Origin of the sequence: Shewanella oncorhynchi (assembly GCF_012584455.1) — a bacterium.
Lineage (GTDB): Bacteria > Pseudomonadota > Gammaproteobacteria > Enterobacterales > Shewanellaceae > Shewanella > Shewanella oncorhynchi.
Genome location: NZ_JABAEB010000004.1, coordinates 184,045 through 241,715 on the forward strand (window position 1 = coordinate 184,045; position 57,671 = coordinate 241,715).

Sequence of the window (57,671 nt, forward strand, 5' to 3'; positions counted from 1 at the left end):
GGGTATCCCCTAGGGGATTCGAACCCCTGTTACCGCCGTGAAAGGGCGGTGTCCTAGGCCTCTAGACGAAGGGGACCCTGGACATATTAATTTGAACTTTTCACTAGAAAAGGTTCCCGTTTAACATCTACGGTAAGTTTGGTGGAGCTACACGGGATCGAACCGTGGACCTCTTGCATGCCATGCAAGCGCTCTCCCAGCTGAGCTATAACCCCAAACCTATCGAACTACATTTAAGTGCACTGCAAGCATTTGCTCGACTGTGTCTCAACTGCGTGGCGCATTCTATGCAGCGCACCTAAAAGTGTCAACTCGTTTTTTTAGGAATTTATTCTATCTGCTACAAATTCAATCGCTTTGGATATTCTTTGCTCAGAACGGCTTCTTCCAATTAAAAATAGTGTGATATCTAAGCCTGGAGACTGCCCTGCCCCTGTTACAGCAACACGTAAAGGCATACCGACTTTACCCATACCCACATCTAATTCAGTCGCAGTATCTTCAATTGCCTGATGAATAGCTTCAGCTGTCCACTCAGTTAATGCTGATAATTTCTGTTGCACCAGTTGCAATGGCTCTAACGCAACACCGCGTAAATGCTTTTTCGCCTGTGCTTCATCAAACTCAGCAAAATCTTCATAGAAATAGCGGCTAGATGCGGCTAACTCTTTTAGAGTCTTAGCGCGCTCAGCTAATGCAGTGACCACTTCAGCTAATGCTGGGCCATTTGACAGATCAATTTTTTGATCGTCCATGTGCCATTGTAAGTGTGTTGCCACATATTCTGGATCTAGGCTCTTTATATAGTGTTGGTTCAACCACACCAGTTTATCGGTATTAAAAGCAGAAGCGGCTTTGTTGATGTCACTCAACTTAAAGAATTGCTTCATTTCTTCTAATGAAAAAATCTCTTGGTCGCCATGTGACCAACCTAAACGCACTAAATAGTTCAGCAGTGCTTCTGGTAAATAGCCATCGTCACGGTACTGCATTACGCTAACAGCGCCATGGCGCTTAGACAACTTAGCGCCGTCATCACCTAGAATCATAGATACGTGTGCATATTCTGGGATCGGCGCCCCTAATGCTTTAAGAATGTTGATTTGACGCGGGGTATTGTTGATATGATCTTCACCACGCACCACACAAGTGATCCCCATATCCCAATCGTCAACCACCACACAGAAGTTATAGGTTGGCACGCCGTCGGTACGGGCGATGATCAAGTCATCTAATGCCTCGTTAGAAAATTCAATCCGACCACGAACATGGTCATCAAATACCACTGAACCACCGATTGGATTTTTAAAACGCACCACAAATGGTTCATCAGTCTCGCGAGCGGGTAAGTCGCGACAGCAACCATCATACTTTTGTGCTTCACCGTTAGCGGCCTGTGATTCTCTTAAGGCATCGATTCGCTCACGTGAACAGTAACATTTATACGCTGTGCCCTTTTCTAACATTTGAGCAATGATTTCGTTATAACGGTCAAAACGCTTAGTTTGGTAATATGGGCCCTCGTCCCATGTCAAACCTAGCCAGTTCATGCCTTCTAAAATCGCATCGCAAGCGGCTTGAGTCGAACGCTCAATATCAGTGTCTTCAATACGTAATACAAACTCACCGTTATTTGCACGGGCTTGTAACCAAGAATAAAGTGCAGTACGGGCACCACCAACATGCAAGAAACCGGTAGGACTAGGGGCAAAACGCGTCTTAGTTGTCATAATGGGACACTAACCTATATAAAGTCGTCTAGATAAAGACAATCACGATAAAAAAAGTGGGCTTATTCTAACAGTCAAAGCAGGCGCTGCAAATGGGACAAGCTTCACAGTATCACTTATCTGGTTAAATCGTGTCGCGAATCCCTCCCTTTTATAGGGAAGCCAATATAAAGCGATATATAAAGGTGGCACTATTGCTATCGCCACCATTGATGAATGCTAACACTTGAGATGATTTTTCAGGCTTTATATTCCAACCCCTAAATCTCTACACCTATATTCCTTCGACTATAAATATCTGCGCCATCGAACACGCGCATCTATACACTATCAATGCACTCATACTATTAGTGCGTAGTGCGCTAATTTTTATAAATCACTCACTTCCTCAGCACTTTTACCACAAAAAAGTCCGGTGAATGGGATGAGTTCAACTCGTATTTAATCGCGAGCGTCCAAATTACGTACCATTGACTGGCGAATTAAATAACACTTTGATCGGCGGCGTGATTAGCATTAAGCCAATGTGGACAAAAATAGCGCGACCAATGCTTTTTTCACTAAAAAGCGTTGACACTAGATCGAACCTCCCTATAATACGGCTCCACACAGCGAGGTCGATTAGCTCAGCTGGGAGAGCACCTCCCTTACAAGGAGGGGGTCACTGGTTCGAGCCCAGTATCGACCACCATATTTTCTACAAAGAAATTATGGCATACAAAATGTTATATCCCAGGTCGCTTAGCTCAGCTGGGAGAGCACCTCCCTTACAAGGAGGGGGTCACTGGTTCGAGCCCAGTAGCGACCACCATATTTCTCCCCCAATAAACTTTACCCACGTGCTCACTCAACTATGCTTGATCTCAATCAGCGAGTGTTAAATTTTACTATTTCGCCTTTTATAATCCGTAAAATACCAAGCTCTATCGACACTCGGCCTGATTTCATTCTGCTTTAGCATTTTTGGAGATCAACATTATGGCCAGCGTCAGTCAATCCGCTTCTCTTGCCAATATTGCCACTTATTTAAAGCATACCCATGCCTGCGATGAGCAAACAGCTCTAAAAGAGGCGCGGGAAGTCATGCATAATCTCGTCAGCATGCGCCAAAAAGGCTTTATTACCGGTTGGTACTTTGATGCACAGGGCCATTTAGCCTTGTTACCTAGCGATGCTATCCTTAAACGTATTCTTTTAGAGGATGACTAACAGCATCAAATGAATTGTGTCTTGATTGACTACGATAGCTATCGACTTAACCTCCATAGACTCCACATCTCACCTACACTTCTTCTCCTAAAGCAGCTCACCACAATATTTGTCGTTATATCGCATACTTTTACGGCTTTTTTTGATCTCAAAATAACTAAGTTTGTTTAATTTATCTGCAACGACAAGAGCCGTCAATTTGGGGCCGATCTTCACTATGGGTGGGTTTCCACCCAAACACAAAATCACTGTGAGCGAGATCTCACCCACCAAACTAAAAGTGTGACAAACATCAAATGAACTACACTTTAGTAACCAAACACTTACAGAAGCCAGTGTAAGTTGGCGTGGTATTTGCCTTTAGTAAGACAGACCTCAGGGAAATCAAGGCTGTATTCCTACTCAAACTTGGTAACAAACTAACCAAGACTGAGGACAAATCCTAACAACAGAAAAAGGAACTCAAGATGATATTGAATCAACAAACTGGATTGACCCGTCCACTCAAAACCTTAGTCAAAATGCTCGCTGTTGCCTCCGTATTTGCGACCAGTTTTAACGTATTTGCAGAACCGATTGAAATTAAGTTTTCACACGTAGTGGCAGAAAACACACCTAAAGGCCAAATGGCACTTAAATTTAAAGAACTCGTTGAACAACGTTTACCAGGTGAATACAAAGTCAGTGTATTTCCTAGCTCACAGTTATTTGGGGATAACAACGAATTAGCGGCACTGCTGTTAAACGACGTACAATTTGTCGCGCCTTCACTCTCAAAGTTTGAACGTTACACTAAACGCCTACAAGTATTCGATTTACCTTTCCTATTCAATGATATGGATGCCGTGAACCGTTTCCAACAAGGTGAAGCTGGTCAAACATTACTGAACTCCATGAGCCGTAAAGGGATTGTCGGTCTGGGTTATTTACACAATGGTATGAAACAGTTCTCATCTAACACACCACTTAACAATCCAGCAGATGCTAAAGGCTTAAAATTCCGCGTAATGGCGTCTGATGTTTTAGCGGCTCAGTTTGATGCCATCGGTGCGATGGCTATAAAGAAACCGTTCTCTGAAGTCTTTACCCTGCTGCAAACCCGCGCTATCGATGGTCAAGAAAACACTTGGTCAAATACTTATTCACAAAAGTTCTATGAAGTGCAAAGCCAAATCACTGAGAGTAATCACGGTGTTCTCGACTATATGGTCGTGACCTCTGACACTTTCTGGAAAGGTCTACCAGCTGACAAACGTAAGATCATCAAAGAAGCTTTAGACGAATCTATCGCATTAGGTAACAAGATTGCTGCTGAAAAAGACAATGAAGACAAAAAGTTAATCCTTGATTCTAAACGTTCACAGTTAGTGACCCTGTCTCCTGCTGAACGTCAAAAATGGGTTGAGGTAATGAAACCTGTTTGGGCTAAGTTTGAAGATCAAATCGGTAAAGATGTGATTGATGCTGCTGTAGCTGCAAATAAATAATAATGATAATAGCCGCTTAAGCTCAACCGAGCTTAGGCGGCCATTTCAGCGAGGGGATTATGGCTGTGATATCGCGAATATTTGGTTATTTTGAAGAAGGTGTGCTCAATTTATTGATCACTCTGATGACGCTGTTAGTGTTTTCAGAAGTCGTCGCTCGCTTCTTCTTCAACACGGGTTTTCTTTGGATCCAAGAACTTACATTAACCTTTTGCGGTTGGTTTGTGTTATTTGGTATGTCCTATGGGGTTAAAGTCGGTGCCCATATTGGTGTCGATGCGTTTGTTAAAAATTTAGCGCCAAAGGCTAAAAAGATAGTATCTCTTATTACCGCCTTTGTTTGTATCGTCTATTGCGGACTCTTTTTAAAAGGCAGTTGGGATTACTTAAGCCAGATGTATCAAATCGGTTTGCCTATGGAAGACATTCATTTCCCACAATTTATATTAAAAAGCCTCGATCCAGATTTTGCTTGGAACACTTTAAAAATCGATATTGAAGATGGCGCAATACCGATTTGGTTATCTCAAAGTATTTTAATCATTGGCTTTTTTATGTTGACTTGGCGTTTCGTCGAACTCTTTATCGCCATTCTGCGTGACCAAGTCTCAGGCTTCCAATTTGCCGATGAAGCGAAAGAAAGTATGCATTTAATTGATGAGAGCGCTAAAAACGCTAAAGTAGATCCAGTCTCTGACCAAAAGGAGGCTAAATAATGGCTATTGCAACCCTATTTACCGCCCTATTCGTATGTATGTTTCTCGGTATGCCTATCGCTATCGCATTAGGTTTTTCCAGCATGCTGACGATTTTATTGTTCTCGAATGACTCCTTAGCTTCAGTTGCACTCAAGCTGTATGAGTCTTCATCAGAGCATTACACTTTACTCGCTATCCCCTTCTTTATTCTGTCATCCGCCTTCCTATCAACGGGTGGTGTCGCTAGACGGATTATCGATTTTGCCATGGACAGTATTGGACATGTCCGTGGTGGATTAGCAATGGCATCCGTTATGGCGTGTATGCTGTTTGCTGCAGTTTCTGGATCATCTCCTGCGACTGTTGCGGCAATTGGTTCTATCGTCATAGTCGGCATGGTAAAAGCAGGTTATCCCGAAAAATTTGCGGCAGGCGTGATCACGACCTCTGGCACTCTCGGGATTTTGATCCCACCTTCAATCGTCATGTTAGTGTATGCCGCAGCAACTGAAGTGTCGGCTGCAAAAATGTTTATGGCAGGCTTAATCCCAGGTTTAATGATGGGATTTATATTGATGATCGTCATTTATATCGTTGCCCGCTTTAAAAACTTGCCCTCACGTCCTTTCCCTGGCGTTAAACAACTGGGGATTTCAAGTGCCAAGGCAATGGGTGGATTAGCACTCATCTTTATCGTATTAGGCTCTATCTATGGTGGCGTCGCTAGCCCAACCGAAGCATCAGCTGTGGCTTGTGTATATGCTTATCTTATTGCGGTATTTGGCTACCGTGATATCGGGCCATTAAAAGACGTAGCATGGCGTAATCAAGGTGAAAACTTAGCCAAAGCAACTGCGCGTAACTTAGGCCATATGTTCTTAGGACTGATTAAAACGCCTATCGACAAAGACATACGTCATGTTGTGCGCGATGGTGCCAAGGTCAGTATCATGCTGCTGTTTATCATAGCTAACGCTATGCTATTTGCGCATGTATTAACCACAGAACGTATCCCTCACATTATTGCTGAGTATATTGTTAGCATGGGTTTACCCGCCTGGGGATTCCTGATCATCGTTAACTTACTGTTGCTTGCTGCCGGTAACTTTATGGAGCCATCGGCGATTGTACTCATTATGGCGCCAATTCTGTTCCCTATTGCAACGCAATTAGGCATAGATCCTATCCACTTAGGTATCATAATGGTCGTGAACATGGAGATCGGTATGCTAACGCCGCCGGTGGGACTCAATCTCTTTGTCACCGCTGGGATCACGGGGCGCAGTATTGGTTGGGTGATTCAGTCGGTTCTGCCTTGGTTACTCGTGATGCTAGCCTTCTTAGCCCTGATTACTTACGTACCACAGATTTCACTCTTCTTACCTGAATGGTTGGATTCGATGCGTGGATATTAGTCTGCAATTCAAGGTTGTGAGATTACCCCTTGATTACAGATAGATTTTAAGCGAGCCTAGTCAGGCTCGCTTTGTTTTATTATGCGCAGTATCAGTTATTGATCCCGTTGCTTTATCAGGATAACCACCATGTTGCCCATGACGCCTAAGGCCAAGAAACGCCTCTTTCTGACCGTTGTGTTACTTGCAGGCCTATTTGCAACCCTCAAACTGACCTACTGGGTGCATTTGCATCAAGGTAAAATCGAGATCCAAAAGCAATCGGAGAAACAACTAAAGGAATTAGTCAGTTTTCTCGATGGTGCACTATCGCGCTACGAAAGTATTCCCCACGTGCTCTCGACTAACCCAATGCTCGCCAATGTCCTGAACGACCAGCAGAATCCTGATAAAGTCCAAGAGCTTAATTTATATCTCGAAGAAATTCAGCATGTCACCGAAGCATCCGATATCTATCTGATCGATGCCTTAGGTATCGCCATTGCCGCCAGTAACTGGCAACAAAGTTTTTCCTTTATTGGCAAGGACTACTCCTTTAGACCCTATTACACAGATGCTATCTCGGGCAATCTAGGCCGTTATTACGCAGTGGGTACCAGCTCAGATAAGCGCGGATTTTATTTCTCTTACCCTATTTATCAACAAGGTGGTAAAGGCATACTTGGGGCCATTATAGTCAAAGTTAATATTGCCGACATAGAGCAACAAAGTACCAGTATCGCGATTGCGGGTCAGTATCAGTTCCTTATCAGTGATCCTGAAGATATCGTCTTTATTTCCAGTATCGATGAATGGCGGTTAAAATCACTAACCCCGCTTACCCAAGCCAAGCAATATGCCCTTAATGCCTCTAAACGCTATGCTGAACGTCCCATAGGAGAGTTGTTGATGAAGCCGCCCTATGAAAGTGGTAGTCAAGCTATGCTCTACCAGCTGCAAACGGGTACGGACCATGAACAATACATGGACATCCACCAATCAATGGCGAAGGCAGGCTGGCGAGTACACATCTTAGCGCCAATCAAACCTTTACTGACCTCTTTGCCAGCGCTGATGTTACTGTCAGCTAGTATTTATCTTTTGCTTGCACTCAGCATCCTATTTAACGCCGAGCGCCGTCGCAATCTACACCGAATGCAACTAGCGCAAAGCCTGTTAGAACAGCGAGTTGAAGAACGTACTCAGGACTTACAGCAGGCCAACAATCAGCTCAAAGATACTCAAGATGAGCTGATCCAAGCAGCAAAACTGACAGTGATCGGCAGTTTATCCGCCAGTATTAACCACGAACTCAATCAACCACTCGCGGCACTTCGCAGCTATGCCCAAAATACCCAAACTTTTCTCGCCCGTGATATGCAAGATAAGGCTCTGGATAATATCAAGATTATTATTGAACTTACCGACAGATTAGCCGATATTGTTGGGCAATTTAAAAGCTTTACCCGCAAGAGCCAAGGTGCTGATAGCGCAACCGATATTGGCCGCTGTATCAAGCAAGCCCTGACCATAGTTCAACCTGCAATTGATAAACAGGGTGTTGAACTCGATGTGCAATTACCCAACGGTAACTATCAGGTTTGGGGCGATAAGGTTAGATTACAACAAGTGTTTGTCAACATTATGAGCAACGCCATTGTCGCGATGCAACAATCGGTTAAACGCCAATTGGTTATCCGCGTGACCAGTGAAGATAAGTTTTGCATCAGTATCCAAGATTCAGGCCCTGGTGTACGTGAAAGCCAAATGGAGAAAATCTTCGAACCCTACTTTACCACCAACGAACGGCACGGACTGGGGCTAGGCTTATCGATTTCACAACGCATTATCGAATCCATGCAAGGCCAAATTAACGTTGCCAATGCCGAAGAGGGTGGCGCTATTTTCCAGATTATTTTACCTATTTACTTGCTCGAGGAACGTTAGTTTTATGAGTGTGCCCAATTCAATTCAAGATTATTCTGTTCTCATCATCGACGATGAGCCGCACATAGGCACAGTTCTCGTTCAACTATTTGAACTGGAGGGCATTAAGGCGCTCGCCACCACAGAACCCAAAGGTATCGCTAAGTTGCTGCATAAAGATTGGGCGGGAATGGTGATATCGGATGTCAACATGCCACAATTAGACGGCATCAGCTTAATGCAACAAATCCGTCTGCAAGATCCCGATCTCCCCGTCGTCCTACTCACTGGTTTTGGTGATATTGCCATGGCAGTCAATGCCTTAAAACAAGGCGCCTACGACTTTCTCGAAAAACCCTTTAATAACGAACATATACTCGATGTAGTTAAACGCGCCTTAGAAAAACGTAGTCTAACCTTAGAGAACCGCAAGCTTAAAAAGGATCTCGAAAGCCAAAGCGTACCGGGCCCTCGTATTTTGGGCAACAGTGTCGGCATCAACCGTATGCGCCACATCATAACGCAAGTAATAGATACGCCTGCGGATGTGTTAATTGAAGGTGAAACCGGTACAGGTAAAGAACTTGTCGCCCGCTATTTACACGACCACAGCAGCCGCAGCCAAGCCAACTTTGTCGCCATCAACTGTGGTGCAATCCCCGAAAACCTGATTGAAAGTGAACTCTTTGGCGCCGAAGCGGGGGCCTTTACTGGCGTCGATAAGATGCGCATTGGCAAATTTGAATATGCCAATGGTGGCACGCTATTTTTAGATGAAATTGAAAGTACGCCACTGTCTCTGCAAGTAAAACTGCTGCGGGTGCTTGAAGACCGTAAGGTTGAACGTTTAGGCTCTAACAAGAGCATCAACTTAGATATTCGCGTGATAGCGGCTACAAAAGTCGATTTAAAAGGTCTGTGTGACACCGGGGAATTTCGCCAAGACTTGTTGTATCGCTTAAATCTGGTGACTGTGCCCATCCCTCCCCTGAGAGATCGCCGTGAAGATATTCCGTTACTCTTTTTACACTTTGCCCGCGTCGCATCGGCACGCTATCACAAAGCGCTTATTGCCTTAAATGCGGAGCAAAACGCGATACTTACTTCCCACGACTGGCCAGGCAATGTGCGTGAGTTACGTAATCTCGCCGAACGCTTTGTGCTGCTGGGCGGAGAAGCCGCCTTTGCTGGCACATTAGGCAATACTCCAAGCCTGCACTCGAGTATGTCCCTGCTACAAAGGGTAGAGTTTTTTGAACGGGTACTGATTGAAGAAGCACTTAGCCACAACAAGGGCAGTATTAAGCAGACCATGGAGCAGCTAGAACTGCCCCGCAAAACCCTCTACGACAAAATGCGTAAATACGATTTAGACCGCAAACAATACATTAATTCCGATGACTAAAGGGCATATTTAAGCTTTAGACTAACGCCCGTTTGGCATGAGTTTGATGGTAATGCAAACGGGTGATTGCTAAGGCGATCAAGGCTAATAAGGTTAACGATCCCATCACCACACCGCGCCACTGCGCCTCATGCCAAAACATCATCAAATAAGGGCCGCCAATCGCAGCACCTAAGTAATAACAACATAAATAGAGTGACGTCGCCTTAGCTCGATCACGACTGGCCCGCATTGCAACAAAGGAATTACAGCAACTGTGGGTAAGGAAGAACGCACAGGCGGTCATTAAAAAACCTAAGCTAATGGTTAAGGTCGTATCAAACAGGGTCAGTAAACTGCCGAGCAACATAACGCACCAAGACCACTGATATAATTTATGTTGGCCAAATTTGGCGAGCCATTTCGCAGTGAAATACGAAGCGACAGTCCCGCTGGAATAACACAGGAAAATCAAGGTTGCTTGAAAACGACTCCATTCATAGGGTGGAGCCATCAAATGCAGTTGAATAAAGCTAAATTGATTCACCATCATCATAAAGGTCAAGCCGCCAATTGCGTAGACCAAACGCATTTGCGCATCGGTCAGATGATGACTAAAGCCATGAAGATCTTGCGCTAAACGGGCGCGTTTTGATAAGGAAGGCGCAGTGTTACTGGGTGACATCGACTGCGCATCGGCAAGTGAAGGCAGCAAATAGTTCACTAAAGCCACCCCCGCTAACGTCACTAGAAACAGCAACCACATAGATTCTTGCCAAGATAAAAACTGCGACATTAAACCACCGAGCAGACGTCCAACAATCCCGCCAATACTGTTCGCCATAATATAAATGCCTGCGGCTTTCAGCATAGTGCTTGGTGATAATTGCTCCTTAAAGTATGCCATGGCAATCGCAGGTACGGCAGCGAGTAATGCACCTTGTAGCAATCGCACTAGCACTAACCCATTAAAATCCGGTGCCCAAATTAATAGTAAGTTAGACAATGCCAATAACCACAAGCTGACAATGATTGGAGTGTGTCGACCGATACGATCTGACAGTACCGCATACAAGAGCAATGAAAAGGCTAAGGAAAAACTGGTCACCGACAGGATCAAGGTTGCTTTAGAGCCTGAGACCGCAAAATGTTCCGCAATCAGCGGCAACATGCCTTGCATTAAATACAAGTTGATATAGACCACCACTGAAGCGACGCAGAGCGCCCACATCAATCGGGTGTCACGCTGTTTATTGTCAATCATAGTATCTAATACGGCTTGCACGGGAGCCTCGACCAAGTATCACTCATAGGATAGACAAAGATTATCACTGGGCATAACATAACAATAATAGATAATATCTATCGTAATCATTGATTTTTGTTATAGAAATAGCGCGCCAAAAGTACACATCTTGCCACTGATAAAATAGTACGAGCCCGATTAATGGATATTCGCCAACTCAAACATTTAGATGCCCTTGCCAATACCGGCAGCTTTACCGCCGCAGCCAAGAAACTGAATATGGCTCAGCCCGCGTTAAGTCAAAGTATCAAGCGCTTAGAGGTCGCACTCGGCGTCACCTTAGTCAATCGTACGAGCAACAAGAATGATAAACTGCTCACACTCACGGCCGAAGGTATAGTCCTGCATCAACACGCCACTTTGATCCTAAAACAAGTTAAGCAGGCCGAAGCGCAAATCCGCGCCATGGCCAATCTCACCTCGGGAGAGGTCCGCATTGCCGTGCCGGGCATGCTGGGTTCTTTCTATCTCCCCTCGCGCTTAATGGCTTTTCGGCATAAATACCCCGAATTGAAACTATCACTGTTTGAAGGCGGGACACGGGATGCACTGCGCATGTTGCAACAGGAAGAAGTGGATATTGCGATCATTACCGCCCAAGACCTACAGCCCGAATTTGATAGTCAGCTGTTGATCCGTGAGCAAATGGTGATCGCCATGGGTGCCGAACACCCTTTAGCGGAACATAGCGCTGTGAGTCTACATGACTTTTTCGACCATGAATTAGTGATGTTCAAGACAGGTTATTTCCACCGAGAGTGGATACTCTCTCAAGCCAAAGAATTAGGCAAAAAGCCCAATATTGCCTTCGAGACCAATTTGATTAATCTGATTAAACAGATTGTTTCCCAAGGATTTGGGATCACCAGTGTACTTGAGATGGCGATAAGCTCAAAAGATGACATTTTAGCCAAACCCTTCGATCCACCGGTATTTTTAAACCTCCATATTGCATGGAAAAAGCAGCGCCCTGTCAGCCAAGCAGACCGCGCCTTTGTCGATTTTTTAATGTCAAATCGCTAACACAAACCAGCAAATACAAAAAGGGCTGATATCAATATCAGCCCTTCTCTCTTACCATTAAACCTTCCGATTTTACTCTGAGGGTTTAGCCTTGTTTACGACGACCAAAAGCAAAAGGTAGCAACAACAAGCTTAACCAACCTAAGGCACCACCATCATCTTTCTTGGCTGGTGTTTCAGTCACAGATACAGACACAACACTTGAATCTTTATTGCCGTGGTTATCAGATACTGTCAGTTGGAATGAAACCGTCTGAGCAGAGCCACTCACGTTTGGTGCGACGAGATTAAGCTTGGCCGCATTAGCGTCAAAGTTAAAGCTGGTGCCCCCTAACTGAGTCCATTTGTAGGTCAAAGGATCATTGTTGGCATCCGACGACTTACTCGCATCGATGAACAAAGGTTTACCTTCTTGGACAGTGGCAGGAGCTTCAATCACAGCTACTGGCGCCACTTCTGGAACATCAAATTGATACTCCTGCTTCAAGATTTCAGCCGAGTCGTTATTCACTTTGTTGGTCAATGCCACTATGTTGCCTTGACTCGCCTTACGTGGCACTAAGTCAAACGTGACATCTAATGCCGCAGCAGCAGAGGCCATTTCGATAGTCCAAGTGATCTTATTGCCCACTTGCGCACCTTGATGGCTAATATTAGCCACTTCGTGACCTTCTGGTAATAACGCCTCTAGGGTGTAAACACGAGTTTCTTGCGTTTTGTTCGCTTCGATACGCGTCTTCATCACTTTAGCGGTGCCAGGTGTTAATTCACCAGAAACAGTACTGCCTAGAGGAGGTAATACGTCATCACTGACGCGCTCAAATACGACCGGAATTTCAACTGGTGCGACTTTGTCATCAGTGGTGGTCAGCGTCAGCATAGCTATGCCTGCATCTCCCACTAGCATCGCTTGTTTCCATGCTAAGTTGACATTGAAATCTTTATGATCACCCGTAAGATTTGCAGTTAAGTTATCACCCGCTTCATCGTATAAGGTTACTTGTTTCAAACTAAAGGCATCATCCGCATCGGCTGCAGATGCCTGATAGTTTTGTACAACGACAATATACTCACCCTTCACTGGGTTCTTAATAGATACACTTTCCTTTGAACCGCCAAACGCAGAAGATGCCGCGATAGAAAGCTTGCTACCGTCTTTCTTATCGAGTATCACAAACATGTCTAAGTCAGGAGAGGTTGTATTACCGATTGATGCATTGAAATATAAAGCTTTATCTTCAACATTAAAGCTAAATACTTTTACGCCATCGGCCAAATCATCAAATGCACTATCGGTATTTGAATCCTGTTTCACACTTGATTCATAAGTAGCGCTTAATTTAAGTGCAGTCACTGTCGCCGCAACACCCGGTAGATCAATCGCTTTCAAGTGCGCCAAATTACGTTCATCTGCATCACGTGAGGCTGAAACATTAACCAAAGCAGGTAAATCGCGTTTAGCTATCTTAGCTACGATCGGCATATTAGCCGTTGGGAAAGTATCGGACGTTAATACTAAGTTACCAAAGCCCCAACTTGCACCGACGTCAGTCACATCCGCAGTCACTGTAATCGTTTGGCTTTCACCTTTTTTGAGATTAAAGCTTTCTGGTGTCACAGTTAACGCGAATTTATCCGTTGTGGAAACGCCTTTTGCAGTCCAGCTACCATCAGCCGTTGCAGTGACAGTACGTGTCCAAGTACAAGTATCGATACAACGTGAATCAGCCATGCTTGGAATGTTTAGCTTACGTGGTTCGCCACCTGTCGAAGGATTAGCAATCTCGTAGTTTAGGGCACTTTCATCCATCACTAAGCCCGTTTTTGCCGCTAAATCAACACGAATACGACCGGCTCCTACGTCAAACGGATCAGCAACGGTTTTACCATCGGCTTTTTTCATGGCTTGGGCTGTCGTTGACGTCATCATTAGCGCAGAACGAATGTTGTCTGGCGTCCAATCCTTATGCAGCGATTTAAGTAACGCACCAGCACCGGCAACGTGAGGACTCGCCATTGAAGTACCTGACATCAAAGTGAAATCAGCAGGATCTGTACCTGTTTCATCATGGCCAAACTGTTGGTCGGAATAAGCAGCGTAGATGTCACTGCCCGGTGCAGCGACATAGGGTACGAGTACATCGTTAGTCAGGTTAGGTCCAATCAATGAACTGGCAGATAAAACATCCGCTTCTTTACTGGCAACTTTAGGGGTTGGAGACAGCGTGATTTCAAGAGCAGGATTTGCCGCCATAGCAGCAATCAATTCTAAGCCATCAATATCACCAATAAATACCGCTGGAATATTCAATTTATCCAGCCCCGACATAGTCAGACGCGCATTATTTTCACCATCTCTATTGAAAACAATCACACCCTTAGCGCCAGCGGCCATTGCTGCGGCCACTTTGATATCGAATGAGCAAACACCGCGTCTTAAAACGGCGATCTTGTCTTTAAAGGCATCTGCTGGGAACGGTTTACAGGCTTCAAAATTGGTCGCATCGATTGCGCCAGCATAAAGGGGAACACCTTTGAGCACTTCAGTTTGAACCGGACCAGAACCAGCAGTGTAATGATAGTTTTTACCATTAAATTCCACGGCGCGTACTATGTCACGGTTATGAGTCGAGTTAGCTACCGAAGTATACCAAGGTGCATTTTTAGGCGTAGAGTAAGGTGTTTGATTAATCGCAGGGCTCGTGCTTGTCGCGGCACGTGTGTTACCCGCAGCCACTGCAGCAAAAATCCCTGCATTACGCGCGGCTAAAAAGCCTTGTTCCGTCGCACTATTCCACGGGTTTCCACCGCCACTGATAGAAAAGTTAAGCACATCGACGCCATCTTTAATCGCATCATCTAAGGCTTTTAAAATCGGTGCGGTCGGGCAGCCAGAATAAGTGTCGCCCGCATTACCCGGATTACAAATTTGATAGGCTATGATGTTTGCATGTGGTGCAACACCTGAGATTTGTTTAAATTCAAGGCCTGTCGCAATGCCATCGCTTTCTAACTTACCTGTTTCACCTTGCACATAAGGCACATTCACTAGGATGTTACCTGCTGCGGTACTCGCAACGTGAGTACCATGCCCACCGTAATCCTCACCATTTTTAGCTGGAGGGGTGTCACCAAACACTTTTGCATCGTCGTAGTTATTTGTTATCTCAGAGTAACTGCGAACTCCAATCAACTTGTCATTACACATGCTCGCGAAATCAGTTTTACAATCACCAATATAGATGCCTTGACCTAATGGGTTTGTGTGGTCATAGCCATCTTGGCCAACATCAGCGAAAGAAGCATGATCTGAGTTAATACCTGAGTCGATAATACCGACGATCACGCCTTCACCCATGGCTTTCGTGCCCGTCGCGCTGCCATCCCATACATTAGGAGAACCGATAAGCGCTTGACTGACGTCGGTTTCCATTTGCTCCATGCGCTCGCGCTCAACAAACGCAACCTCAGGTAACTCAGCCATTTTCTTCGCTTGAGCTTGAGTCATGCGAACCGCCATACCGTTTAACGCATACTGATATGTCGTTAATGGTTGCAGATTGGTGCCAATAGCCGCACTCGCGTTAGCTAAAAATCGGTTCTGTTTTACTTTCAAATAACTAACATAACTTTTGACTTCAGCTTTAGAAGCATCAAGTTTACCGTTCACAGCAACTTTTGAAGTACCGTTTACCTGCACTCTTTGTGAACTAGTCGCTTTTAATCCTGGAATAGTTCCTTGGTAATTAGCAACCGAACTATCGCGTAAACGGACGATATAAGTATATTCACCCTCACCTAAATCTGCTTCAGGTACAAACTTAACCTCAGCTCCGGCAGCGTTACCGCGTAATGAAGTGACTTGTAATTCACTTGGAATATCTAACTGCAAGGTTTCACCCGTAGGTGATAATACGGTTTGTGCATTTGCCGCCGACGATAACAGTGCCATAGACACTGCTAATGCTATTTTAGTTTTCATTGTGACTTCCCTAATTCTTATAAGTTGTATGATTTATAAAACTCAGGTTTGGGTGGCATGAAAACGCTGCGGCAACCAAAAACATCACCCGTAACTGACATTTTTTATGAATAACCATTCAATTTACTGTGATGATGATCACTGAGTTTTATCGCGATAATTTGTAACACGCGATGATACAAATTAAAACAGTAAGCTAACAGAACGTAATTCAGTAAATGATGAACAACCTCATACCTTGTTAAAATAAATCCATAGAACCTTTATCAGACTGTTTTATGTCCCAACGATAAGTCGTAGTATAAAAATCGATAAAAACAAATAATAAACATTAAATCATATAGTTAAACTACACCCTTAAGTGTCAGCTCAAAAATAGCCTTAGGTTAAACAGAATAAATCCCCGTAAATAAATATTCTTTTTTATAAATATCATTAGTTACAAAATAAACGCAAAACATCTTTTACGAAACAATAAAGAACAAAATCAATAACTTTTAATTAACAAAATACATACATTTTGTTTTGCATAATATTTTACAAAATGATATCCCTTATAAAAATCAACTAACTTATGCATTAATATTCTTAATCCTCTATAGAGAAAATTAATACTTAATCTCACATTTACAGCATAGCAAGCGGATTAATGATCACAAAAAAGCCCTTTCAATATAGAATTGAAAGGGCTAAATCTTCATCAATATAAAAACAATATTATTGCAGTTGTGGCCAGTGGTTAATTCGCCATCACCGCCTTCATTAACACTTCTGTCGTGAACTTATCATTATTGATAACTGGGAACCTGTCATAGGTTTGGAAAATCACTTGGTCTTGAAACTTGATCATCGCCACTACGCCATATTGGATACTTTTATCGATCGATTTAGCGGGCAGTGTAAATTTAAATGGCACAGGTGCTCTGGCGATATTGAAGGTTTTTTGTGCGACGACGACACCTGGAGTATTCAAATCAATAATGGCAATAATGATTTGGCAGCCTTGAGGTAATGGGATCTTCTCTAGATAGCCAGCGGCGCCATTGATGATAATCGGTTGTTCAGGTGTTACAGTCACACAGCCATTGAGCAAGACAGCCATGAGAGAGAACAATATAAACGATTTTATTTTCAGATACATACTAACGTCCTTTTACCATGCGTATCAGGCCTTCTTGAGTAGAAGAAGCCACTAACTCGCCTTGTTGATTGAAAAACTGCCCTCTGACGTAACCTCTGCCACCGCTAGCATTAGGACTATCGATACTGTAAAGCAACCACTCTCCCATATTAATCGGGCGATGGAACCACATCGCATGGTCGATCGTCGCCATTCGTACCCCAGGACTTAAGAAGGATACACCGTGGGGCTGAGCTGCCGTGACTAAAAAGTTAAAGTCTGAGGCATAGGCGAGTAAATATTCATGGATATGGGCATCATTTGGCATAGGACCATTAGCCCTCATCCAAACATAACGGTACGGCTCGGTTTCTTTAGGCGCAAAAGGGTGCAGTGGATTGACCAATCGCATCTCAATTGGCGCATCGGCCATAAACTTTTCAAGTATGCTCGGCGGTACTTTATCCCGCATCGTCAGCGCCAATTCCTGCTGATTCAACAAACCTTCAGGTCCGGGTACTTGCGGCATAGCGGCTTGATGACTAAAACCTTCCTCAGGTTCTTGGAAGGAGCAGGTCATATGAAAAATCGGCCGACCTTTTTGAATAGCACTAACCCGACGAGCGCTAAAACTACCGCCATCACGCATATTTTCTACTTCATAAACAATCGGCAACTTCTCGTCACCTGCACGTAAAAAGTAGGAGTGTAATGAATGGATCTTACGCTCAGCAGCTACTGTCTGTTTTGCGGCGCTCAGTGCTTGGCCCATCACTTGACCACCAAACACATGCCCAAAACCCAGATCTTGGCTTTGACCACGAAAGAGGCCAATTTCAATTTGCTCAAGGGAAAGTAATGATAAAAGATCGTCTAATACCTGACTCATGGGATCCTACTGCGTAATTAGCAATTAATCTTAAAGGGTAACTCAGTTAGCCTTAAGCTGACCAGTCTTCTATCGATGATTCACAATCAAATCATCACTCAACGATGAGGAATTAAACGAGGCACGTTGGAGTATCTGTGTTATTTATTGTGCTTAGCATTTACGGCTTTATTGAGCCACTTACTGCATTTAAATCGCTATAGATGCAGGCTTAGTTCAAATACAAGCATGATGAATCAATCGATTTTAATGTGATGTTCTAGCGCACTTAACTTAGACCAAGACAAAACCTTATCCTCTCCACAGGAGTGCAAAGTCACGGGGAAGGATTGGTGTAACTGTGGCCACTGCTGCGCGAGGTTATCTGGCGTAAAAAGACCTTCATTAAAATACATAGGCTGAAACTCGACAAACATGCCGTGGCTAACACTGCCCGCTCCGACGAGTAGATGTTGACCATTTGGCGCCTGTTCACTCACCAAGAAAGCCGTAGTAGCCGTTAATGATTCAAAGGAAAATAGCGGCTGAATCGCACTCGCTAAATGTTTGGCCGTCATCGCGGTTACGGCCTGAGGGCATAAGCTATTGACTCGAATATTATGAATTTCACCTTCTAATGATAAGCTATTCACCATGCCGACCAGCGCCATCTTGCTCGCACTAAAACCAACTTGGTGCAAGTCACCGAACAAGGCCGAAACTCCCGTTGTCATCATTATCCGGCCAAAATTCTGTTGTTGCATATAAGGCCAAACAGCTTGAGTGAGATAAAAGCTGCCATTGAGATCGACATCCAATTGCCGTTGCCACTGCTCAAGTTTAATGTGCTCAAAGGGACAAGCACCATAAACGCCCGCGTTATTAATCAAGATATCAATGCGATGCCAGCGTAGGATCACCTCTTCAATCATGCTATTCACTTCATTTCGCTGACTCACATCAAGCACAAAATAAATGCAATCTCCACCGAGTTTAATAATGCTGCAATAGGTCTGCATTAATTCTAAGTTGGCTTGGCTCGTCTGAGCGCCGTCGGTGGAAATTGACTCATAAGACGATAACGGCTGGTCGACGAGTATCACTTTTGCCCCCCGTTCAGCCAACATGATGGCATACGCTCGACCTAACCCAGCCGCAGCCCCAGTGACTAATGCCACCTTATTGTCAAAACGCATCCAAATATGTCCTTATCGGCATTGTTGTAGCGGCAAAAAATAACGAGCATAGGGTAACAACCGCCTATGCTATCTACTAAACAAAGTATTTAGCGTTACGCCTATGTCATGGACAGCACAAAGCCTCCATTAACATTAACTATGGAAACACAGACTTTTTTGATTTTCTTTGAACTTAACGACAAATCTCATCCTGCATCAGTGAACATATGTGCGCCAATTCAAACTCTGTTAAATGCGTTTATTAGATAGTGCTCACTTTCGTGTTAAATCTTGTTATGCTATGCGCTAATTGAGCCCTTGCTCGGTACCATTCCCATTTACCAATAATGACTGGACGCCATGAATCCTTGGATTTTAGCAATAAGACCCCGTACGCTACCCGCGGCCATAGGTCCCCTACTGATAGGCAACATTCTCGCCCTGCATCTTGAGAGTTACAGCTGGTTAATCGCTGCCACTTCAATGTTGTGTGCTGTCTTATTACAAATCGCCGTCAACCTCGCTAACGACTATTTTGATTTTAAAAACGGCATAGATACAGATGAGCGCTTAGGGCCCATTCGCGTGACTCAAAGTGGTTTAATTTCACCAACAAGCGTTCGCAATGCCATGATATTTTGTCTCTTAATGGCGCTTGCCGTGGGATCATATCTGATTTGGCACGGAGGCTGGCCCATCGCCATTCTCGCCGCAGCCGCTATTTTAGGTGCTCTTGGCTACAGTGGTGGCCCCTATCCCCTCGCCTCCCATGGGCTCGGTGAAGTAGCAGCATTTGTCTTTTTTGGCTTAGTTGCAGTGGTGGGCAGTTATTATCTGCAGGCAGGCGATACGACTATTAATGCTTGGTTATTAGGTTGTGCGATTGGCTTATTTAACGCTGCGATTATGTTGGTGAATAACACTCGCGACATCCGTACCGACACCCAAGCGGGCAAGCATACTCTAGCGGTACGTATTGGCGAAGCTCAGGCAAAAGTGCTTTATCAAGCCTTAATCTATTTGCCCTTTGGCTTAGTCATCGCTGGCTTTTTATTCGGTATTTTACCCGGTTTACCAGTACTACTTGCGGGATTATCTCTGCTTATTGCCCGCAAACTCAGTAGCGATTTTTATGCAGTTTCTGGTGAAGCCTTAAATCCGTTACTCGGCCGCACAGCTAAGTTAACCATGATTTTCAGTACCTTGTTTAGCGTGGGTTTAGTGTTTACCGCATAAGAGTAAATCCGCTAAGCTAGTGCTACACCACAGCTCAATGCTGAATATAAAAAGGTTCATATCTTCGATAGATACGAACCTTTTTTATTGGCCGCAGCACAACTTCAATTTGGCTTATTATCGACGAGGGAAATCCTACCCTCCATTTATTGCCAGATATAACCAGAGATCAGCGTGTTTAACAAAATACCATTAAAGTTGCGTTCGGCATGGGATGAACCATTATGGCCTGCACCAAAACACACATGTAGCGGTAATAAATGCTCTTCCCGCGGATGACTAAAACGCGCTTCAGGGGCTGATTGCCAATGAGTTAACGCTGTTTTTACCTCGGCAGAACTAACACTTGCCGTTAAAGTTTGCGTCAACCAATAATCAAATTCTGCACTGCGTCTTTGCACTGTGAGATCGCTTGAGAAAAATGCCCGCATATTGTGAAACGACATGCCAGACCCCACGATCAACACCCCTTGGTCCCGCAGCGGCGCTAAAGCCTCCCCAATCGCTATATGGGTTTTAGGATCGAGGCTGTGGACTAACGACATCTGCACCACGGGAATATTCGCCTCAGGATACATCAACTTAAGTGGTACAAAGGTACCGTGATCGAATGCGCGTTCGCTATCTAAGCGGGCGGCGATGCCCTTATCCGCGAGCATATTCGCAATCTGTGCGGCTAATTCTGGCTCACCGGGTGCAGGATATGTCAGCTGATAAGCCTTAGGTGGAAATCCATAGTAATCATACAAAATACTTGGCTTTGGGCTACTCGACAAAGTCACCACAGATTCTTCCCAATGGGCAGTGATCAACACAATCGCCTTCGGAGTTGGCATTGGCGCTGTTACTGAAGTTAAAAATGCACGCAACTCCCTATGATTAACATCATTGAGCAAAGGCATAGGGCCACCACCATGGGGCACAAATAGCACAGGCATACGACTCGCGTTAACTTGCATCATAATCCTCTCGTGTTGATTAACTTATATCTGTACTACTGGCTTTAAACTCAGCATTTCTCACTTAACTCACTGTTCTACATAACACTTCAATGCACGCTTAAAATGCGGAACGACTCTGCACCAACTGCCGCTGAAATCGCACTAAACGCTCAATAATTTCATCCAGTTTAATAATCAGAAAGAGTCCTGCCGATAAGCTCAATGCCGGCAGTGCATTAATCGGCGCTTCATAGTTAAAGTGGAAATAAATCGCCCCCAGCATAATCGCCAGTAAACCGCTCGCCGATAGCACTCGGTAGTCACGTAGACACAACCCAAGGGCGCCAATCACTTCCATCAAACCAATAAAATAACCAAAACCAGTGGGAAGATTCATTAATGTGAACGGAACATGGAACATAGACACGCCAAATAACTTGGCAAATCCCGAGATGAAAAACACTATGCTCATCGCCAATGTGACGGTTGCAGCGGCGCGATTGAGTGTATTGGCACAAAGGAATAACTTCTGTGTATCAACCTCTGCAACTAAGCCATTGATACTTGAACCCTTAGTATCACATAAGTTTGAAAATCGCATCGCACACACCCCATTAAACGTGATATTTGCCGTCAGTCTTGGGCATAAATGCGCAGACGACGAGTGAGAATGGAATCGATTATGAGCCGATAAAAGATAAATAAATATGGAATAAAATCTAATATCTCATAAACTAATAATTTATAACTTGCGAGCAATCCTTGTGACCTTAGACCAACTGCTGATGTTTAAAACCGTAGCTGAGGCGGGCTCACTCAAAGCTGCCAGTGACAAGCTACATAAAACCCAACCCGCCATTAGCCAAAGTATCAAACAGTTAGAATCCCAACTCGATCTTATCCTGTTTAATCGCGAAGGTTATCGACTCGCCATCACTGAGCAAGGTCGAAAACTGCTGCAACATACCCTGCGGGTACTGAATGAAGCGCAAGAAATGAAGCAAGTAGCGAAGCATTTAGCCAAAGGTAACGAAGCAAGCATCACCTTAGCTTTTGAAGCCTCCTTTAATCTCGCTCGAATTTTGCCGATTTTAGAGCTGACTCAAAATGAGTTTCCCTATACCCAAATTATTCTCAAACAAGAGTTTTTAACTGGTGCGCTCGAAGCGCTGAATCAAGATAAAGCCGAAATCATCATCTCCGCAGGCGGAATAGAACCCATACGTTCGAGCCATTTAGAATTAGCCTATTTATTTTCCGGTAGCCTTCTTGATGTTGCCGCGCCGCGCATGCTTGAGCGTCATCCGACACTGACCTACGCACGAGAGCTCGTTAATGAATACCAAATCGTGATCCAAGATACGGGCTCAGGCACTGCGAATATTGAGTTTGGGGTACAGGCGGGGCAACGACGTTGGTATGTTAATGATTTTTATACCAAGAAAATGCTTATTCAAAGTGGTATGGGCTGGGGCAAGCTGCCGCACTATATGATTGAAGATTCACTCAAACAAGGCGCATTGATTGCATTGGATCTACGCGAAAGGCAAAACAATATTCAACTCGATTACTATGTGATGCGAAAACCCCACTCACCTTTAGGCCCCGTCGCCCAAGCACTCTGGCAAAAGCTGATCGCCTTTGCTACTGATGAACTTGCATAATTAAAAAGTAAAAAGGGCCAACAGGCCCTTTTAAATCAAACAAAAACTACTGTATTTCTTGTTTGGCAATGGCACGATCTAACTTAGCTCGTTCAACTTCGGGTGACGCCTTAATCGCGTTCACTAAGCTGATGAGATCTGTGCCTTCTTCAGCGGCTAACAAGAGTAAATTACTCTTGTTCTGCCAATCCACTTTCAGGCCATGAGCTTTTGCAAAATCCGCAGCAGAAACACCAGGTTTGAGCTTAACAACCAATTTTCCTGTCATTTCTGCAAATGGCTTACCAGACTGAGTCACCACTTTTTGCCCTTTCGTCAACTGTTTTGCTTCTTTCACCACGCCAGCGTCAGTTTTGACAAAATATTGGCTGTCTAAGTTCAAGAATTGCGCTCGGCTCATAGTAACCTCTTTTACTTCTTCCTGAGGTTTATCCAAATCGATTTTGTCATGTGCCATAGCTTGTGCAGATAACATAAGAGCAACTGCAACTAATGATAGATTCAATGCTTTCATTTAATACTCCTTAAGATGCAGACTTGGCAGCGTGGCCATGGAAACGAATTGACCAACCTTTCAATTTACCATCAGCTTCGTTAGCAATAGAAATAGGAGTACGGCCTTTATCAAATTGAATAAACGAGTAGTCCCCGCTATTTACATCGATAAGCTTGATGGTCCATTCACCCTTTGATGATTCACCATAGAAAGCATTAGACAGCATAGGCGTCGCATCGAAACCTGTTACTAAATCTTCTGGGTTGGTTTTATCCATGACACCTTGATATACCAAACCATTATAAGGCGTCATTAACACACTTTTAGTTCCTGCTGGAGATATTAGCTCAACAGCCAGATCCGGTAGGCGTAAGTGATCTGCCGTTAACTCGATTTGTACAGCTTCAATCACTAAATCATCCGCCACCACTTGAGTATCACTGACACCATTGACGTCCGCATCAGGAATCGTTTTTGCCAATTCTTGACTTGCTTGCCATTCAGTTACCACGTATTCACCTAAATCCTCAGCATAGGATTTAGCCAGTTTTACCGCTTCGCTGACGTTAACACGGCCAAAACCATAAAAATTATGGAATGAATAACCCGCAGCATTTTGTTGCCATCCCGGAATAGCAGCATATTCTGGAGCACCTTCACCCTGACCAATAGTAACGGTTTTAGCCGCAATATCAGCTTTCACTTTGGTTGAAGTTTTGGCTAGAACATGACGTATATCGCGCCAAGTCAAATCTGGATTTGCACTCATTATCACAGCGACTGCACCTGAAGTATTTGGTGCCGCGGATGAGGTACCGTTCATCGTTGAAGTGTAATCACAATTTGAGTTTAAAGGATGTAACCCACCGTGGAACGGCGTGCTTGGACGATCTTCTGCAATCGCTGAACCACTCTTACACCCCATAAAATCCGTTGTTACAATCGCAGGATCATCACCCCCATCTTCACCACCGGGGGCTGTTACAAAAATATTCGAGCCTACAGATGAATAGCTAGAGAGTTCACCATTAGCATTAATCGCGCTAACGACTAAGTTATAAATGTTAGCATTGTCAGAGGACATGTTGGAATTATGGAAAGGTAAACCATGGTTAGCGGGATTTTCCGCCGTTGCCGTGAAGTAATCTCCCGGTATCCAAAAAGTATTCCAACGGTAGTATTTATAACCATTACCTGCCGATTTAACGAAGATACTGCCTTTACCATCGAAGCTTTGAGTTGCAATATCTTGATAAACTTCGGTTTCATCTTCATTAAATTTATCGGGAAATGGCACACTGTAACCATAGCTTTGGTTAAAGACACGCGCACTGTCGCTGTAGGCACTGGCACCATGTGATTTTGTAAAGTTTTCAAATGTTTGAACATTTTTAACTTTGCCTGTTGGGTCAGAATCTAAGAAGTTGAAACCAATCAATTTTGCCTTAGGCGCCACACCGCGACCACCGATACCATTCCAACCTTCGGCTGCAATAATCCCACCTACTGCAGTACCATGAGCAGCATCAGCAGAACCGGAGAAAGGTGTAGGGTCAACAGTACCAGTAATTAAATTGTATGAGCCACCATTCACACTGTTGTTCATCAGATCTGGATGAGCAATTTCTAAGCCGCTATCCACCACTGCGACGATCACGCCTTGTCCCATAAATTGGTCTGAAATAGCACCACTCACATTCATATCTTCACCAGCGACACCACGGTTTAGCGCAAAAGCATTCTGTCCTGTATTTTTTAAATGCCACTGGTAAGCATATAAGGGATCGCCATTTCTGATATGGATCGTTAAGCTGGCCTCTGCTTGATACTGACCGTCAGATACTTTAAATCTGACAACTTCAGTACCTTCACTCGCATCGGAAGAATAAGTGAATTCACCAGTATTCTTATTAACTAGAGTAAAAGTACCTAGTTTTAAATCAGTAGGATCAACTAAAGAGTAAGTCAAACCACCTTCGACATCTGTCGCATCTAATTTGCCGGTGAATAATAGAGACTGCGACACATCAATGGTCATATCGACAGTTGTTGGTGCTGTGTTGACCTTAGCAACTGGCTCAGGAGCCTTTTTGTCACTTCCACAAGCCGTCAATAAGGCGGCCGTGATGCTTAATGCAACAATGGACATACGCATGGATAGACATTCCTTCTTGTCATTACATTTTATTATTTAATATTGGATAACTAGGATTTATTCGTTATTTATCCGCATTAAATACTGTTATTTTAATTTTTATTGAACACCAAAAACCAACATTAGCATTTAATGGTGATACATCTTTTAACATATGAATAATGAGAATGAAAACGACAATAAACAGAACGGTAGATTGAATATATATCTCCTAGCTATAAACCCAATAAAAATAGACATACTAAATTTAGTTTAACCTTTAAATCACAAGAAAATTAACCAATAAAATCATTAGACTAAATGTAATTTCAAGGAGTTACAATTAATAATGCATCTGTTTGATTATATTTTAAAATTTAAAATATATTGTTACACTTTCATAAAAAATAAACATAACAACATGACGTACCAATTTAACCTCAAACAAATGGTTACACTTTAACAAGAGATAGAAATAACAACATGACGTACCGATTTAAATCTAATAAAATTCTGAATATCTTATAAATACATAACGAATTTAAATATTGAGTAGCAATTCAAACTATAAAAAAACATTAAAGCGCATTGAAATTAAATATTAAAAATGAACCGCTGAAAAACCATATATGCAGAAAATTAAAACCACAGACATGATCTTACTAACTATTAAATCTAATTAAGAATTTAACTCTAGGGATAAGGTCCGTCGCGAAAAAATAATAAAAAAGTCATAACTATTATCTTTGGAGATAATGAGTTAATTTTCAGTTCAAATCGATGTAGATCGGGCATAAAAAAACCCTCAATTATGAGGGCTTTTTTATAATATTACGTACGAATTTTCACATTCACTAAACCTTAGCCAAGGTGCGCTCTTTGGCACTCCAATCTAAGTGATATTTCTCGCCAGCAGGGGTATCGATACGCTCAAATGTATGGGAACCGAAAAAGTCACGCTGACCTTGGAGCAAGTTTGCTGGTAATGTTTCGCAGCGGTAACTGTCGTAATACGCCAGAGCCGAGCTAATACACGGTGCTGGAATGCCTTGCATCACCGCAGTCGCGACTGCGGTACGCCATAGGCCTTGCTTTTCAGACAAGGCAGACGCAAAACTGTCCGCCATCAACAGATTGCTAAGATCAGATTTGTCTTCATAGGCTTGAGTGATTGATTGCAAGAACGTCGCGCGAATAATACAACCCGCACGCCAAATTTTTGCAATTTCAGCAAAGTCTAACTGCCATTTTTGTTCATGAGCCGTCATCGCCATCAACTGGAAGCCTTGGGCGTAACAACACACTTTCGCGCAATATAACGCGCTTTCAAGGGCTTCAATCAACAGTGCTTTTTGTGCGTCATCGATAACAGGTGCATTTGGCCCAGCCAATTTCTGGCTGAGTTGTAGACGTAAGGATTTTTGGGTACTTACGGCGCGCGCATACACAGCTTCAGCAATCGTCGGCGCCGGACAGCCAATTTGTAAACTGCTCACGGCCGTCCACAAACCCGTGCCTTTTTGGCCCGCTTTATCTAAGATCATTTCCACCAGCGGTTTACCCGTTAATGGATCGGCTTGTTTTAAGACTTCGGCACTGATCCCCATCAAATAGCTGTTTAAACTACCTTTGTTCCAGCGTTCAAACACATCGCCCACTTCAGAGGCACTAATGCCTAAACCGTCATGCAGCATTTGATACGCTTCGCAAATCAACTGCATATCAGCGTATTCGATACCGTTGTGCACCATTTTCACATAATGGCCAGCACCCGCGGGGCCAATATAAGTCGTGCATGGCTCGCCTTCTGTCACGGGATTACCCGGCTCGAAGCGTTCAATAGGTAGCCCAGTTTTGGCATCAACCTTAGCGGCAATGGCTTTCCAAATCGGCGCAACATGATGCCATGCATCGATATCACCGCTAGGCATAAGTGAGGGTCCAAAACGCGCACCGACTTCGCCGCCCGAAACTGCAGAGCTGAAAAATACAAACTGCCCTTTATAGCGTGCTTCTCGCTCAACAGTGTCAGTCCATAAACTGTTACCTGTGTCGATAACAATATCATCGGACTCAATACCGGCAGAAATCAAAGCACTACAGACACCATCGACGGGGGCACCAGCAGGAACAGAAAGCACAAGAATACGGGGTTTTGTGAGACTGGCTAACATTTCGGTAAGATTAGCACAGCCAAGAATGCGAGACTCGAGTCCAGCACGTTCCTGTTTTTCTTGCTGTATAACACTATTAACTTTAACAGGATCGAGGTCAAACGCGCTGACGTGATATTGGTTATCTGCGATGTTTAGCGCAAGGTTTTTACCCATAACACCAAGGCCAATTACGCCGATATCATTAAGATTGCTGTGGTTTTGCATTATATTATTCCCACGGGTCACAGAGGTTAGAGCTAACCAATTTTGAGGGGTAATTATACCGATCTTTGTAACTTAATTACCAGAGACATACGATTGGCAATTTCGATTGTGCCGAAAGTACCAATCGTTTAGGTCTCATTTTATCTAGGGCGTGTTGACGTTTCAGGGTTGTTTTTGCAGCGAGTTGGCTGGCTTTTATGCAAGCAAAGCCCGTGCAGTGTAGTTATTCTACATAAACGGGCGATAACGCAGCAGAAACGTCAGCCAAACGCTGCCCGAAGGGTTCGTCTGGCAAGCTCTTGCTCTTTGTCACTCGTCATTTGAGTAGAATAACTACACGTCACTCCTCGTTTCGTGATCACGAGCTTGCCAGAGCGAACAAAATTTAATCTCGAAACGTCAACACGCCCTAATAGAACCGTCAATTAATGGGCAAGTTTAAGCCCTAAAACACCCAGTAATATCAGTATCAAACTGGCGACTTTAAGTAAGCTAACGCCTTCTCCTAACAGGATAATTCCCGCAATTGCGGTGCCCATGGCGCCAATACCGACCCACACACCGTAAGCAGTACCGATAGGAAGTTGCTTAACCGCGAGTCCGAGTAGCAACACACTCACGGCCATCGACGCCACTGTAAAGATACTTGGCCACAAACGCGTAAAACCGTCGGTATATTTAAGCCCTATAGCCCAACCAATTTCAAATAAACCCGCAAGAACTAATAAGAACCAACTCATAGTTAACTCCCATAAAGGGGTCGTCCCCATGTTAGATTAGGCGTATTTAGGGTCGTCCCTAAGCCATTTGATTACAGTAAAACTGTAGGTGATATAGCTGTACGTGATAACAGTACGTGATAACAGTACGTGATAGCTGTGCATGATAACTGTACGTGATGAGCCTGCAAGACTAGCAAATTTGAGGTGAAAATTTCAATCTTTGATTTTGCCGAAATAAGAAATGCCATGCGCAAAAAGCGATAGTAAGCTTGGTCAGTTTACTATCGCCTTGATATTTCAACTCTCTATAAGACCTTTACACTATAAGACCTTTACACTCTTTCTATAAAAGCCTTTATGCTCAATTTCTTACACTAAGGCATCGGCATAACCCATGCGAGTGAGCGCGGTACGCACTAACTCTAAGGTCTGTGGATCTTCTATGGTCGCAGGCGCTGTATATTGCTGATTATCAGCAATTTTTCGCATAGTACCGCGTAAAATTTTACCCGAGCGCGTTTTAGGTAATTTTTGAATCGCACTCACTAACCTAAAGGAGGCGACGGGACCAATTTCTTGGCGTACCAGGGTTATTAACTGTTTATGCAGCTCTTCATCACTGATCGTCACGCCTTTCTTGAGTACCACTAATCCGAGGGGAACTTGGCCCTTAAGCTGATCATCTACCCCAATTACCGCGGCTTCGGCCACATCAGGGTGTTGACATAACACTTCTTCGAAGCGTCCCGTCGATAACCTGTGCCCCGCTACGTTTATGATGTCATCGATACGACTCATAATGTAGAGATAGCCGTCTTCATCGGTATAACCCGCATCGCCAGTTAAGTAGTAACCCGGATACATAGACAAGTAACTATCTTGATAGCGTTGATCATTTTGCCACAGTGTCGTTAAGGTTCCCGGCGGTAGAGGCAATTTAATCACTACATTACCCGAAGTATTGGCCGCAACTTGCTCACCTAATTCATCCAGTACTTCAACCGCATAACCCGGCACAGGTAAAGCTGGCGAACCCGGTTTAATAGTAACCGGTGCTGTACCCATCAAGTTTGCCGCGACAGGCCAGCCCGTTTCGGTTTGCCACCAGTGATCAATAACAGGTTTAGCGAGTTTAGTGTGTGCCCAAACTAAGGTATCGGGATCGCAACGTTCCCCCGCCAAAAACACATTTTTAAGACAATTTAAATCAACACCTTGTAGATATTCACCGTCAGGATCTTCACGCTTGATTGCGCGAATGGCCGTCGGCGCGGTGAAGAAGCTTTTGACCTTATATTTGGCAATCGTGCGCCAAAATGCGCCGGGATCTGGCGTTCCCACAGGTTTGCCTTCATACATTAACGTGGTGGCGCCCACCAGCAGTGGCCCATACACAATGTAAGAATGACCCACAACCCAGCCCACATCGGACGCAGCCCAAAACACATCACCCGCTTGAATATCGTAAATATGCTGCATCGACCAAGCCAGAGCCACGGCATGGCCACCATTATCGCGTACCACACCTTTAGGCTGACCCGTGGTGCCTGAGGTATAAAGCACATACAAGGGATCGGTAGCCTTGAGGGCGACACAATCGGCCTTAGGTGCAGTTGCTAATGCGGCTTGCCAATCTAAGTCACGGCCCTCAAGCAAATCGGCCTGATACTGGCTACGATTCAAAATTAGGCAGTGATCAACCTGATGCACTGACTGAGCTAACGCTTTATCTAACAGAGGCTTGTAAGGGATCACGCCCGAAGGCTCAATGCCGCAGGATGCCGACAGTACCAATTTAGGCTTGGCATCGTTAATCCGAGTCGCGAGTTCATTGGCGGCAAAGCCACCAAAAACCACAGAATGAATCGCACCTATGCGAGCACAGGCCAGCATAGCGAAGGCGGTTTCCGGCACCATAGGCATATAAATCACCACACGGTCGCCCTTCTCTATCCCAATAGATTGCATAAAGCCCGCGAGTCGGCTCACTTGAGCCTGTAGCTCCGCGTAGCTAATGCCGTATTCAGTGTCTGTCACTGGGCTCACATATTGGATAGCCACTTGATCACCGCGTCCGGCCAACACATGGCGATCAACGGCGTTATAACAAGTGTTCATCTCACCATCGGCGAACCAATGATAAAACGGCGCCTGCGACTCATCGAGCACAGTGTGCGCAGGTTTAATCCAATCGAGCGTCTTCGCCGCTTCTCCCCAGAATTCGGCTTTATTAAGCAAGGATGCTTGGTGCAACGCTTGATGTTTTTGTTGGTTCTGTTTTTGATTTGCGGCTTGCGCTACAGATGCATTTTGCTGTTCGGTCAACATATGTCCTCCAATCAGGACTGCGGCTAAAATCGTCAGCCGCAATAACTACCCCTTCCAACAACCATTATTAACAGGGGGGCATCAAGCCCACTATTAGACGTTAGCCTATAACCAGAAAAGATTTGTGGTTTTATGTGCGAACACTAATTTAAAGCACTCGTTTTAATCTCGCTGCACAGGCTGATGGCAATTGGGATTGACACTTTTTTGTCAACAGAATAAAAGCCAAAATCTTTACCTTTACGTAAACTTCATATATCTTGCTTAAAACTGATTATTTAGGGTGCATGAATGAGCGCAACGAACACACCACAAACGACTTACTCGATCAGTGATCTCTCAAAAGAGTTTGATATCACTACTCGTAGTATTCGTTTTTACGAAGACCAAGGTTTACTTAAGCCTAAACGCCGCGGCCAAACCCGTATTTATAGCCTCAAAGACAGAGTGCGCCTCAAGCTCATTCTTCGCGGTAAACGCTTGGGCTTTTCTTTGGCAGAAACCCGTCGCTTGTTCGAATTATACGATGCCGACAAGAGCAGCACCTCACAGCTCAATACCATGCTGGCGCTAGTGGAAGAAAAGAAATCCGCCCTACAGCAGCAAATGGACGACATTAAAGTCGTGTTGATGGAACTCAATTCCGCCGAGCAGCAATGCCGCTTAGCCTTAGAAGATAACAAAACGGCAAAAGCCTAAATCCCCGTTGACACAAAATCAAATCAATTTGATGGCGATAACGACTACGGATTTAAGTACAAGATTTAAAAGACTCAAGCACCTAAAAATCATAAAAACTATAACAATCTGAAATTAGAACATCTGAAAGGACACAAGCAATGAACTCTCTCTACACAAGTCTAAATTTTGGCCTAGGCGAAGACGTCGATATGCTGCGCGATGCAGTGCAGGATTTTGCCGCGAATGAAATCGCCCCGATTGCCGCGAAAGTGGATCACGACAATGCCTTTCCCAATGAACTTTGGCCTGTGCTTGGAGGAATGGGGCTGCTCGGAGTAACGGTACCCGAAGAGTTTGGCGGCGCGAACATGGGATACCTAGCCCACGTCGTCGCAATGGAAGAAATCTCCCGCGCATCCGCTTCTATCGGCCTAAGTTACGGCGCCCACTCAAACCTGTGTGTCAATCAAATCAACCGTAACGGTAATGCAGCGCAAAAAGCCAAGTACCTGCCAAAACTGGTGAGCGGTGAGCATATTGGCGCGCTGGCCATGAGTGAGCCAAACGCAGGTTCTGACGTGGTTTCGATGAAGCTACATGCCCGTAAAGAAGGCGACCGATTCATCTTAAACGGCAACAAAATGTGGATCACTAACGGTCCAGATGCACACACCTATGTCATTTACGCGAAAACCGACTTAACCAAAGGCGCACACGGTATTACCGCCTTTATCGTTGAACGTGATTCGAAAGGTTTTAGCCAAGCGCAAAAGCTCGACAAACTCGGCATGCGCGGCTCTAACACCTGCGAACTGGTGTTTGAAGATGTAGAAGTACCAGAAGAAAACATTTTAGGCGGCCTCAATAACGGCGTAAAAGTGCTGATGAGCGGCCTCGATTACGAGCGCGTCGTACTGTCTGGCGGTCCGCTGGGGATCATGAATGCCTGTATGGACATCGTTGTGCCTTACATCCACGAGCGTGAGCAATTTGGTAAATCGATTGGTGAATTCCAACTAGTGCAAGGCAAGTTAGCCGACATGTACACAGGCATGAATGCCGCTAAATCCTACGTCTATAACGTGGCAAAATCCTGCGATCGCGGTGAAACCACCCGTAAAGATGCCGCGGGCGCCATTCTGTATAGCGCAGAACTCGCAACCAAAATGGCACTGGATGCAATCCAACTGCTCGGCGGCAATGGTTATGTTAACGAATACGCCACCGGCCGCTTACTGCGTGATGCCAAGCTGTATGAAATCGGCGCAGGCACCTCAGAAATTCGCCGCATGCTGATTGGCCGCGAACTGTTCAATGAGTCGAAATAACGCGAGTTCCAATAATCTCTCACAAGTGAATGGGTAGCCCCTCACTGTAATTTACAGTTTGCGCCACCCATTCGAGCAAGGTGATACCGAGTTTCCGCTTTATAAGGACAATCAAAGTGACGCAAATAAGCAGTCGTATCAACGCCCGTAGCGATGAATTTCAAGCAAAATCCGACGATATGGCCGCCCTAGTGGCCGATCTCAAAACTAAACTCAATAAAATCGAACTCGGCGGCGGCCCTGTGGCGCTAGAGCGTCATTTATCCCGCGGTAAATTACTGCCACGTCAGCGGGTTGAAAAACTGCTCGATGCGGGTTCGCCCTTTTTAGAGCTATCGCAATTTGCGGCGTTTGAAGTTTATGACGAAGAAGTGCCCGCAGCGGGCATTATCGCTGGTATCGGCCGTGTGAGCGGTGTTGAGTGCATGATCATCGCCAACGACGCTACAGTTAAAGGCGGTACTTACTACCCGATTACCGTTAAAAAACATCTACGCGCCCAAGATATTGCCAGCCGTTGTCACTTGCCTTGTATCTATTTAGTCGACTCTGGCGGCGCTAACCTGCCCCGCCAAGATGAAGTCTTCCCCGACCGCGACCATTTCGGCCGCATCTTTTACAATCAAGCGCAAATGTCGGCAAAAGGCATTCCGCAAATTGCGGTGGTGATGGGTTTATGTACCGCAGGCGGCGCATATGTGCCAGCCATGGCGGATGAATCGATTATCGTAAAAGATCAAGGCACTATCTTCTTAGCCGGCCCACCATTAGTCAAAGCGGCCACAGGTGAAGAAGTCAGCGCCGAAGAGTTAGGCGGCGCCGAAGTGCACACAAAAATTTCCGGCGTAGCCGATCATTTAGCCCAAAACGATGAGCACGCGTTAGAGCTTGCCCGCCGCGCGGTATCACGCCTGAATCATCAAAAACAAATCAAAAGTCTGTTGAGCCCAGTCAAGCCACCAAAATTCGACATTAGCGAACTGTACGGCATTGTCGGCACTGATTTGAAAAAGCCCTTTGATGTCAAAGAAGTGATCGCCCGTATCGTCGATGATTCCGATTTTGATGAGTTTAAAGCCAACTATGGCGCAACCTTAGTGTGCGGTTTTGCCCGTATCCACGGCTACCCAGTCGGCATTGTCGCCAACAACGGCATTCTGTTCTCAGAGTCGGCGCAAAAAGGCGCGCACTTTATTGAACTGTGCTGCCAGCGCAAAATTCCGCTGCTGTTCCTGCAAAATATCACTGGCTTTATGGTGGGTAAAAAGTACGAACACGAAGGCATAGCCAAACACGGTGCCAAAATGGTAACCGCGGTTTCTTGCGCCAATGTACCTAAATTTACTGTGATTATTGGCGGCAGCTACGGCGCGGGTAACTACGGCATGTGTGGCCGCGCGTTCGAACCGACCATGATGTGGATGTGGCCTAATGCCCGTATTTCTGTGATGGGCGGAGAGCAAGCCGCAGGCGTTCTCGCCACAGTGCGCCGCGACGGTTTAGCCCGTAAAGGTGAAGAATGGTCACTTGAGGATGAAAAAGCCTTTAAAGCGCCGATTGTCGCCCAGTACGACAAAGAAGGTCATCCGTATCATGCCAGTGCCCGTTTATGGGATGACGGCATTATCGACCCAGCGCAAACCCGTGATGTGGTCGGCCTTGCCCTATCGGCAGCATTAAATGCTCCTATCGAAGACACCCGCTTTGGTGTATTCCGTATGTAAAAGGCACATGTGAAAAACATATGTCACACAAGAAGATAGGAAAATAATAATGACAGACACATTAAACAGCGCTAGCGGCACAAAGGATTTAAGCCACTTACAGCACGTGAGCCATGCGCTCAATCACGGCGTTGCCGAGCTTATCCTTGACCGCAGCGATGTGCACAACGCCTTCGATGAAGTGATGATTAGCGAGATGATTAGCGTCCTTAGCTATTTTGCTGAGCACAAGGATTGCCAAGTGCTGGTACTCAAAGCGAACGGCAAAAATTTCAGTGCTGGTGCCGATCTCAATTGGATGCGCAAACAAGCCAAAATGGACTTTGAGCAAAATCTAAATGATGCCAAAGCCTTAGCAAAACTGATGCAGGATCTTGATACCTTTCCTAAGCCCACCATTGCACTAGTGCAAGGTGCAGCCTTTGGCGGCGCACTGGGGTTGATTTGCGCCTGCGATATCGCTATCGCCACGACGCGCGCCAGCTTTTGCTTGAGCGAAGTGAAACTCGGATTAATTCCTGCGGTAATTAGCCCTTACGTTGCCCGCGCTATGGGTAATCGTGCATCGCGCCGCTACATGCTGACCGCCGAGCGTTTTAGTGCAGAAACCGCATTAAAACTTAACGTCATTCATGAGATCAGCGATGACTTAGACGCCGTCGCAAAGCCGATGATTGACGCGTTGCTAGCCAATAGCCCGCAAGGCATGGCGTGGGTAAAAACACTGCTGTCGCATCTTGAAGATGGCGTGATAGACCAAAACACCATTGATTACACTAGCGAGCGTATCGCCCGCATTCGGGTATCGACCGAGGGCCAAGAGGGCTTAAACGCCTTTTTTGAGAAACGTCAGCCTAATTGGCAACAAGCGCACTCAATGCCCTCCAAGCCCATGCAAAAGCCAAGTGATACCCAAGGAGCCCTTTGATGTTGACCAAGCACATGTTTACCAAACTATTGATTGCTAACCGCGGTGAAATCGCCTGTCGCATCATCAAAACGGCCCATGCCATGGGCGTTCGCACCGTTGCCTTATATTCCGATGCCGATAAAGAAGCACGCCATGTCGCCATGGCCGACGAATCCTTCTACTTAGGCGGCAGTGCGCCGGCAGACTCCTATTTAAAGGGCGATTTGATTATCGACATCGCCAAAAAAGCCGGCGCACAAGCGATTCACCCTGGTTACGGTTTCTTGTCTGAAAATGCCGACTTTGCCCGTAAATGTGAAGCCGCTGGCATCGCCTTTGTTGGCCCAGGCAGTGATGCTATCGATGCCATGGGCAGCAAAAGCGCCGCTAAATCTATTATGACTGCGGCAAACGTGCCCTTAGTGCCGGGTTATCACGGCGATGACCAAACCGATGCGACCTTAAAAGCGGAGGCTCTGAAAATCGGCTTCCCTATGCTGATTAAAGCGGCTTATGGCGGCGGCGGTAAAGGCATGCGTATCGTCGAGAATGAAGGCGAAATCATGGAAGCCGTTAACTCGGCGCGCCGTGAAGCGGCCTCTTCTTTTGGTAACGATAAGTTATTGATGGAGCGTTATTTACGCCAGCCGCGCCACGTCGAAGTGCAAGTGTTTGCCGACACCTTTGGCAACGCGATTTACTTATCGGATCGCGATTGTTCGATTCAACGTCGCCACCAAAAAGTGGTCGAAGAGGCGCCTGCGCCCGGTTTAAGCGATGCACTGCGCACCCAAATGGGTGAAGCGGCCGTCGCGGCAGCCAAAGCCATCGATTATGTTGGCGCAGGCACTGTGGAGTTTCTGCTCGACACAGACAATAGCTTCTATTTTATGGAGATGAACACCCGTCTGCAGGTTGAGCATCCAGTGACTGAGATGGTCACAGGCCAAGATTTAGTGAAATGGCAATTGATGGTCGCCAGTGGTCAGCCACTGCCCCTTAAGCAAGATGAAGTGCGTATTCACGGCCATTCTTTTGAAGTGCGAATTTATGCCGAAGATCCACAGAATGAGTTTTTACCCGCCAGCGGTAAGCTCAACTTTTTGCGCGAACCCGAGCAAAGCAAATACGTGCGTATCGATTCGGGCATTCGTGAAAACGATGTGATCAGTAACTTCTACGATCCTATGATTGCCAAGCTTATCGTCTGGGATGAATCGCGCCCGCGCGCCCTGCAACGTTTAGTGCATGCCTTAGAGTCGTATCAAATCAGCGGTCTTAAGCACAACATTGAGTTTTTAGCGAACATTGCCGAACACCCAGCGTTTGCCAATGCCGACTTTAGCACTGACTTTATTGGCCGTTATGGCGACACCTTAATTGGCACAGCTTCAAGCGAAGCTGACACTGCCCTTGCCTTTGCCGCGCTGTATCAAGTGCTTGCCCGTAAAGAAGCCGCCAAAGCGCAAGCTGTCAACAGCGCCGATCCTTACTCGCCTTGGGGTCAAGTCAGCGGATTTAGACTCAACAGTTGCAGTCAGCACAATATTGCCCTGCTCGATGATGCCCATGAATTGCAGCAGTTAGTGATGCTCGATTTAGGCGGCATGTATCAGCTACCGCTGCACGGTCAAGATTGGTTACTAAATGGCGAGCTGAAACAAGATTTACTGCTCGCCGAAATCAACGGCCATAAGAGTAAAGTGCCCGTTAGTGCCCAAGGTGATGACTTTACGCTGTTTTTATCCTCTGGCAGTTACCACTTTAAAGCAGTGCAAACACTCGTGGTCGAAGAACAAGCCAGCAATGCTGACAAGTTAAAAGCACCGATGAACGGTACGGTAGTGACCCATTTAGTCGATGTCGGCACACAAGTGAAAGCAGGCCAAGGTTTGCTAGTGATGGAAGCCATGAAGATGGAATACACCATAGAAGCACCCTTTGATGGCATAGTCACTGAGTTCTACTTTAAGGCGGGCGAGCTAGTGACCGATGGCGCAACCTTGCTTAACGTTGAGCCGTTAGAGACAGACGAGCCAACCGCGATCAAGGAAGCCTAAGATGTCGTTAGCCAATCTAAGCCAAGCAGCGAACGCCAAAGACAGGGTCAGTATCTTCGAGATGGGCGCACGCGACGGCCTGCAAAACGAAGTCGCAGTGCCGACGGCAGCTAAAATCGCCTTGATTGAATCGCTGGCAGGTGCGGGGCTTAAGCGTATCGAAGCAGGCAGCTTTGTGTCACCTAAATGGGTGCCACAAATGGCCGACTCTGCCGATGTGCTCAAGCAAATACAGCGTCAAAGCGGCGTGGTGTATAACGCGCTCACACCCAACGTCAAAGGCTTTGAACTGGCACTGGATGCAAAAGCGAGTGAGGTGGCAATATTTGGCGCCGCCTCACAAAGCTTTAGTCAGCGCAATATCAACTGCTCGATAGAAGAGTCGATTGAACGCTTTATCCCTTTGATGGAATTAGCAAAAAAACACAATATTCCGGTGCGCGGTTATGTGTCTTGCGTGCTCGGCTGCCCCTACGAAGGTGAGATAGCGGTCAGTGAAGTAGCCCGTGTGTCTGAAATCCTTTACAAAATGGGCTGTTACGAAATATCGCTCGGCGACACTATCGGTGTAGGCACGCCGCAAAAAGCCCGTAGAATGCTGCAAACAGTGGCTGAGCGCGTCCCAGTCGAAAAACTGGCGCTACACTTTCACGACACCTATGGCCAAGCATTAGCCAACATTTTGGCCTGCTTAGACTTAGGTGTGCGGGTGTTTGACTCCTCGGTTGCGGGTCTTGGCGGCTGCCCCTATGCCAAAGGCGCATCGGGCAATCTTGCCACCGAAGACTTAGTGTATATGCTGCACGGCATGGGATTCGAAACGGGTATCGATTTACAAAAACTCGCGTTAGCAGGTCAAGCCATCAGCACGCAGTTGAATCGTAAAAACGGTTCGAAAGTGGCCACAGCCCTGTTAGCAAAATAAAACAAAAACCATTAACGACACCAACAACCGTTATTAAAAACGCGCGTTATTTCCCGCGCGTTTTCTAAAGCATAAAAGGACATCACAATGGCAGGACTCAATAAAGTCGTCAGCAGCTATGAAGAAGCGTTAGCTGGCTTATCGAACGACATGACCATTATGGTCGGCGGCTTTGGCCTATGCGGCATTCCAGAAGGCTTAATCAATCAAATGGTTAAGATGGGCGTTAACGGCTTAACGGCGATATCAAACAACGCGGGCGTTGACGATTTCGGCCTTGGCTTACTGTTAAAACATCGCCAAATCGCCACTATGATCGCCTCTTACGTGGGTGAAAATGCCACCTTTGAACAGCAAATGCTCTCTGGCGAACTGAACGTGATTTTAACGCCCCAAGGCACGCTGGCGGAAAAGATCCGCGCAGGCGGCGCAGGTATTCCGGCATTTTTCACCGCTACAGGCTACGGCACGCCAGTCGCTGATGGCAAAGAAACCCGCGAAATCAAAGGTCGCCATTACGTATTAGAAGAGTCGCTGACCGCAGATTTTACCTTAGTGCGTGCATGGAAAGCCGATACCATGGGTAATTTGGTATTCCGTAAAACCGCCGCCAACTTTAACCCTATGATGGCGACCGCGGGCAAAATCACTGTGGTTGAAGCCGAGTTTATTGTTGAGCCGGGCGAGCTAGACCCAGATCATATCCACACGCCGGGCATCTATGTTGACCGCGTTATTCAAGGCACGTTCGAGAAACGTATCGAGCAGCGCACGGTAAAAGCCGCGAAATAAAAGGCGCTGGCAAAACCTTGAAACACAGTTAACGCAATTGGCACTTAGCTCCCTAAAGTAAAAACTAAGGGTAAAAACCTAAGAATAAAGACCAAAGCGTCAAAGCCAAATAGAAAGGATAGATATCATGGCATTATCAAGAGAACAACTGGCTCAGCGCGTCGCCAAAGAATTAAAAGATGGCTACTACGTTAACCTCGGCATTGGCATTCCAACACTGGTGGCCAACTACATTCCCGAAGGCATGGAAGTCATGTTGCAATCGGAAAATGGTCTACTCGGCATGGGCGAATTCCCCACCGAAGACACCATAGATCCGGATTTAATCAATGCGGGCAAACAAACCGTTACCGCAGTGAAAGGCGCCTCGTTTTTCTCATCGGCGGAAAGCTTTGCCATGATCCGTGGCGGCCATGTGGATTTAACCGTACTCGGCGCCTTTGAAGTCGATGTCAATGGTTCTATCGCCTCGTGGATGATCCCAGGCAAACTCATCAAAGGCATGGGCGGCGCGATGGATTTAGTCGCCGGCGCCGAAAACATTATCGTGACTATGATGCACGCCGATAAATACGGCAATTCTAAGCTGCTACCCGTGTGCGAATTGCCGCTAACAGGTTACGGCTGCATTAAACGTGTCGTCACAGATTTAGCCTTTATCGAAATCAAAGATGGCGCATTTCATTTGTTAGAGCGCGCACCAGGTGTCAGCGTAGAAGAAATCGTCAGCAAAACTGCTGGCAAGTTAATCGTGCCAGAGCATGTACCAGAAATGGTGTTTTAAGCGTTCTCTAAAATGCGCAAGTAACGTATAGCGGCTAAGGTTGAAACTCAAGTTAGTTTGAAGCTTTAGCCTAAAGAGTTTTGAGCGTTAACCGACGTTTTACGATACCAACGAGGCCCAGAAAATGATTCTGGGCCTCGTTGCTTTTGTCATCCCCGCGAAAGCGGGGAACCATGAGTAAAATTCACCACCAGCTTGTTCACTACAAACCTTGTTTTCCGTGAGCTTTGCAGTCTAGGTACTGTTTGAGAGCTTATCGCCATAAACAGCACTAATGCTCTGGCGACACGCCGTAAACCCATCCTTGGGGGCTCAACGAAAAAGTCCCTTTTTCCGATGGTCGCCAACGCATTAGTGCGGTTTACTCCCCATCCCAGCATATTCAATAATGAACAATGTCGCGCATTAAACTGATAACACCATATGTTAGCAAGGTTCTTTGCTGGCGAATGTGTGTTCACCATCGCTACAACGGAGTCGCTTAATGCTTGCTTCAAAAGTGCTACAGATAGTGATATTTAGCGCCGTTGCGGTAAACTTGCCGCAGCCTAAATAATAAGGATGCTCAAGATGTTAGCCAAGTTTCTCAATAAGCGCAGTCGCGGTCGTAAACATATGCGCGATTATGCCAAAAACGTCTTTGAATATGACCAGTATTTACTGACCGATTATATCGACAGTGGGATGACAGATGGTTTCGAGAGAGTGAAACAATATCGTGAGTTTGATGAGGATTTTCGCCAGTGGGAATTATTTGGAGCTGAGTTTGGTGTACCCGAGTGTCATTGGGGCTATGTAGCCCAACTTACCTATATTGAATCGGGCTTGCTTGAGCCTAAGCCGCTTATGTGCTCGCTTGCTTACGGTTATTTTGCAACCGCCATTGATTACTATAAATATTGCTCATCGCTAGAAAAAACTGGCGGGATAGCAAACGCTATGTGGTCTACAATCAGCGTGTTTCGGCTTGTGCTGATGCTGTTAGCTGGGCTTAAACGCGAGGCGGACGAGCTGTACCACGCTGATGCAACCGCGCGGCGTTCGGGCTGGATTGTTCGCTCCCATGGCTTTATTGGCGATTTTTTGGTGCAGCTGTATGGCCGTTATCTGGGGCATATCGAGCCGCCTTTTACCACTGAAGTGCAAGTGACACTGCGAAACACGGCTCCTTTCCCCTATGCGTCATTTTTAGATAACTGGGATACACAGGATATCGAATTCATCAGCACTATGCTGCAAACCCTCTGCGATGATCAGGTAGAACAAGCGATCATCGGGGATAAAAAGTGTTTTTTTGAGTTCCACAATGGACATCTATCATACATGCCCTTGACGGCGTTAATGCTGCTAAAGCTTCGTGACCTCAGGGGCTTGCCTAATCCGCAGTTCAGTCATCCAGCCTTTGGCGATATCACAGCTTTGTTTGAACAAGTATCCACATCATTTAGTGATTATGTTGCAACGTTAGGGATACAGCGGATTGAAGATGCTGCTGATGAGGTGTTAACCAACACATTAACCAGAATGCAAAGCCAAGATTTTGATGCCCATGCTATTTTCGCCAAGCGACTGCCATCGTTTAGTGCTGGTTAAGATTTTGATTAACCAAATTTTCATAAAAAATGGATAACCAATAAATCATGATTCTATTCATATTGAGGACCCAAGGCTTAAAGCTGAGCGTATTCAAGCCTTAAGTCATCCACAATACAAGCCAGAGGAAAGCTTATGTACCAGATTGCGATTGTGATATTTGATGAATTTACCGATATCGATTTCTTCTTAATGCGCGATATTCTCGGCCGTACAAAAACCGATTGGACAGTAAAAGTACTCGGGACCAAACCTAGCCACATATCAAGCTTGGGGATGACGGTTGCAACCGATGGTCATGTGGCCGAAGTCGCTGATGCCGACGTGGTATTATTCAGCAGTGGTTACAAAGGCGTACCTGCGGCACTTGCTGATACTGAGTTTATGTCCGCCCTTAAATTAGATCCCACACGACAATTGCTTGGCAGTATCTGCGCGGGGTCATTCTTCTTTGCCAAATTAGGGCTACTCGACAATCTCTCGGCAACGACTCACCCCGATGCAAAACCTGCCCTAGTTGCCATGGGCGTCGATGTAGAAGACTGCGCCCTCGTGATTAATGGCAATATTGCCACTGCGGGCGGCTGCCTTTCCTCACTCTATTTAACGGGTTGGGTTGCGGAGCGTTTATTCGACAGTACGAAACGCCGCGAAATTCACAGGCAGCTTATTCCTGCCGGGCAAACAGATATTTTTGAAGCATTAATCCAATCCTCCATCTCCGCGGCCATTCGTTAAAAGTGATGTAGATACTCTCGATGAATGAAAAAGATCCCATGATAAAACTTAAAAATCTTCTCGAGGCTATAAAAGCCGAGCATCAAATAACCACCCAGAATGAGCTTGTGGCTTTGCTATCGCAAAATGAATTACTCATTCAGCAAATCCAAACTGCTGATGCGCAGTATTGGGTCAATTTTGCTAAGAATACCTTCGATGGTTGGTATTGCATTCGAACACCTATGCTCAGTACCTTTCATGTTTATTACCAAGAACGTGGACAAAACTGTTGGGGAGAAGATGTTTTTACCGAGCAAAGTGAAGCCATAGCAGCGGTTATTTTTATGTCTGGTATTTGGGATCAAGTACCCTAGCACTAAGCAAGTAAAAGCCTGCTCACTCATCCTATATCTTCACCTTCACGAATGGCGATATGTAACGAATCATTACGCGACTTTCAATATCGAAATCATCCTGTTAGGGTGAGTGCTTAGATTGACTCATAATAACAGACACATTTTTAGCGCTCTGTTTATCTCTCTCATTGTCCAAAGGAGCGGTATCTATGGACTGGCTTATTATTGCACTCGCTGGCTTTTTAGGCGGCATGCTCAATGCAGTTGCCGGTGGTGGCAGTTTTATTACCCTTTTAGCGTTAGTGTTTGTCGGGGTTCCACCGATTGCGGCGAATGCCACGGGGACAGCCGCGCTGCTGCCCGGTTATATCGCCAGCGCATGGCGTTTTAGAAAGGATATCGAATATCCGGCGAGTCTTAGCCTTAAAAATCTGATCTTAATTGCTTTAATTGGCGGCAGTATTGGCGCGGGTATTTTGCTGACCACCAGCGAGCAAGTCTTCGCAAAGCTGATCCCTTGGCTGATTCTACTGGCCACCGCGGCCTTTATTGTTGGCCCTTGGTTGCTCAAACGAAGAATCGCTGAGCAAGGCGAAAACACCTCTACGCCAATGTTAAGTCCGATAACGGCACTGATAATGCTGTCGGCTGTGTGTATCTATGGCGGTTATTTTAATGGTGGCTTAGGCATCATACTACTCGCAAGTTTTGGCCTGATGGGGCAAACCAATCTACATGGGATGAACGGACTTAAAAATCTGATTTCAGCCCTGCTCACCGCCATCGCCGTTGTGGTTTATGCCGCGGGCAATGTTATCGATGGGCAATATCTGTTGCTGCTTGCCGTTATGGCGATTGTCGGTGGTTATGTGGGGGCGGCGCTGGCCTACCGTATTTCACAGCCCTTGCTACGCGGCTTTATTGTGATCGTCGGTTTAGCGATGGCCTTAGGCTTTTTCATGCGCTAGTTTTTCATGCGTTAGTTTTCATACTTTAGGCTTTTGATTTGTGAAGCTTAAACTCATAAAAGCTGGACAGGCGAGTTTTCGATACAAGGTCTCACCGATAAATTGCCCTTATGTGACTGACTTGTTACTCTGATCCAACCTATAGGAGAACAGTGTGATTAAGGATAGCGATGAAACTGATGACCTTGAAGCTGAGGACCTTGAGACTGAGTAAATTAATGCCAAAGACCTTGAAGCTAAGCACCTTAAATCTTGCCCTGTGTCTTATTGCATGCTCACCGGCTATTTACACCGAAACCGCTAGCGCAGCGACCATTAGCGTCAAAACGGAAACGGGTAATATTCAGGTAAAAACCATAGCCCAAGGGTTAGAGAATGTCTGGGGTATGGCATTCTTACCCGACGGCAGTATGCTCGTGACTGAACGCGCCGGCAGAATGCGCATTGTCAGCACTGCAGGCAAAGTGGGTGAACCCTTAACGGGTTTACCGCCTATGTATGCCAAAGGTCAAGGTGGTTTACTTGATGTCGTGCTTGCGCCAGATTTTACCAGCAGCAAAAAAATCTATTTCAGTTATTCAGAACCCGCTGAAGCTGATGCAAGCGAGTTCAATAGCACAGCGGTCAGTTTTGCCACGCTCAATGGTAACAAGCTTGAAAATCTCACCCGCGTTTTTAGTCAACAACCTAAAGTCAACAGCGGCCACCATTTTGGATCTCGTTTAGTGTGGGCGCCTGACGGCACAATGTTTATCACACTCGGCGATCGCTATAGTGAAAAAGATAGCGCACAAACATTGGACAATCATTTAGGCAAAGTGGTGCGTATTCATGCCGATGGCTCAGTGCCTAAGGATAACCCCTTCGTCAATACGGCTGGCGCCTTACCCGAGATCTGGTCTATTGGTCACCGCAATATGCAGGGCGCGGCGATTAATCCCATCAGCAAAGTATTGTGGACGGGCGAACATGGGCCCCAGGGCGGCGATGAACTCAATATAGACCAAGCTGCCAAAAATTATGGCTGGCCCGTGATTACCTATGGTGAGAATTATGGCGGCGGCAAAATCGGCGAAGGCACCCATAAGGCGGGAATGGAGCAACCCGTCTACAAATGGGTTCCCTCGATTGCCACGGCGGGCTTTATGTTTTACACAGGTGATAAATTTCCACAGTGGCAAAATAATCTGTTACTCGCCAGCCTAAAGGGAAAAACACTGGTGCGTTTAGTGCTTGATGGCGACAAGATAATTAAAGAAGAGCGGCTACTGAAAACTGAATTGGGGCAAAGATTGCGTTCAGTCGTGCAAGGGCCAGATGGACTGATTTATCTCGTAACCGATGAAGCTAAATCAAAAATTTACCAGTTATCGCCGCAGTAATCTTAATCGCTGCACTTTTATCACAGTGCTTTAACTAAACCATGTTAACCACAGCAATAAACTCAATCGATAGAGAATTTAAGCCTTAAAACGACAAAGAGTGTTCATCAGGAACACTCTTTGTCGTTGGCGTGGCACTTATTAATTCATGCCTTTATTCGTTCACCACACACATGCCCTGCTCGGTTTGTACATAGGGAGCTAAAATAGGCATCATGCCCTTCATCACCTGCAATGGCAGCGCCGAAGTAAAACTAAAATCATCGGATTTACTGCCTGGCACGAAGGCGGTCAAAGTACCGAAGTATTTGTCACCTAGATAAAACACGAAGGTCGCGGTGCGGTTCATCGCCGTAGTCGCCACTTTTTTACCTTGCTGCATCTGAGTCACAATACGGTTATCACCGGTGCCGGTTTTCCCGCCTATGGCTAACATGCCACCTTTTTCATCGGTAAAAATGCCCTTTAAACGACGTGCGGTGCCGTTTTGCACTACGTTCGCCAGCGCTGCTTTTAAGGCTTGTGCTACTTCATGGCGCATTACCCGCTCACCTTGGGTGTTCTGATTCTGCAATCTCACTTCATAGGGCGTATCTGCGGCGAAATGCAGCTGATTGATACGCACTGTGGGCAAACGATAGCCGTCATTTTGAATAATGCCCATCAGCTCGGCTAAGGCTGCGGGTCGGTCACCCGAGCTACCCAGTGCTGAGCCTAAGGATGGCACCATAGAATCAAAGGGATAACCTAAACGCGCCCAACGTTGATGTATGTCAAGGAAGGCTTCAACTTCAAGCATCACTTGCACTCGTACATCACGGGCGTTTTTATGCCGCGTCCTAAACAACCAACGGTAAACCTCTTGACGTTGTGCTTCACTCGCCTGCTTAACATCGTTCAAGTTGGCATCAGGATTATGATTAAGGTAATCCAGCACCCACAATTCTAAGGGATGCACCCGTGCGATATAGCCTTGATCTGGCAAATTATATTTATCCGGACCGTACTTGTTATATAAGCTCTTAATACGACCATCGGTATAGCTCACCTGCGGCAATCTTTGCTTCAAGAAAGCCTTAAATGACGCCATAGATTCATCGGGCAGTAAATAGCGATACGCTGCCGTCAACTGCTGCTCCGACTGGGACAAACCATCAAAAAACATGTCGAAACGCTCATTCGCAGCCACTTTTTTGTACTTACGATAAAACTTAGTAACGAAGGTATTACCTTCTCTATCAGCAAATACTCGCAGATATTCGTCACGGCGCGGATCTTTATCATTACGCAGCAACTGGGCCATATTGCCCTCGTTTTGCATACTACTGCTGTAATTCACGATATCGCGCATGAGGCGCACAAACGGCAAGTTAACCGAATCCTGCAGGGCTTGGTAAAGTGTTGGCGTTTTTAAATCTTCTGTTTTTTTAAAGTTATTAAACACATGCAACCCACCACCGGTAAAAAACTGTTCACTGGTTGAGGCTGAATATTCTCGCTGTAACGCCGCATCTAACATGCGGTCTAAACGTCTGTCGGGATTCAAAATCAAGTAATCAATCGCCCAACGGGTTAAATGATCCCTAGGTTCGATAATGATGGATTCCAATTCAATCCCATGTTTCTTGGAATACTTGTCGTGGATTTCGGCAATGATTTCTAAGTAGGTCGCCATCACCCGCAATTTAGCGGTTGAGCCCAATTCCAACTTGCTGCCCTCGTTAATATCAAAAGGCTGATCGGTACTATCCGTCTGCACTCTAACTCGGTTGGCGGTCTCAGTGCGCTCATAAAGCGTAAAGCTATACAGCACGTTTTGCAGTTGGTTTGGGTCGAGTAACCGTTCGCCAAGCAGACCCACTTGCTCCGCGGTAGGCACTTGCGCCAAACTGCGTAAGTAGTGACTGACTTTCTGCTGTAAGTCACTATGTAAGCTACTGTTGACAGTCAAATCGAGCCTGTCTAAATCATACAGCCCCACATTTAACATGCCAGCGGTGCGAATACGAACTGTGTTCACACCCTTATCTGCGCCAGATTGGGTATTACGCTGCGGCTTGGCGACCTTAAACTGCAATTTCTGCGCGAGTGCAGCATCACGTAGGCCACGATCAATCAAATAATACTGGCCGAGTAAACGGATATGGCTATCGACTAAGTTCTCAAGATCTTCATGACCTTGCAATAGATAGTAGGACGGACGACGTTGGGCGATCATCAAGGCAACCACTTGTCGGAATACTTGTCCACGCTTGGTGGCATTACCTTTGATCTGCGGCGATGCTAACAACTTGTTTGCAGTATCAAAATCGGTACCAAACCACGCCCACAATCCATCACCAATACCATGAACTTCGCCATGATTTGGCGCCGAAGATAATGGCACGGTATTCAGATAATCTTGAACGATGCGCTTACGAGCAGGTTCAGTGTTTTCACCTTGTTGGTACACGCGCACACTGGCCGAGCCAATTTGCAGTAACTTATCTTTAATGCTCAAGGTTAAACCTTGGGAAGAATGGCGGAATTTCTCAATCTGAGTCGCAAGTGTACTGCCACCCGCGGTAGAGACATTCATACCAACCATTTCAGCAATTTGGCTCATGCCTGCCACCACAAAACGTGGCCAGTCGATCACAGGATTGAGTTTCTCTTCCGTCGTCCATAACTCGCGGTTTTCAATAAACAGTAAAGTATTAACGATTTCATTGGGGATCTTATCGTCGTCCTGATAAACCCGTTTAGGATAGGCAAATTCGTATAAATCAGTATTGCGGCAATCGAGCAGCGTCAACCCAGATTGAGCCTTTTCATGGTAAGGCGGAAAAAATCCAAGTTGAGCGTATTCCTGCAACGCTGGCGAAAACGCCACTTGTTGCGTTACCTGAAAATTTCGTTGCAGTAACCTATCAATATATTGAGGTAACTTACTGTAGCCATGGCGCTCATCAAAAGGACCATAACTAGGATAAATAACCGCTTGGCTCGGTGAGCTTTCTAATTCATAGGTGAGCGTCTTAGCATATTGATTGATGAATTTTGCTTGGTAAAACGAAGTTTTAACCTCAAGTCCAATCAGCAATGCAGCGCAGCAAATCAGAATAAAAAATAAGAACCAGACCCTGCCCTTTGATCTGGCTTTACGCGGCGGCTTAACCTTAGCTTTAGGCTCAGGTTGTGGTGGACGAGGACGATAATTTTCGAACTTCATCTCTGATGTGGAATTAGGCAAAACAGCTCCAAAAAACACTAAAATATTCATCTTTCATGCAACTCAGCAAATCCGTTGCCACTCAGTAAAGCAAGATATCAAACTCATCTAGCCATTATCCGGCTCTATTAATTAGTCTTAGTACCCATGATGTTCCACACTTTATCAAACCTAACTTCACTGTAAAGAAGGGTGCCTGTGACCCACAACCGCCACTAATCAATACTCATGTTAAGCTGATAGTACATTTTGCCAAATATTAATTTGTTGATATCAAGGTATTTTCAGCGATTAAGGCAACAGACAGTATGACTTAAAAACAAAACGAGCTAATTTAAGTCGCATAAAAAGAATGAGTCGCTCAATAATTACACGCTATTAACGAAGCCTCATCCCACATATTCATGCGCATCCCAGATAAATTCACGAAAATGCTTGCGACAGACAGACTCGTAACTTTCATTACCGCCAATCGCCACTTGCTCACCCTCGCGCATCACCTTGCCTTCACCATCAAGACGCACCACCATATTAGCCTTACGCCCACAATGACAAATAGTCTTCAACTCAACTAATTTATCGGCCCAAGCTAATAAATAATGACTGCCGCTAAAAAGTTCGCCTTGAAAGTCCGTTCTTAGGCCATAGCAGAGTACAGGAATATCAATATTATCGACCACATGCGTCAGCTGCTTAACCTGTTCTTTACTCAAAAACTGACACTCATCCACTAGCACACAGCTTAATGGCGTAGCTTGATGCACATCGCTAATCATTTGAGTTAAATCATCTTGGCTACTAAATACCTGTGCTTCGGTTTCAATGCCAATACGTGAGGCCACTTTACCTTTGCCATATCTGTCGTCTATGGAGGCTGTCATGACCAAAGTATTCATACCGCGTTCACGGTAGTTATAGGATGACTGTAATAGGGAAGTGGATTTACCCGCGTTCATTGCCGAATAATAAAAATACAATTGAGCCAAGACTTATACCCTTTAAAAACGTTATCGCTTACGCGTCTGCTACCAGAGCCAAATTGAGCGCTAGTCTAACATTGCGCTTCACATCAGAACACTAGCAGCCGCTAAGCTTTTATCATGAAATTCTGCAATGACACCAACTTATCAATCATTTTAATCTCCAATCGCCTCCTGAAATATTTCTAGTCCACTTCATTTAATACTCCTCCCTGCAAAAAACATAAAAAACGCCCCGATGCCGTTCAATTGTTAATGAAAGCTTAACTGAAACTTAAATGTTGTTTCGTAAGGAAAAATTAGTAAAAGTTAAATTTAAAAAGTGCGATCTACCTCCAAAGTAATAGGTATAAATGGGCTCGCGCTCAAAAAATAAACATAGCGTTAACAGTAATATTTCATTCGAGACAAAACGTGCTCAATTAAAAAAAGAAAAGTATTCGATAGCTTGCAAATTGAGACCAACGGTCAAAGCACTAATCTACCCTGCAAACTTTAGTGCTCCACTCCGTCCTTTATTCGCATATTGGATCAAATGGAGATTATGATGAGAATTTTCACCTCTAGAAAACTGGCATATTTAGTTGCCTTAGCACTAACTGGCGCCCTTGTTGGCTGCGGCGATGATGGTAAAGATGGTGTAGATGGAGCACCAGGAACGCCCGGTATCCCTGGAACACCCGGTGAACCTGGAACACCCGGTGAGCCTGGAACACCGCCCCCTGTCACCAGTTCTACTATGACTAACGTCAAAGTGATCAACTATAGCTTTGGCGAAGGCAGTATCACTTACGAATTTGAAATTACAGATGAAAACAATAACCTAATCAACGGACTGTTAAATGCTCAAGCCAAAGTGGCTGCACTAACAGATAAAGGCTTCATCACTAACCGCACCGAAGCTGATAAAAATGGTGTTGCAGATAACGTCCATATTGGCGGTGAAGCAACTCAAGCAACCGTCGGCGCTGAATTGACCGCTTTAGCTGATGGTCATTACCAATTTAAAGTACCAATGAAAGGGGTTAATCCAAGCACTGAAGGTATTGTTTGGTTACGTGTCGGTGGTAATAATGGTATTGCGACCTCTAAACCTCTGGTCGTTAACAAACCTGAAGGCACCCATTCAACCACAACTGATAGTTGTTACTCTTGCCATATCGACTACTCAACAAGCCCTCGTCGTCATGCAAGCTATGTCGCTACTGGCATGGACAGCGAAGTCACCTTCGTGGAAGGCTGTTTAGTGTGTCACGGTTCAGTTAGCCGCGCAGTTGTCAATGCTGAAGGTTTCTCTACGGGTGGCTATGCGACAAACACCCTATCTAAAATTGGTCATATCAATCACCAAGATTTTACTAAAGACTTTTCAGTACAAAACTGTACATCTTGTCACGTTGAAGCACCTAAAAACATCAACGTAGCTGGACCAGGTTGTATTGATTGCCATGACAGTGGTGGCGTACCAGGGGCTATTATCCCAAGTAATGGTGCGGATCTGCGCATTATGCACGAAAGCAAAGCGGGTATAACCGAACGCCAAGCGATTCGCGCTAAGTATAAATTAAGTCTATCAACACCTGTTAAAGTAGATGATATTTCTACCAAGACAGACCACTATGCGCCGACAGGTGCTGCGGCAGCAGTAACCGCCCCAGGCTGGTGTACAACACTGACAGTGAAAGACACCGATGGTAACGTCTTTAGCATTAAAGACAACTTTAACTATTCTAGCCCGCTAGTATATGACGCTAAGAAACCTGTAGTTTATGCGGGCGCTTATTTACATTCCTATGAAAATGGCAGCTTAGTGGGTCGCCCAGGTAACCGGACTAACTACTACTATGGTTACAACACTGACGGCACTAAAAATATCTGTCATTTACTGACGGATATCAGCGCAGTGAATGCTAACTATGTTTATTCTGCCCGCGTGACATTCAGTACCGCTGGTTGGATGGAATATGATGGCAAGCAACGCTACCAAAGTAATGGCAGCCTAAGAGCGACAGGTTATGATGGTTCTATGGGCATATCCTTTACGGCTTACTCAGATGTCGTTAACCCTGTCACCACTCAAAAGGTCTCTGGCTTCGAACGTCGTGAGATAGCGAGTACTAACAGCTGTACTACTTGTCACAACGATGCCACTGCGTTCCACAAAAATGGTGCCTTCGATGAAGGTGGTAAAGCTTGTATCGCCTGCCATGACAACGGCATGGAACGTACTTCAGCAGCCTTAGGCGCAGGTTTTGGTCCTATGGTGCACAGCTGGCACTGGGGTAATGGCGCTAAAGTCGGTGAAGTTAAAGCTGATGGAACTCAAGCGCAAACCGCTAACGGTGCAGGCGCGATTGAAGCCTCTACTAGCTGCGTTGCCTGTCATGAAAAAGCGATTGATTTAAGCAAAGTGCCAAATCAATACATCGCTGAACCAGGTAGCAAAATGACAAGTCCAGTCACCGCTAACTGTTATGCCTGCCACACTAGCGATTCAGCTAAGGCGCATATGGCAAGCAACGGTGGTGAAATCAGCATACCAAAGGTTGCTGACTGGTTTAAACAACCGACCTCTGAATCCTGTGCAGTATGTCATGACACAGGTAGAAGTTCTGGTATTGATAAATACCACAAGTTTACTCGCTAATTAATCATCTCATCATCGCGTGATTAAGAAGTAAGTAAAAAGCGGTACCTATTTTCCCTGCAAGGAAATAGCCAAAGGAGTCTCGCTAATGCGAGGCTCCTTTTTTACTTAGACATTCCCGATAACAAGCCATTTTCAGCCCTATTTAAGTTACTAACGTTACAGTCCTAAAAAAACAACAATTCAAAGGAAGTCACTCAATTATGCGTAAAAGTTTTATTGCCATCGCCATCGGCGCCACTCTCACCGCCGGATTCATGGCAGGTTGCAGCAGCACAGAAACTAAAGCACCTAACGTTATCTCGGTACCAACCCAAAACCCGCTGTTCCAAGCCAGTAACCTGCAATATCAAGCCCCTGATTTTAGCCTCATCAAGAATGAGCACTTCGCGCCAGCCCTAGAGCAAGGCATGGCAGAGCAGTACCAAGAAATTCTCGCAATAGCCAATAATCCGGCAGCAGCAACCTTCGATAATACGATTGTGGCTATGGAGAAAAGCGGCGCCCTACTCAACCGTGCATCAAGCGTGTTTTATAATTTAGCAGGGTCAAACAGCAATCCAGAACTGCGTAAAATCCAAGGCGAAATGGCGCCCAAAATGGCGGCCCACTCAGATAATATCAACTTAAACCCAGCGCTATTTGCCCGTATCGAAGCCATCTATAACGACCGCACCAACTTAGGGTTAACCCCAGAAGCCGTACGTTTGGTTGAGGTATATCACCAACGCTTTATCATGGCTGGCGCTAAACTTACCGATGAACAAAAAATTAAAATCCGCGCGTTAAATGAAGAACAATCAACACTAACGAATGAGTTCTCTCAGCGTTTATTACGCTTAACCAAAGAAATCGCCGTTGTGGTGGATTCAAAAAGTGAACTTGCTGGATTAACCGACGGTGAAATCACTTCAGCCGCGAACGATGCCAAAGCGGCCGGTCACGATGGCAAGTATCTGATTAACATCACCAACACCACTCGCCAACCTGTGTTGGCATCACTGGAAAACCGTGAGCTACGCCAGCGTATTTGGGAAGCCTCAGCGAACCGTGGCTTAACTGGTGAAAACGAAACTGCGTCACTCGTATCTCGTTTAGCGAAACTCAGAGCCGAGCGCGCAACACTATTAGGCTATGAAAACTGGGCAAGTTATCGATTAGCACCGCAAATGGCCAAAACACCCGAAGCGGTTTACAGCATGTTTGGTTCAATGGTGCCTGCGGTAGTTGCTAACACAGAGAAAGAAGCGGCCGACATTCAAGCCATGATCACTAAAACCGGTGGGAAATTTGAACTGGCACCGTGGGACTGGGAGTTTTACGCAGAAAAAGTCCGCCAAGAAAAATACGCTCTCGATGCCAATAGCATTCGCCCATACTTCGAATTTAACCGCGTTCTCGAAGACGGCGTATTCTACACACTCAAAGAACTCTATGGCGTCACCTTAAAACCACGCCCAGATTTACCGGTTTACCATCCCGATGTAAAAGCCTACGAAATGTTTGATGCCGATGGCTCAAGCATGGCCATTTTCTACGCCGACTATTTTGCCCGTGAAGGTAAACGTGGTGGCGCTTGGATGAGTTCGTTCGTCGGTCAATCCTTCCTCGAAGGCACTAAACCTGTGGTCGTCAACGTGATGAACATAAAGAAAGCGCCCGAAGGTGAACCCACCTTCGTCAGCTATAACGAAGTCACTACTATGTTCCATGAAATGGGTCACGGCACCCACGGCATGTTCTCTAAAGTGACTTATCCAAGTCTGGCGGGTACCTCGGTTTCACGCGACTTTGTCGAATTCCCATCGACGTTTGAAGAAGATTGGGCCGCCCATCCAAAAGTGTTAGCGAACTACGCGAAACACTATGAAACAGGCAAACCCATTCCCGATGAACTGCTGCAAAAACTGCTGAAATCTGGCAGCTTCAACCAAGGCTTTGACACTCTGGAATACATGGCCGCCGCATTAGTAGACATGGAATGGCATTCATTAAGCCCAGATACGCCGTTGCAAGATGTACCAACCTTTGAAGCCAATGCCCTGAAAAAGCACGGCTTAAACATCAGTGCCGTACCTCCGCGTTATAAGTCGGCCTATTTTGCCCACGCCTTCCCCGGCGGTTACTCGGCAAGTTATTACGCTTATATGTGGAGTGAGATTTTAGCGGCGGATGCGTTTGCCTATGTACAAACCCAAGGTGGGCTCAATCGTGAAATCGGCATGAAGTACCGCAAAACGATCCGTGAAGTGGGTAATAGCATAGCGCCAATGGACGCCTACAAAAACTTCCGCGGACAAGAACCCACCACAGAAGGCTTACTTAAACGCCGCGGTCTAGATCAAGCACGCTAAGCTAAGAGTTGATAGCCTTAATGCGATAGGCTATAGATAAAGACAAACTCAGCCTTAACCAAAAAAATCAGCCAGCATAATGCTGGCTGATTTATTTTGACTTATTTGTCGTGAACGTTTGCAGTGAAAGGTTTCAATTAACGTCTAGCTAATTGCGCCTTTAGATTTGATTTTAAGTACGATAATACTGATCACAAATGCCACACTACAAGCCACTAAACCAGCGACAACCGACTCGGTAAATCCAAGTGCCACATAACCCACTAAGCTAATAAACGCCGCAATGAGTGCATAAGGTAGCTGAGTCACCACATGGTCGATGTGGTGGCAACTGGCGCCCGTAGACGACAAGATAGTCGTGTCGGAAATCGGCGAGCAATGATCGCCAAATACAGCACCCGCCAGCACAGAGGCAAGCATAGGCAACATCATGCCAGTGTGACTTCCCATCGCCATATCAGCAGCAATCGGCAACATGATCCCGAACGTACCCCAGCTAGTACCAGTTGAGAACGCGGTAATACCTGCTAGCACAAACATTAAGGCGGGTAAAAACGCGAACGGAATATTTCCTGTTGCTAAACTCGCCATAAACTTACCGGTTTCGAGTTGACCAATCACACCTGCGATTGTCCAAGCAAATAACAGGATGTAAATCGCCGGCAGCATAGAGCGAGCGCCCTGCACTATACCTTTGACTATCATCAATTTCTCAACGCCTTGCACTAAATTCAATATCAGCGAAACCGCTAGACCAATTAATGCACCAAAGAAAAGTGATGAACTGACATCGGTTTTCTCAAAAGCAGAAATAATATTAAATTCAATCCCTTCCGCCGCGAGTACTTGAGCGCCACTGTTAATCATGAAATAGAGGGTTGCAAATACCAACACGGTAATCGGCAGGAACAGACCTAAAATCTTACCGGTTTCGGCTTCAGGTAAATCCGCGTTCGCCCCAGGCGGTAATCCTTTAGACTCATCGTATAAATTACCACGTTGGGCATTGAGCTCATGCTCACGCATTGGCCCAACATCTAGTCCCATAAAGACAACAAAAAGTAATAATAACAAGGAGAAGATTGCGTAAAAGTTCATCGGGATCATTTGAATAAAAATACTCAAATGACCCGTATCAGCAAAACCATGGGCAGTTAATATCCCGCCAATGAGTGCGATAATATAAGCGCCCCAGCTCGAAACTGGAGATATAACGCACACAGGCGCCGCAGTAGAATCTAATAAATAAGCTAACTTAGCGCGGGAAACATAATAACGATCGGTAACAGGTCGAGCGACCGAACCAACAACTAAACTATTGAAATAATCATCAATAAAAACTACGCAACCTAAAAACATGGTCAATAGTTTAGCGTCACGTTTATTACGTATATGTAAACGAGCCCAATCGGCAAAAGCCCGCGCGCTGCCACTTACGGTAATTAACGCTGTGATCATTCCCAGTACAATTAAGAAACCGAGAATATATAAGTTCCACGAATTTAGACCTTTATCAGTCCAAAAAAGCCCTTTAACGCCATTAAATACAAACTCACCCGTTGCTAAAGGTGAAAATTGATTGAGCAATAAAGCACCAATTAAAATACCTAACCCCAAAGAAAGCAGTACACGGCGAGTCAAGATCGCCAACACGATAGCCACCGCAGGCGGCAACAAGGAAAGTGCCGAATCGGCATAATTCATAACAGTCATTGATTATTATCTTCGTTAAATACGAATGGAGGGCGACTGAACTGGTGGGAAAAGGCAATAGATACCCAAGGTCACCTGTCCTATCAGTAGCGCTCCATAGTAACTATTCCCAATATCCATATCGGAAAATACTATGGCAGTGCTGCACCTATTAGGTACAACCCCAGCAGTTGATCGTGATAAATCGAACCACTTCGGCACCAAATCCTTTCGCAATCGATCAACGGAATCACCCTACTGATCACTACTAATATTTGGCGCGCCTCTACTTCTAAGAACGCCCTTGCACGGGCGTGAGGCACATAAAAACATAAGCGGCTTAGCAGATGCTACCGCAAAGCCACTTAATGTGACCTAGATCACAGATAAAATCAACTGAGACTTGTAATCAGCTCAGGAACCACCTCAAACAGATCTGCAACGAGTCCATAATCGGCTACTTGAAAAATCGGCGCTTCAGGATCTTTGTTGATTGCAACGATGACTTTAGCGTCTTTCATGCCGGCTAAATGTTGAATCGCGCCAGAAATACCGACGGCAATATACAAGTTTGGCGCAACGATTTTACCGGTTTGACCCACTTGTAAATCGTTAGGCACAAAACCTGCGTCAACTGCAGCGCGTGATGCGCCAACCGCAGCACCAAGCTTGTCAGCAAGTTGTTCTAACATGCCGAAGTTTTCACCACTGCCCATACCACGGCCGCCAGAAACGATAATGCCAGCATTGCCTAACTCTGGACGGGCAGAAACTGTCAGCGATTGAGAAACAAACTGAGTTCTCGCTTCAAACACTTTATCAAGTGTCGTCACAGCCGCACTGTTACCTTCTGGCGCAGCGTCAAACGCACTGGCGCGCACTGTCATCACTTTAATGGCATCATGGCTTTGCACTGTCGCTAAGGCATTACCCGCATACACAGGGCGCACAAAGGTGTCCGCATTGACGACGGTAATAACTTCTGAGATTTGCGCTACATCTAATAAAGCCGCCACGCGCGGAAGCGTGTCCTTACCTAAACTTGAAGCCGAGGCCAGAATGTGACCATAGTTTGGCGCTAAGTCCACCAGCAATTTGGCAAAATTTTCCGCTAAATGCGCTTCATACACGCTGGCATCGGCAACGAGTACTTGGCTAACGCCTTGTAGTGCCTGTGCCGCTTGGACAACCGCGCCACATTGGTGACCCGCAACTAAGACATGTACTTCATCGCCTATGGCACGGGCAGCGGTAACAATTTTTGCCGTATCGAGTTTCAGTGCTGCATTATCATGTTCAGCTAATACTAAAATGGCCATTTAGATCACCTTCGCTTCATTTTTTAACTTTTCAACTA

The 57,671-nt window shown here is 45.6% G+C and carries 42 protein-coding genes, 4 tRNA genes and 1 riboswitch (1 of these 47 running past the window's edge); of the genes, 26 read left to right on the forward strand and 20 right to left on the reverse strand.

Translation table 11 applies throughout. The features are described 5' to 3' along the window. Positions 1-3 precede the first annotated feature (3 nt). The 3 genes from HGO26_RS07535 to gltX form a co-directional block, all read right to left on the reverse strand. A tRNA-Glu gene (locus tag HGO26_RS07535) sits at positions 4-76 on the reverse strand. A gap of 63 nt (positions 77-139) precedes the next feature. Beyond that, a tRNA-Ala gene (locus HGO26_RS07540) sits at positions 140-215 on the reverse strand. Between the two features lie 105 nt (positions 216-320). Beyond that, positions 321-1,730, reverse strand: coding sequence for a glutamate--tRNA ligase (gene gltX, locus HGO26_RS07545; protein ID WP_168824307.1), 1,410 nt, complete (start codon positions 1,728-1,730; stop codon positions 321-323). Positions 1,731-2,345: 615 nt separating this feature from the next. Here gltX and HGO26_RS07550 point away from each other — a divergent pair. The 8 genes from HGO26_RS07550 to HGO26_RS07585 all read left to right on the forward strand — a co-directional run bounded on the left by HGO26_RS07550 (position 2,346) and on the right by HGO26_RS07585 (position 9,849). After that, positions 2,346-2,421 (forward strand) — tRNA-Val (locus tag HGO26_RS07550). Positions 2,422-2,465: 44 nt separating this feature from the next. Next, positions 2,466-2,541, forward strand: a tRNA-Val gene (locus HGO26_RS07555). Between the two features lie 167 nt (positions 2,542-2,708). Then, entirely contained in the window at positions 2,709-2,939 is a 231-nt protein-coding gene (locus tag HGO26_RS07560; RefSeq protein ID WP_168824309.1) for a hypothetical protein, read from the forward strand. Between the two features lie 467 nt (positions 2,940-3,406). Continuing rightward, positions 3,407-4,426 carry a TRAP transporter substrate-binding protein gene (locus HGO26_RS07565; RefSeq protein WP_168824311.1) on the forward strand — a complete coding sequence of 340 codons (1,020 nt, stop codon included), beginning with the start codon at positions 3,407-3,409 and terminating at the stop codon, positions 4,424-4,426. Between the two features lie 59 nt (positions 4,427-4,485). Next, positions 4,486-5,142: a TRAP transporter small permease gene (locus HGO26_RS07570; protein WP_168824313.1), complete on the forward strand. Its 657-nt coding sequence runs from the start codon at positions 4,486-4,488 to the stop codon at positions 5,140-5,142. Beyond that, positions 5,142-6,539 carry a TRAP transporter large permease gene (locus tag HGO26_RS07575; RefSeq protein ID WP_028761090.1) on the forward strand — a complete coding sequence of 466 codons (1,398 nt, stop codon included), beginning with the start codon at positions 5,142-5,144 and terminating at the stop codon, positions 6,537-6,539. The genes HGO26_RS07570 and HGO26_RS07575 overlap by 1 nt, the downstream gene beginning before the upstream one ends. A gap of 129 nt (positions 6,540-6,668) precedes the next feature. Continuing rightward, on the forward strand, positions 6,669-8,465 hold the full coding sequence (locus HGO26_RS07580; RefSeq protein WP_028761091.1) for a sensor histidine kinase: 1,797 nt from the start codon (positions 6,669-6,671) through the stop codon (positions 8,463-8,465). Between the two features lie 4 nt (positions 8,466-8,469). After that, positions 8,470-9,849, forward strand: coding sequence for a sigma-54-dependent transcriptional regulator (locus HGO26_RS07585; protein WP_028761092.1), 1,380 nt, complete (start codon positions 8,470-8,472; stop codon positions 9,847-9,849). A gap of 16 nt (positions 9,850-9,865) precedes the next feature. Here the strand turns inward: HGO26_RS07585 and HGO26_RS07590 are convergent, their stop codons facing one another. Then, on the reverse strand, positions 9,866-11,113 hold the full coding sequence (locus HGO26_RS07590; RefSeq protein ID WP_168824611.1) for an MFS transporter: 1,248 nt from the start codon (positions 11,111-11,113) through the stop codon (positions 9,866-9,868). A gap of 162 nt (positions 11,114-11,275) precedes the next feature. Between HGO26_RS07590 and HGO26_RS07595 the strand changes: the two genes are divergently transcribed. After that, the gene (locus HGO26_RS07595; RefSeq protein WP_028761094.1) at positions 11,276-12,157 is read left to right on the forward strand and encodes a LysR family transcriptional regulator; all 882 of its coding nucleotides are present in this window, start codon (positions 11,276-11,278) and stop codon (positions 12,155-12,157) included. An 85-nt stretch (positions 12,158-12,242) separates the two neighbouring features. Here the strand turns inward: HGO26_RS07595 and HGO26_RS07600 are convergent, their stop codons facing one another. The 4 genes from HGO26_RS07600 to HGO26_RS07615 all read right to left on the reverse strand — a co-directional run bounded on the left by HGO26_RS07600 (position 12,243) and on the right by HGO26_RS07615 (position 19,323). Beyond that, positions 12,243-16,139, reverse strand: coding sequence for a S8 family serine peptidase (locus tag HGO26_RS07600; protein ID WP_168824315.1), 3,897 nt, complete (start codon positions 16,137-16,139; stop codon positions 12,243-12,245). Positions 16,140-16,878: 739 nt separating this feature from the next. Beyond that, positions 16,879-17,280, reverse strand: a complete 402-nt coding sequence (locus tag HGO26_RS07605; protein WP_168824317.1) for a YbaY family lipoprotein — start codon at positions 17,278-17,280, stop codon at positions 16,879-16,881. Between the two features lies 1 nt (position 17,281). After that, on the reverse strand, positions 17,282-18,148 hold the full coding sequence (gene tesB / locus HGO26_RS07610) for an acyl-CoA thioesterase II (protein WP_028761097.1): 867 nt from the start codon (positions 18,146-18,148) through the stop codon (positions 17,282-17,284). Between the two features lie 236 nt (positions 18,149-18,384). Next, positions 18,385-19,323, reverse strand: a complete 939-nt coding sequence (locus HGO26_RS07615) for an SDR family NAD(P)-dependent oxidoreductase (RefSeq protein ID WP_168824319.1) — start codon at positions 19,321-19,323, stop codon at positions 18,385-18,387. A gap of 342 nt (positions 19,324-19,665) precedes the next feature. Here HGO26_RS07615 and HGO26_RS07620 point away from each other — a divergent pair, with 342 nt between their 5' ends. After that, positions 19,666-20,541: a 1,4-dihydroxy-2-naphthoate polyprenyltransferase gene (locus HGO26_RS07620; RefSeq protein WP_168824321.1), complete on the forward strand. Its 876-nt coding sequence runs from the start codon at positions 19,666-19,668 to the stop codon at positions 20,539-20,541. 146 nt (positions 20,542-20,687) lie between these two features. On the opposite strand, the gene HGO26_RS07625 is transcribed toward HGO26_RS07620, so the two are convergent. Further along, complete coding sequence (locus tag HGO26_RS07625) at positions 20,688-21,503, reverse strand: DODA-type extradiol aromatic ring-opening family dioxygenase (RefSeq protein ID WP_168824324.1); 816 nt, start codon at positions 21,501-21,503, stop codon at positions 20,688-20,690. A gap of 97 nt (positions 21,504-21,600) precedes the next feature. Further along, positions 21,601-22,083, reverse strand: coding sequence for a DoxX family protein (locus tag HGO26_RS07630; protein ID WP_168824325.1), 483 nt, complete (start codon positions 22,081-22,083; stop codon positions 21,601-21,603). A 163-nt stretch (positions 22,084-22,246) separates the two neighbouring features. Here HGO26_RS07630 and HGO26_RS07635 point away from each other — a divergent pair, with 163 nt between their 5' ends. After that, positions 22,247-23,146: a LysR family transcriptional regulator gene (locus HGO26_RS07635; protein WP_168824327.1), complete on the forward strand. Its 900-nt coding sequence runs from the start codon at positions 22,247-22,249 to the stop codon at positions 23,144-23,146. Between the two features lie 46 nt (positions 23,147-23,192). Here the strand turns inward: HGO26_RS07635 and HGO26_RS07640 are convergent, their stop codons facing one another. The 5 genes from HGO26_RS07640 to HGO26_RS07660 form a co-directional block, all read right to left on the reverse strand. Then, the gene (locus HGO26_RS07640; protein WP_168824329.1) at positions 23,193-23,660 is read right to left on the reverse strand and encodes a hypothetical protein; all 468 of its coding nucleotides are present in this window, start codon (positions 23,658-23,660) and stop codon (positions 23,193-23,195) included. 10 nt (positions 23,661-23,670) lie between these two features. Beyond that, positions 23,671-25,797 carry a S8 family serine peptidase gene (locus HGO26_RS07645; RefSeq protein ID WP_168824331.1) on the reverse strand — a complete coding sequence of 709 codons (2,127 nt, stop codon included), beginning with the start codon at positions 25,795-25,797 and terminating at the stop codon, positions 23,671-23,673. Between the two features lie 833 nt (positions 25,798-26,630). Then, positions 26,631-28,157 (reverse strand): NADP-dependent phosphogluconate dehydrogenase, encoded by a 1,527-nt coding sequence (gndA, locus tag HGO26_RS07650; protein ID WP_168824333.1) that lies wholly within the window; start codon positions 28,155-28,157, stop codon positions 26,631-26,633. 425 nt (positions 28,158-28,582) lie between these two features. After that, positions 28,583-28,897, reverse strand: coding sequence for a quaternary ammonium compound efflux SMR transporter SugE (gene sugE / locus HGO26_RS07655; RefSeq protein ID WP_168824335.1), 315 nt, complete (start codon positions 28,895-28,897; stop codon positions 28,583-28,585). A gap of 351 nt (positions 28,898-29,248) precedes the next feature. Further along, positions 29,249-31,207, reverse strand: a complete 1,959-nt coding sequence (locus HGO26_RS07660) for a propionyl-CoA synthetase (protein ID WP_168824337.1) — start codon at positions 31,205-31,207, stop codon at positions 29,249-29,251. Between the two features lie 291 nt (positions 31,208-31,498). Between HGO26_RS07660 and HGO26_RS07665 the strand changes: the two genes are divergently transcribed. From HGO26_RS07665 to HGO26_RS07725, 13 genes are all read left to right on the forward strand, one after another. Further along, entirely contained in the window at positions 31,499-31,906 is a 408-nt protein-coding gene (locus HGO26_RS07665) for a MerR family transcriptional regulator (RefSeq protein WP_006082318.1), read from the forward strand. Between the two features lie 140 nt (positions 31,907-32,046). Beyond that, positions 32,047-33,216, forward strand: a complete 1,170-nt coding sequence (locus tag HGO26_RS07670) for an isovaleryl-CoA dehydrogenase (RefSeq protein WP_113940993.1) — start codon at positions 32,047-32,049, stop codon at positions 33,214-33,216. Between the two features lie 116 nt (positions 33,217-33,332). Further along, on the forward strand, positions 33,333-34,940 hold the full coding sequence (locus HGO26_RS07675; protein ID WP_168824339.1) for a carboxyl transferase domain-containing protein: 1,608 nt from the start codon (positions 33,333-33,335) through the stop codon (positions 34,938-34,940). Between the two features lie 49 nt (positions 34,941-34,989). Further along, complete coding sequence (locus HGO26_RS07680) at positions 34,990-35,868, forward strand: enoyl-CoA hydratase-related protein (protein ID WP_168824341.1); 879 nt, start codon at positions 34,990-34,992, stop codon at positions 35,866-35,868. After that, positions 35,868-37,910, forward strand: a complete 2,043-nt coding sequence (locus HGO26_RS07685; RefSeq protein ID WP_168824343.1) for an acetyl/propionyl/methylcrotonyl-CoA carboxylase subunit alpha — start codon at positions 35,868-35,870, stop codon at positions 37,908-37,910. The genes HGO26_RS07680 and HGO26_RS07685 overlap by 1 nt, the downstream gene beginning before the upstream one ends. A gap of 1 nt (position 37,911) precedes the next feature. Next, the gene (locus tag HGO26_RS07690) at positions 37,912-38,835 is read left to right on the forward strand and encodes a hydroxymethylglutaryl-CoA lyase (protein ID WP_168824345.1); all 924 of its coding nucleotides are present in this window, start codon (positions 37,912-37,914) and stop codon (positions 38,833-38,835) included. A gap of 87 nt (positions 38,836-38,922) precedes the next feature. After that, positions 38,923-39,627: a CoA transferase subunit A gene (locus tag HGO26_RS07695; RefSeq protein ID WP_168824347.1), complete on the forward strand. Its 705-nt coding sequence runs from the start codon at positions 38,923-38,925 to the stop codon at positions 39,625-39,627. A 127-nt stretch (positions 39,628-39,754) separates the two neighbouring features. Next, the gene (locus HGO26_RS07700) at positions 39,755-40,411 is read left to right on the forward strand and encodes a CoA transferase subunit B (protein WP_105252045.1); all 657 of its coding nucleotides are present in this window, start codon (positions 39,755-39,757) and stop codon (positions 40,409-40,411) included. A 570-nt stretch (positions 40,412-40,981) separates the two neighbouring features. Then, positions 40,982-42,004: a hypothetical protein gene (locus HGO26_RS07705; RefSeq protein ID WP_168824349.1), complete on the forward strand. Its 1,023-nt coding sequence runs from the start codon at positions 40,982-40,984 to the stop codon at positions 42,002-42,004. A 135-nt stretch (positions 42,005-42,139) separates the two neighbouring features. Next, positions 42,140-42,742, forward strand: a complete 603-nt coding sequence (locus HGO26_RS07710) for a DJ-1/PfpI family protein (protein WP_168824351.1) — start codon at positions 42,140-42,142, stop codon at positions 42,740-42,742. Positions 42,743-42,780: 38 nt separating this feature from the next. Beyond that, positions 42,781-43,098: a hypothetical protein gene (locus HGO26_RS07715; RefSeq protein ID WP_025008087.1), complete on the forward strand. Its 318-nt coding sequence runs from the start codon at positions 42,781-42,783 to the stop codon at positions 43,096-43,098. A gap of 191 nt (positions 43,099-43,289) precedes the next feature. Next, positions 43,290-44,048 (forward strand): sulfite exporter TauE/SafE family protein, encoded by a 759-nt coding sequence (locus tag HGO26_RS07720; protein ID WP_105252043.1) that lies wholly within the window; start codon positions 43,290-43,292, stop codon positions 44,046-44,048. 170 nt (positions 44,049-44,218) lie between these two features. Further along, on the forward strand, positions 44,219-45,430 hold the full coding sequence (locus HGO26_RS07725; protein ID WP_168824353.1) for a PQQ-dependent sugar dehydrogenase: 1,212 nt from the start codon (positions 44,219-44,221) through the stop codon (positions 45,428-45,430). A 154-nt stretch (positions 45,431-45,584) separates the two neighbouring features. On the opposite strand, the gene HGO26_RS07730 is transcribed toward HGO26_RS07725, so the two are convergent. After that, entirely contained in the window at positions 45,585-48,662 is a 3,078-nt protein-coding gene (locus tag HGO26_RS07730) for a transglycosylase domain-containing protein (RefSeq protein WP_168824355.1), read from the reverse strand. A gap of 368 nt (positions 48,663-49,030) precedes the next feature. Further along, on the reverse strand, positions 49,031-49,627 hold the full coding sequence (locus HGO26_RS07735) for a thymidine kinase (protein WP_028761119.1): 597 nt from the start codon (positions 49,625-49,627) through the stop codon (positions 49,031-49,033). A gap of 541 nt (positions 49,628-50,168) precedes the next feature. Between HGO26_RS07735 and HGO26_RS07740 the strand changes: the two genes are divergently transcribed. Continuing rightward, complete coding sequence (locus HGO26_RS07740; protein ID WP_168824357.1) at positions 50,169-52,268, forward strand: multiheme c-type cytochrome; 2,100 nt, start codon at positions 50,169-50,171, stop codon at positions 52,266-52,268. Positions 52,269-52,471: 203 nt separating this feature from the next. Continuing rightward, entirely contained in the window at positions 52,472-54,622 is a 2,151-nt protein-coding gene (locus HGO26_RS07745) for a M3 family metallopeptidase (protein WP_168824359.1), read from the forward strand. A gap of 144 nt (positions 54,623-54,766) precedes the next feature. On the opposite strand, the gene HGO26_RS07750 is transcribed toward HGO26_RS07745, so the two are convergent. From HGO26_RS07750 to HGO26_RS07760, 3 genes are all read right to left on the reverse strand, one after another. After that, positions 54,767-56,335 carry a Na+/H+ antiporter NhaC family protein gene (locus HGO26_RS07750; RefSeq protein ID WP_028761122.1) on the reverse strand — a complete coding sequence of 523 codons (1,569 nt, stop codon included), beginning with the start codon at positions 56,333-56,335 and terminating at the stop codon, positions 54,767-54,769. Positions 56,336-56,414: 79 nt separating this feature from the next. Further along, positions 56,415-56,611, reverse strand: a riboswitch (Lysine riboswitch). A 95-nt stretch (positions 56,612-56,706) separates the two neighbouring features. Then, positions 56,707-57,633 (reverse strand): electron transfer flavoprotein subunit alpha/FixB family protein, encoded by a 927-nt coding sequence (locus HGO26_RS07755; protein WP_168824361.1) that lies wholly within the window; start codon positions 57,631-57,633, stop codon positions 56,707-56,709. Next, on the reverse strand, positions 57,634-57,671 hold the 3' end of the coding sequence (locus tag HGO26_RS07760) for an electron transfer flavoprotein subunit beta/FixA family protein (RefSeq protein ID WP_028761124.1). The gene runs 712 nt beyond the window's last position; only the last 38 of its 750 coding nucleotides appear in the window; its start codon lies beyond the right edge, outside the window — the gene reads right to left on this strand; its stop codon occupies positions 57,634-57,636.

Bases quoted from the DNA above. Each gene is read 5' to 3' on its own strand.
- gltX (WP_168824307.1), bottom strand. From the start codon at position 1,730: ATGACAACTAAGACGCGTTTTGCCCCTAGTCCTACCGGTTTCTTGCAT.
- HGO26_RS07560 (WP_168824309.1), top strand. From the start codon at position 2,709: ATGGCCAGCGTCAGTCAATCCGCTTCTCTTGCCAATATTGCCACTTAT.
- HGO26_RS07565 (WP_168824311.1), top strand. From the start codon at position 3,407: ATGATATTGAATCAACAAACTGGATTGACCCGTCCACTCAAAACCTTA.
- HGO26_RS07570 (WP_168824313.1), top strand. From the start codon at position 4,486: ATGGCTGTGATATCGCGAATATTTGGTTATTTTGAAGAAGGTGTGCTC.
- HGO26_RS07575 (WP_028761090.1), top strand. From the start codon at position 5,142: ATGGCTATTGCAACCCTATTTACCGCCCTATTCGTATGTATGTTTCTC.
- HGO26_RS07580 (WP_028761091.1), top strand. From the start codon at position 6,669: ATGTTGCCCATGACGCCTAAGGCCAAGAAACGCCTCTTTCTGACCGTT.
- HGO26_RS07585 (WP_028761092.1), top strand. From the start codon at position 8,470: ATGAGTGTGCCCAATTCAATTCAAGATTATTCTGTTCTCATCATCGAC.
- HGO26_RS07595 (WP_028761094.1), top strand. From the start codon at position 11,276: ATGGATATTCGCCAACTCAAACATTTAGATGCCCTTGCCAATACCGGC.
- HGO26_RS07600 (WP_168824315.1), bottom strand. From the start codon at position 16,139: ATGAAAACTAAAATAGCATTAGCAGTGTCTATGGCACTGTTATCGTCG.
- HGO26_RS07605 (WP_168824317.1), bottom strand. From the start codon at position 17,280: ATGTATCTGAAAATAAAATCGTTTATATTGTTCTCTCTCATGGCTGTC.
- tesB (WP_028761097.1), bottom strand. From the start codon at position 18,148: ATGAGTCAGGTATTAGACGATCTTTTATCATTACTTTCCCTTGAGCAA.
- HGO26_RS07615 (WP_168824319.1), bottom strand. From the start codon at position 19,323: ATGCGTTTTGACAATAAGGTGGCATTAGTCACTGGGGCTGCGGCTGGG.
- HGO26_RS07620 (WP_168824321.1), top strand. From the start codon at position 19,666: ATGAATCCTTGGATTTTAGCAATAAGACCCCGTACGCTACCCGCGGCC.
- HGO26_RS07625 (WP_168824324.1), bottom strand. From the start codon at position 21,503: ATGATGCAAGTTAACGCGAGTCGTATGCCTGTGCTATTTGTGCCCCAT.
- HGO26_RS07630 (WP_168824325.1), bottom strand. From the start codon at position 22,083: ATGCGATTTTCAAACTTATGTGATACTAAGGGTTCAAGTATCAATGGC.
- HGO26_RS07640 (WP_168824329.1), bottom strand. From the start codon at position 23,660: ATGAAAGCATTGAATCTATCATTAGTTGCAGTTGCTCTTATGTTATCT.
- HGO26_RS07645 (WP_168824331.1), bottom strand. From the start codon at position 25,797: ATGCGTATGTCCATTGTTGCATTAAGCATCACGGCCGCCTTATTGACG.
- gndA (WP_168824333.1), bottom strand. From the start codon at position 28,157: ATGCAAAACCACAGCAATCTTAATGATATCGGCGTAATTGGCCTTGGT.
- sugE (WP_168824335.1), bottom strand. From the start codon at position 28,897: ATGAGTTGGTTCTTATTAGTTCTTGCGGGTTTATTTGAAATTGGTTGG.
- HGO26_RS07660 (WP_168824337.1), bottom strand. From the start codon at position 31,207: ATGTTGACCGAACAGCAAAATGCATCTGTAGCGCAAGCCGCAAATCAA.
- HGO26_RS07665 (WP_006082318.1), top strand. From the start codon at position 31,499: ATGAGCGCAACGAACACACCACAAACGACTTACTCGATCAGTGATCTC.
- HGO26_RS07670 (WP_113940993.1), top strand. From the start codon at position 32,047: ATGAACTCTCTCTACACAAGTCTAAATTTTGGCCTAGGCGAAGACGTC.
- HGO26_RS07680 (WP_168824341.1), top strand. From the start codon at position 34,990: ATGACAGACACATTAAACAGCGCTAGCGGCACAAAGGATTTAAGCCAC.
- HGO26_RS07685 (WP_168824343.1), top strand. From the start codon at position 35,868: ATGTTGACCAAGCACATGTTTACCAAACTATTGATTGCTAACCGCGGT.
- HGO26_RS07690 (WP_168824345.1), top strand. From the start codon at position 37,912: ATGTCGTTAGCCAATCTAAGCCAAGCAGCGAACGCCAAAGACAGGGTC.
- HGO26_RS07695 (WP_168824347.1), top strand. From the start codon at position 38,923: ATGGCAGGACTCAATAAAGTCGTCAGCAGCTATGAAGAAGCGTTAGCT.
- HGO26_RS07700 (WP_105252045.1), top strand. From the start codon at position 39,755: ATGGCATTATCAAGAGAACAACTGGCTCAGCGCGTCGCCAAAGAATTA.
- HGO26_RS07705 (WP_168824349.1), top strand. From the start codon at position 40,982: ATGTTAGCCAAGTTTCTCAATAAGCGCAGTCGCGGTCGTAAACATATG.
- HGO26_RS07710 (WP_168824351.1), top strand. From the start codon at position 42,140: ATGTACCAGATTGCGATTGTGATATTTGATGAATTTACCGATATCGAT.
- HGO26_RS07715 (WP_025008087.1), top strand. From the start codon at position 42,781: ATGATAAAACTTAAAAATCTTCTCGAGGCTATAAAAGCCGAGCATCAA.
- HGO26_RS07720 (WP_105252043.1), top strand. From the start codon at position 43,290: ATGGACTGGCTTATTATTGCACTCGCTGGCTTTTTAGGCGGCATGCTC.
- HGO26_RS07725 (WP_168824353.1), top strand. From the start codon at position 44,219: ATGAAACTGATGACCTTGAAGCTGAGGACCTTGAGACTGAGTAAATTA.
- HGO26_RS07740 (WP_168824357.1), top strand. From the start codon at position 50,169: ATGAGAATTTTCACCTCTAGAAAACTGGCATATTTAGTTGCCTTAGCA.
- HGO26_RS07745 (WP_168824359.1), top strand. From the start codon at position 52,472: ATGCGTAAAAGTTTTATTGCCATCGCCATCGGCGCCACTCTCACCGCC.
- HGO26_RS07750 (WP_028761122.1), bottom strand. From the start codon at position 56,335: ATGACTGTTATGAATTATGCCGATTCGGCACTTTCCTTGTTGCCGCCT.
- HGO26_RS07755 (WP_168824361.1), bottom strand. From the start codon at position 57,633: ATGGCCATTTTAGTATTAGCTGAACATGATAATGCAGCACTGAAACTC.